The following is a 57,671-nucleotide window of genomic DNA, read 5'->3' as shown; positions in this document are numbered from 1 at the left end:
TCAAAGTTCTTACCTTTTAGAATTGTGCAAAAAGTAAAAGAATGGATTATTGCTATTAGATTAGAAAGACAATATACTAAAAATGAAATTTTAGCAATGTATTGCAATGTATATGACTTTGGAAACTATTCCGTAGGAGTAAGTTCTGCAGCCCAAACCTATTTTTCAAAAGAGCCAAAAGACCTAAATATTGAAGAATCTGCCATACTAGTAGGGATGTTCAAAAACTCCGGACTATACAATCCGGTGCGAAATCCTGTAGGTGTAAAAAACCGTAGAAATGTAGTACTTGCGCAAATGGCAAAAGGAGATATTATTACGGAAAAAGAAAAAGAAAGATTACAAAGTTTACCCATTACCCTTGATTTTAAACTAGAAAGCCACAGAGAAGGAACAGCAACTTATTTTAGAGAGTACCTTCGTGATTACATGAAAAAATGGGTTGATGAAAACAAGAAACCAGACGGATCTGATTATGACATCTACAAAGATGGATTGAAAATCTATACGACTATTGATTCCAGAATGCAGTTGCATGCTGAAGAAGCAGTTGCTGCCCATATGGCAAATCTTCAGGAAGAGTTTTTTATTCAGGCTAAAAATAATAAAAATGCTCCTTTTGTAGGTATTTCAGACAAGGAAACGCAGCGCATTTTAACTCAAGCTATGAAATCTTCAAACAGATGGGCTGTTTTAAAATCAGCAGACATGAGTGATGAGGATATTATAAAATCATTTAGCGTAAAAGCAAAAATGACCGTATTTACATGGAAAGGAGAAAAGGATACGATCATGACTCCGATGGACTCCATTCGTTATTACAAACATTTTCTACAATCAGGACTTATGGCTATGGAACCACAAACGGGTAACATAAAAGCTTGGGTAGGTGGAATTAACTATAAATATTTCCAATATGACCACGTTGGTCAGGGAGCGAGACAAGTAGGTTCTACCTTCAAACCTTTTGTTTACGCTACGGCAATCGAACAATTGAACATGTCTCCATGTGATTCCATAATAGATGCCCCTTTCACTATGCCAGTAGGACGGCATCACGTAACTGCGGCATGGACGCCTAGAAACTCCAATAACAGATATTTAGGAATGGTTACTTTGAAAAAAGCATTGGCCAATTCTATAAATACTGTCTCTGCAAAGTTAATGGACAAAGTGGGACCTGAGGCGGTAGTAAAGTTGACTCATAAATTAGGGATTAAATCAGAAATACCTATTCAACCATCCATCGCATTAGGTGCTGTAGATATTACCGTAGAAGACATGGTTGCAGCATACAGTACATTTGCGAATCAAGGTGTATATACAAAACCCCAGTTTTTAAGTAGAATCGAAGACAAAAGTGGCGTTATTATTTATGAGCCAATACCCGAATCTCATGATGTATTAAACAAAGATATTGCTTTTGCTATTGTTAAATTATTGGAAGGAGTAACTGAGGGAGGTTCTGGAAACAGATTAAGAACTGAAGGTGGAGGTTATGGATATAATAGAATTACAGGATATCCCTATAAATTCACCAACCCGATTGCTGGTAAAACAGGAACAACACAAAACCAGTCCGACGGTTGGTTTATGGGAATGGTTCCAAATCTTGTGACGGGAGTCTGGGTAGGTAATGAAGACCGTTCAGCAAGATTTAAAAGTATAACGTACGGACAAGGGGCAACTGCTGCATTACCAGTTTGGGCTTACTTTATGAAACTTTGTTATGCTGACCCAGATCTTAAAGTGTCTAAAGGAGAATTTGAAAGACCAGCAAATCTATCTATAAAAGTCGATTGTTACAGTGCACCAGTTGCAAAAGACACAACTGACACGCCTCAAAACACAGATGAATTTGAATTTTAATTACAGTGAGGGGTAGGCGGATTTACAAATTTTAGACTTTCACATATTTGCGTTTCGATCGCTAAAAAGCCTTTGATTATACAATTGTTTGGACTTAAAAAATACACTATGATAAATAAAAAAGTAGCTAACGTTCAAATTGCTCTTGAAGGAGTTGAAAACGGAATGACCATCATGTTAGGTGGTTTTGGTCTCTGTGGCATCCCTGAAAATTCAATTGCTGAATTGGTACACAAAGAAACTACTGGCCTGACCTGTATTTCCAATAATGCTGGTGTTGACGATTTCGGTCTTGGCTTATTATTACAAAAAAAACAAATCAAGAAGATGATCTCTTCTTATGTTGGAGAAAATGCTGAGTTCGAACGCCAGATGCTTTCTGGAGAACTGGATGTCGAGTTGATTCCACAGGGAACTTTGGCAGAACGTTGTCGCGCAGCTCAGGCTGGAATACCTGCTTTTTTCACTCCTGCAGGTTATGGTACTGAAGTAGCTGAAGGTAAAGAAGTCAGAGAATTTAATGGAAAAATGCATATAATGGAGTTGGCTTTCAATGCTGACTTTGCTATCGTAAAAGCGTGGAAAGGAGATACTGCTGGAAATCTAATCTTTAAAGGAACTGCTAGAAACTTCAATCCTTGTATGGCTGGAGCTGCCAAAATCACAGTTGCCGAAGTAGAAGAATTAGTTGAAGCGGGAACGCTGGACCCAAATCAAATTCATATTCCTGGAATATTCGTGCAACGTATTTTTCAAGGTTCAAAATATGAAAAAAGAATTGAGCAACGTACAACTAGAAAAAGAGAGTAATCATGGCATTAGACAAGATAGGTATTGCAAAACGTATTGCACAGGAACTTAAGGACCGTTATTTCGTGAATTTAGGCATCGGTATTCCAACGTTGGTAGCGAATTACATCCCAAAAGGAATTGACGTCGAATTTCAAAGCGAAAATGGTGTTTTAGGCATGGGACCTTTTCCTTTTGAAGGCGAGGAAGATGCAGATATAATCAATGCAGGAAAGCAAACGATAACAACATTACCAGGAGCCTCTTTTTTTGATTCAGCTCTAAGTTTCGGAATGATTCGTGGACAACATGTTGACCTAACTATTCTGGGCGCTATGGAAGTCTCTGAAGACGGAGATATCGCTAACTGGAAAATTCCAGGAAAAATGGTAAAAGGAATGGGTGGTGCAATGGATTTAGTTGCATCTGCTGAAAACATTATTGTTGCCATGATGCATGTGAACAAAGCAGGGCAATCTAAGATTCTTAAAAAATGTACTTTGCCATTAACTGGGGTTGGTTGCGTGAAAAAAGTAGTGACTGAATTAGCTGTATTAGAAGTAACTCCTAAAGGTTTTAAATTATTAGAACGTGCACCAGGAGTTAGCGTCGAACATATTATCGCTTCCACTGAAGCAGCGTTAATTATTGAAGGCGATATACCCGAGATGATTATTGATTAAGACTTAAATACTATTCTATATACAAAGAGCACCCTTTACAGGATGCTCTTTTTGTTTATTCTAAAAAATATTTTTTTTTGCAAAACAACCCTGCTGTCGTATTTACTTTTACAACATATATTCTAGTAGCTTCTTTATCTAAAAGTAATTCTATTTCGCTTTGATCTTCTAAGCCGATACCATGACTACGTATTAATTGATCCAAAACGATTTACAACAAAACACCTGTCACTTGCGTATCCTGAAAACTGTTGTGAATGTTTAATGTACCTTCGTTATCTGCATAAATTATTTGAATACCGTTTTCTAAAAAGCTTTCTTTTACGTTAAGTGTTTCGTCATGAAACTGTAAAGAAAATCGATTTGTATATTTGGCTGCTACCAAATCAATTGTCAATATATCATGATAAATTTAAAAAAACATATCGCTATTTTAAAATCGTTTAAAGTACAGAATACACTTTAAAACTTATAACTGACAAAGGTTTAGCGCAATTAGATTCGCTTTTGTAAATGGTTTTTCGACAAAATGAATTATTTTTGAATATCCTGCTGCTTTCTCCTTATCCTCCTGATCTACCGATGAAGTAACCATAATTACTTCGATTTTCTTATCAAAACCTTCTTCGTGAATAATATCTAACAAGCCCCAGCCATCCATAACAGGCATATTAATATCCAAAAACAATAAAATAGTTTCCCCATCACTAGAAAGACTATCAAAAAAATCTAACGCCTTACTTGCCGAATTAAAAGTTTTTGGTGAATCATCAAGACCAACAGCCTGAATTATCTTACTGTGTAAAAACAAAACTATCTCGTCATCGTCTACAACAACTATATTATAACTCATTGCTATTCTGTTTTATTAATAGTTTCTGTTTTTTTTACAATATCTCTAATAATAGTATCGAGCTCCGTTCCTGCATCAAAAAAATGACTCAATAAGTCTTCGTATTCTGAAGGCACTGTATCTGACTCTTTCATAAACTCAACAATAGACATCATTTTTGCCAACGGCGCTCTAACAACATGAGAGTGAGTCCAAGCGATATCTTTGAGACTTTTATTCTGGTCTTCAATAGTGGTAATGTGCTGCATCTGCTTTGTGATATCATTTGCCATTACCAGTTTTACCTTTTGGTTTTTAAAGTAAATGATATTGCTTTGTACCTCAACATTCATTATCGCTCCATTTTTTTTCTTGTGTCTTAAGTATCTTTTTTTAAAGCTATCTCTATACTGACTAAAAGAATTAACTCCTTCATCAAAAATTGGATAATCCTCTTCTGGCCATATATCTTTTACGGTCATTTTTAAAAACTCCTGCTTGGTATAACCATATTTCTTTATAACGGCTTCATTAACGTCTAAAAAATTGAATGTCCCCAAATCATAAACCCACATAGGAAGTGGACTTAAGTGAAAAAGGTCGCTATAACGTGTTTTTGCATCATCATATGAAAAAAATATTTTCTTCCGTTCTATAGAACAAACGATGCTCTTATACAACGTAGCAGCTGTTAAGTCTTCCTTTACTAAATAATCTGAAATACCCTGAGAAATTGATCTGATGCTAAAACCAACATCAGCATTTGAAGTCAATGCGATTATGGGGCAGAATAAAACCTTATCTACCATTTCATTAACCAAATTTTGAGGGGTTATACCTGGTAACGTAAGATCTAATAGAACAATATCGAAAAATTTATCATCAGAAGATAAAATAGCAGAAGCTTCTTCAAAGCCTTTCGCATATTTAATTTCGAAATCAAAATCCAGCTCCCTTAGCAACTGTTCAATCCGCTTCGTGTCAGTTAAATTATCTTCAACAACTAAAATTGAATATGTTTTCTCTTCTTTATTCATTTTGTTTGAAAAATTGCACTGCGTTTTGCAAAAGCTTTAATTAAGTGATACTTTCTTCATTACTGTTTTTTTTTTTAAAATCAACTAAAATCTTAAAAACAAAAGTGTTATTATTGTTTTCGTTTTTAAAACAATTTAGATAGTGCAAATATAACATTCCTTTTTGTATTACGATATAATTATGCCTCTTTTGGCTTGGTAAGACTAACTATCATTCCCTTTGGGTATAGCCTCTATCAGCATTTTTGTATATTCTTTTTGAGGATTAGCATACAATTCATCAGCATCAGCAATTTCCTCAATTCTTCCCTTGTTCATGACCAAGACCTGATCGCTCATATATTTCACTACAGCCAAATCGTGGGAAATAAAAATATAAGTAAACCCGAAATTCTCTTTTAACTCATTTAAAAGGTTTAATACCTGCGCTTGAACAGATATATCCAATGCCGAAACTGATTCATCACAAACGATTAATTTGGGCTGTAACGCTATAGTTCTTGCTATTCCGATGCGTTGCCTTTGTCCGCCAGAAAACTCATGCGGATATCTATTAAAATAATCCTCTCCTAAACCTACTCTTTCGAGAATTTCAATCGTTCTTGCTTTTCTTTCTTTGTCATTTTTATACAACCCATGCACTTTCATGGGCTCCATAATAGCTTTACCTACAGGAATCCTCGGATTTAATGAAGAATAAGGATCTTGAAAAATAATCTGAATTTCCTTTCTCAGTTTTTTGAGTTCTGCATTGCCCAGTTTGGTAATATCCTGACCTCTATATAATATTTGCCCTGCAGTCGCTTTATCTAATTGTAAAATAGCATTCCCTAGCGTCGATTTCCCGCAGCCGCTCTCCCCCACTAAACCTAAAGTTTCTCCCTCATACAATTTAAAACTCACGTCATTCACGGCTTTAAACCCTGTTTTTTTTCCAAAGAAACCTGCTGTAGAAAAATATTCTTTCTCCACATTAACGACTTCCAAAATAGGTGTTTGACTATATAACTTGTCGTGAAAACCAATTCTATCTTCTTGGGTCACTACATCAGTATTGATCGTGTCATCTAAGAAATCCTGAATGGTGGGTAACCGCTTCAGTCGAAAATCCAAAGAAGGACGCGAAGCAATTAAGGCTTTAGTATAATTATTTTGTGGGTTTTTGAAAATTTGTTTTACTTCCCCTTGCTCCACAATTTCCCCTCGATACATCACCAAAACCCGATGCGCAATCTCAGAAACCAAAGACAAATCATGAGAAATAAAAATAATACTCATTCCTGTTTCTTGTTGAATGTCTTTTAACAACTGAATAATTTCCTTTTGAACAGTTACATCTAAGGCAGTTGTAGGCTCATCTGCAATCAATAATTTTGGTTTACAGGCAATTGCCATAGCAATCATCACACGCTGTTTTTGTCCTCCTGAAATCTCATGGGGATATTTATCGAATAATATTTCGGGATTAGGCAATTTTACTTTATCGAATAGCGAAAGTGTCTCAATCTTAGTTTCTGCTTTTGATAAACTGGTGTGTTGTAACAAAATTTCCTGCACCTGAAAACCACATTTTAATGAGGGGTTCAATGAACTCATTGGCTCCTGGAAAATCATTGCGATTTCATTTCCTCTAAGTTGCTGTAATTCTTTCTCACTCAGATGTCCTACGTTATTATTATCAAAAATAATTTCACCTTCTGAAATTCTAGAAATATTAGCAGGCAACAAGCCCATAATTGCTAAAGAAGAAACTGATTTCCCAGAACCAGATTCCCCTACAATACCGAGAATTTCATTCTGTTGCAAATCATAACTGATGTTCTTGATAACAGCGGTATAAATCCCTTCTTTTTTAAAGGAGATTTCGAGATTCTGAACGGAAAGTAAAGGATTATTCATAAATGTAAAAGTAAAAATTTAACCGTTTTAAACACAATTTTTTTAAAAAGACTAGCCTGAGACGAAATATCAATGGCAGGAATTATAGTAACTACTTACTTTCCATTTCTTTAAATATCAAACAATGCCGTATTAAACATGAATAATCTCGTCATCAATCAATAAATCTTCTCTTCGTAATCTAAGAAAAATCTGAGCAACAGCAATAGTGTCCTTCTCACAATAGGTTACAATCCGGTCAATGTCTTTATCTACATAAAAAACATGGCCTACTTGGCTGCCGTCAATATCCCCTTTGGGAGATGGTATTCCAAGCACCTTGCACATTAATCTTAAAGAGGTGTAATGCTTATAATCGCCAAATTTCCATAACTCCAGCGTATCCAAATGCGGAATTTCCCAAGGTTTTTTACCAAATAAATTAAGTTTATCTGGCAGTGCAATTTGATTGATAATCATTCTTCTTGCCATGAACGGAATATCAAATTCCTTAGCATTATGACCGCACAAAATATGTTGTGGTTGGTTAAAGTGATTATTCAACAAATTATTAAAGTCGTGAAGTATTTTCTTTTCATCGCCAAAAAAAGAAGTAACGCGAAAGTTTCGTATATCACCTTTGATGGTAAAATAACCAACAGAAATGCAAATTATTTTTCCGAATTCAGCCCAGATTCCTGCTCTATCGTAAAAATCCTCTGGGGTATAATCTTCCTTTCTTTGGTATTGGGTTTTAAGCTCCCACAGGGTCTTCATTTCAGAATCTAGTTCGGTATAATCAGCGGCTTCCGGAACCGTCTCTATATCTAAGAAAAGTATATTATTGAGGTTTATTTTTTCTATCATATTTATGGCACCCAGATTTATAAGGATTAATACAAATTTTCTTTTCTATCGAAATTTATAACGCTTGACATTAACGATCTTCGAATATAAAGAAAATCGTGCAATTTGTATTTAATTCTCTAAAATAAACTTTGTTGCTTTGTTGGATTTTCATGTTCCAACAGCCATTTTTTACGCCATAAACCTCCTGCATAACCCGTAAGTGAACCATCGGACCCAATCACTCGGTGGCATGGAACAACAATCCAAAGCGGGTTTTTTCCATTGGCGGAAGCCACAGCCCGGATCGCTTTCACGTCACCTAAAACCTTAGACTGATCCAAATACGTTCTCGTTTTACCATATGGAATCTCTAATAAGGCGCTCCATACTTTTTGTTGAAATTCAGTCCCCTCAGGATTGAGTTTTAAAGTGAAGTCAGTCCTTTTTCCGTCAAAATATTCGTTGAGTTGCGTTACAGCTTCTTGTAAAGCCTTTGGAATCAAAGTTGGAATCAACCCCCCATCTGAAACAGTAATTGAGGAAATCCCATTTTCATCTCCAATAATTGTTGCAAAACCCAGTGGCGTTTTAAAGCAAGCTGTTTCCATAGTAAATAATTATGAGTTGCAAAGTAAACAAAGTTTTGTAAAATTATTTCTAAATAAAAAAACCACTCGATTTACGAATGGTTCTTGTTTTTTTTAACCCTGATAGAAACAACATCTTTTATATTTTTGCTCCCAAAAACATAAAGATAAAATGTTGCGAAGCATCGGCAGCAGGAAAGACCCCCCTAATCTTCTTCAGGTCGAATGTCTAAATTACTTTAAATTAGAATTGATATATGCTTCTAATCCTTGTAATTCTTCGGTAGAAAGCGCTTTTGTAATTGCAAAATTTGCTTTCATTACTTCGTACTGAGATGGATCAACCAATGGTTTTGCATCATCTTTTAAGAAAGCAATTATATTTCCGCCTTTAGCTTTATAAACCGCAGCTATCTCTTGTACGCTCGGCCCGATTAATTTGGAATCTATCTTGTGACACGTTGCACAAGTTCCTTTTCCGTTAAATATTGTTTCACCAAGTTCTTCTGGAGTTTGCGCTACTGCCGGCATTCCTTCAGAAGATGATTCTGTAGCCGTTGCTGGTTCTTGTTTACCAAAAGATTCTTCTTCCTTTCCTTTACAAGAGAATGTTAGTAATACGATTGCAATAAAAATTATTTTTTTCATGACTTGAAATGTTTAAACTCAAAGTTAATCAACTTAAATTTTTTATCAAATGATAATTGTCAGTTTTATTTGTTTAAAAATATTGCTGCTTCTTTAGCAAAATAAGTCGAAATTAAACTTGCCCCAGCACGTTTGATGCACATTAATTGCTCCATCATGGTTTTGTCGTGGTCTAACCATCCTCTTTCGGCGGCGGCCTTGATCATTGCATATTCACCTGAAACGTGAAAAACAGTTACTGGAACATTTACCGCGTTTTTTACTTCACGCACAATGTCTAAGTAAGCAATTCCTGGCTTTACCATTACCATATCAGCACCTTCCTCAACATCCCAAAGGGCTTCCTTGACGGCTTCAATACGATTAGCATAGTCCATTTGATATGTTTTTTTATCTTTTGGAATTTCATTATTATCAACTGGCGCGCTGTCTAAAGCATCGCGAAAAGGCCCGTAAAATGCCGAAGCGTATTTAGCCGAATAACTCATGATTCCCACATTGTGAAAACCAGCAGCATCAAGACCTTGACGCAAACGTAAAACCCTTCCGTCCATCATGTCAGATGGCGCAACAAAGTCGGCGCCAGCCTCAGCGTGTGAAACTGCCATTTTTACCAAAGCTTCGTTTGTTGAGTCGTTTTCTACATCACCGTTTGTAATGATTCCATCGTGACCATAAATAGAATAAGGATCTAAAGCTACATCTGGCATCACAATCATTTCAGGACAAGCCGTTTTGATTGCACGAATAGCTTCTTGCATCAATCCGTCTTTGTTCCAAGCTTCTTTTCCAGTATTGTCTTTCAGGTTTTCACTTACTTTTACATAGATATTTACCGCACGAATACCTAAAGCAAACAGTTCTTTGATTTCTTCAACCGTTAAATCAATCGAACGACGAAAGATTCCTGGCATTGAAGGAATTTCAATTTTTACATTTTCCCCCTCTGCAATGAACATAGGGAACATAAAATCTGATGGACTTAAAGTAGTCTCGCGAACTAGACTTCTCATTGATTCGTTAACACGTAATCTTCTACCTCTGTGTAATGGAAACATAATATTTTGTTTTTTTAGCTCCTTAGGAGCGTAATATTTATAGGAAATTAATTTTATTTAAAAGAACCCCATAGGGGTGGCACCTTTAAACGTTGTTTTTATAAAACATCTTCAAATATATATTCGTTTTTATAATCTACATCAAATGCTTTTAAAAATTCTATATATTCTTCTTTGAAAGTTTTCTTTTTATGATGTTCTTCTTGATTTTGTATATAATTGATAACATTTGTCAATTGAGAATGATTATATGAAAAAGCGCCAAAGCCAGTTTGCCATTCAAATTTACCATTTATCCACTTCTTGTCATTTATAAAACGAGATGAATTAGCCTTAACATCTCTAACCATATCAGATAACGACTTGTCAGGTTTTAATCCAATCAAAATATGGATATGGTCAGGCATTCCATTAATAGCAATTAATTTTTGACCTTCATTTGTAACAATTCCTGTGATATATTTATATAATTCATCTTTCCAATTTTTGGAAATTAGATTATCTCTGCCTTTAACAGCAAAAACAATATGAAGATATATTTGGGTATAAGTATTTGCCATTTTTTTTTAAATGTTTAACTCAAAGAATTCAATATATCACCCCATCGGGGTTCTTTTAAACATGAATGTTTTTTTCTATAAATATAGCGCTCCTATGGAGCTTTTACAAAAAAAGTGCTAATGAAAATTAAATAATTTAAAATAATTTAAACCCAGTCTCTCGGGTTTTCCAATACGTTTACTAATTTCTCTTCTTCACTGCCTTCTTCCGCATGATGATCGTAAACCCATTGTACATGTGGCGGTAAACTCATCAGGATGCTTTCGATTCTCCCGTTAGTTTTTAGGCCAAATAAAGTCCCTTTGTCGTGAACCAAATTAAACTCCACATAACGACCGCGACGGATTTCCTGCCAAGTTTTTTGTTCCGGAGTATAGGCTAAATTTTTTCTTTTTCCAACAATCGGCACATAAGCTTCAAGGAAACTGTTACCAACTTCAGATACAAAGTCAAACCAGTTTTCCATACTCATTTCGTCAGTAGCTTTGCAGTAGTCAAAGAATAATCCACCTATTCCGCGTGCTTCATTGCGATGAGCGTTCCAAAAATAGGCGTCACATTGTTTTTTATATTTTGGATAAAATTCAGGATTGTGTTTGTCACATGCCGTTTTACAAGTTTGGTGAAAATGGATTGCGTCTTCTTCAAACAAATAATAAGGTGTTAAATCTTGTCCACCGCCAAACCATTGTTGAATCACTTTCCTGTTTTCATCGTACATTTCAAAATAGCGCCAGTTGGCATGCACCGTAGGCACCATTGGACTTTTAGGATGTAAAACTAAACTCAGTCCACAAGCAAAGAAATCAGCTTCGCCTACGTTAAATAGCTTTTGCATGCTTTCAGGTAATTTCCCATGAACAGCTGAGATATTTACACCGCCTTTTTCAAAAACAGCACCGTTTTCGATTACTCGGGTTCTTCCTCCTCCCCCTTCTGGGCGTTCCCATAAATCTTCTTTAAATTTGGCTTGACCATCAACGGCTTCAAGTCCTGCGACGATTGTATCTTGTAAGTTTTGTATGTAGGTAAAAAATTGTTCTTTCATTATATTAAAGCAAAAGTGTTTAAAAGTGTCTAAAAAAGTGTCTAAAAGTGTTTAAAAGTGTCTAAATTATTTCCCAATAATATCCTGGAAGACATTGTATCCTACCTTCTTTTCCTAATGCAGAAAGAAAATTTGTTACTTTCTTTTTCTTTTTATCATCTGAAAGGACAGCGGAAATTTTTGGAATAATAAGGTTATCAATTTTATCTCGCTTGGTTTTCCCCCATCTTTTAAGGCACTCAAGTATCATCTCTTTAAAATGAGAATCGTCAAAACTACGGTTAGCTAAATACTCAGCTTGTAAATTTTCATCGTTTGTTGATTCAATAATATCATAAGATAAGTAAATATTAGGTCTCCTTCCTTCAATATATTTTGCTTTCTTAAGATGCTTGAATTCAATTTCTGTTATTTCTTTATGTTTTTGAACTTTGTCTAACAAAATGATCTCGTCTAACCCCAAATTGGAGTTTTTGATTAGAATTCTAGCAAAATTTTCATCTAAAACTTTACCCGTTATAGTCACTTTTACCTTATTGTCATCAAAATTATAATCTGGAAGTGGAAAAAATCGTTGTTTTTGAAAGTTAAATATTTTTCGAATACCACCACCTTGGGTTTCAATCATATCTAAATTTTTCATTGCTTCAACCAAAATAGGATTGCGGTACACTTCTTCGGGAGTGTCATTTAAAACAACATCTTCTACCGACTTTGGTAAAAAAGAGCCATAATTTGAAAATACTAAATGATCATCTTCAAATTCAACAACGTTAATTCTTGCACCTTTAGAGTAATCTTGATGTGCAATAGCATTATTTATAGACTCTCGGATAGTATATGGTTCATATCGCAAAACTTCATCAGGAAATAAAGTTCCGTCACGTAGGTAACGGTATTTTAGATTTCGTATTTTCTTAAAAACTTCATCTATTGATAACAATAATGGAATTGAAAATATCTCAAAATCTTTATCTTGATTATCAAGAGTTTTTAGATTCCATCTAATCTTAACAGAAGAGTCTAAATAGTGTTCCGATTCCTCTTTCCCCAAAAGAATTAAAGCAGTTCTCGTTATCTTTCCTTTAATTGTAAGTTTCGATTTATTTAGAAAATCAACATCATTCCAATGATCAACATCGTTGAAGTATTTAGGATTCCTTTTTTTAAATTCAATACGTGCTTTTTGTAATGCCTCTTGATCTAAATCTTCAATAGTAGCGTCTTGAATAATTACTTTAGACCAATCTTCATTAACTTGAACTTGGGTCAAAATAGCATCTAACCGAGCTTTTTTCATTTCGACTAAATTATCATCTATTCGCTGCCACGTTTTTTTATGAGCATAAACAGGTAATCTAAATTGATGTTTTGGGATATGGAAAATCCAAACTGCCTTTTTAGTGTCTGAAGTAGTGAATTCCTGAACACTAAATCCTTCAATATTTAGATTGGTTATATTTCCATTAATTCTAAACCTAATATCTTCAATTGTATAACCTCCAAAATCCTGAATACCTACAATTTCATTCGTTTGATCTTGAATGCCAATAACTAAATGACCGCCTTGCATGTTTGCAATTGCAGAAACATAAGAAATAATATCGTCACCTGCTCTTCCTGAAACAGCACTTTTTAACGACTTAAATTCCTTCCACTCACACTTTTCATTTTCAAGCGGGTAGTTAGTCTTTAAATAATCTTGTAGTTCTTTTTCAGTCATGTTTACGGTAATTATTAATTACAAATATAGAAAAGTAATTTAAGTGTCCATTATTACTATAAGATTCTGACAGCTATAGTTAATTACAAATTTGCTTTTATCGTAGCTAACTTATTAATTATTTCGAATGAAAACGTCTTACTATCTATTTGAATATGCTCATAAACAGCAATTGCTTTCGGAATATAATCAAACTGACTTCCTTTAGAATAACCCACTAAAAAATCAGCAAATTGTTCTTTTTGCTCCCAATCCATTTCGTACTTATCTAATAATTGAATCAAATCTTTTTCTTCAATTTGATCTATAATTTCCGTTGTTAAATCGAAATCAGTAAGCTGATTATCAATTAAACTGGTGTCTTCAATATTCCAAAATTTGGGTACAAAAACCAAAGAAAGTAAAGTGCTTAACATAGTGTCAATCTTTACTTTCTTTTCGTCTCTTAATCCTTTATTTAGCATTTTTTATTGGTTATATTCTTTCACTGCATCAATAAACGCCTTAGCGTGATCTACAGGAATATTTGGTAAAATTCCGTGACCTAAGTTCACGATGTATTTGTCTTTTCCGAATTCGTCAATCATTTCGTGTACCATTTTCTTGATAACAGGAATTGGCGATAACAACCTAGATGGATCAAAATTTCCTTGTAGTGTGATATTCCCTCCTGAAAGGTATCTTGCATTTCTTGGAGAACAAGTCCAGTCAACTCCTAATGCAGAAGCTCTACTTTTTCCCATTTCGCCTAAAGCAAACCAACATCCTTTTCCAAAAACAATAACCGGAGCATCATCGGCCAAAGCTTCAATGATCTGGTTTATGTATTTCCAAGAGAATTCTTGATAGTCTACTGGAGATAACATTCCGCCCCAAGAGTCAAAAATTTGAACGGCATCTACTCCCGATTTTACTTTTTCTTTTAGGTATAAAATAGTGGTATCAGTGATCTTTTGTAATAAAACATGCGCTGCTTCTGGGTGTGAGAAACAAAATCCTTTGGCTTTATCAAAGCTTTTAGACCCCTGTCCTTCGACAGCGTAACACATAATTGTCCATGGTGAACCTGCGAAACCAATTAATGGTACCTCATCATTCAACATTTCTTTAGTCAATTTAATCGCATCAAAGACGTACCCTAAAGTTTCATGAACATCTGGAACAATTACTTTTTCGACATCTTGAATCGTACGAATAGGATTTGGTAAATATGGACCGAAATTAGGTTTCATTTCAACATCAATTCCCATTGCTTGCGGAATCACTAAGATATCCGAGAATAAAATGGCAGCATCTGGAGCAATTCTACGAATAGGCTGAACCGTGATTTCGGCAGCTAATTCTGGAGTTTGACAACGAGTAAAAAAATCATATTTATCACGCAAAGCGATAAATTCAGGTAAATATCTACCCGCTTGACGCATCATCCATACTGGCGGACGCTGTACTGTTTCTCCTTTTAATGCTCTTAAAAATAAGTCGTTCTTGATCATGTTTTATATTTTATCTAATGGCTCAGTGCTTTCTTCTGTATTATAATAGGTTATAACTTCAACAATTACATCTTCGATTGTTGGTATTTCGGCAATTACAATGTTCTTAACTTTATTTAATTCTAATGATTTTGCGGTAGTATTACCTACGCAAAAACAAACTTCATTCTTGATTTTATTGTTTGTCAAATAACTTTCAACAGCAGATGGACTAAAAAATAGAATTCCGTCAAAATTTTCCTGATCTGATATTTTGAAAGGCGCTAACTTAGTTTCATAAACTTCGATTTCGTTAAAAGTTATTCCTGCGCTTTTTAATGCTTCTGGCAAAGTCTCTTTGCGCAAATTCCCGCTCAAAAAAGTATAGCTTTCTTTGTTGTAAATTAACGTGATTATCTCCGCTAATTCAGATGCGTAGTCTAAATAGACATCCACAGTGAAACCATTTGCTTCTAGCAATTCTTTGGTTTTAATCCCTACACAAAAAACAGGTTTCGTCTTTAGAACTTCCCAACCGGTTTGTTCCATCAAGCTTAAAACAGCATTTTGGCTACTAAAAATCAAATTATTGTTGATTTTATTCAGTTCAAAAAGATTGTTTTTAATTTCGATAAAATCTTGTTCTAATAGATCAAAATTAGCATCAAGAAATACTTGCCTTTGTTCTTCCGACAATGTTTTGGTGGATAAAATACTTGTTTGGCTCATTATTTCTTCAAATTATTTTTAATTTCTGTCATCAATTTTGCTCCTCCATTATTCAAGACTTCTTGAGCAGCATAGAAACCTAATTTTTTCCATTCTTCGATAGGAACAATTTTTTCTACTTCAATTTTTTCTTTTCCGTCAAGCGAAAATAAAACTCCCTGAAAATGAATGGTATCTTCTTCTTCATTATAACGTGCCAAAGCCCCAATAGGTGCCGTACAACCCCCTTCTAAAGTTTTTAGAAACTGACGTTCTATATAAGTTACAATTTCAGTTTCAATATCATTTAGTTGTGACAAAGCATCAAGTGTAAACGCATCTTCTTGCATGGCAACAACAAGCATAGCACCTTGTGCAGGAGCAGGAATCATCCAATCTAAATTAATGAAATTCTCTGGTTTTAAGTTGATTCTTTCTAAACCAGCGGCAGCAAAAACAGCTCCGTTCCAGTCTCCTTCGTTGAGTTTTTTCATACGCAAATTTACATTTCCGCGAAGATCAACTACTTTATGGGTTGGATATTTATTTAACCATTGCGCTTGACGGCGCAAACTTCCTGTAGCAATAGTACCTGATTCATTAAGAAAATCAAGATTGCCTTTATGAACTAAAATATCTAAGGTATTTGCTCTTTCTAAAACTGCTGCTTGAACAATCCCTTTTGGCAAAGCCGTAGGAACGTCTTTCATAGAGTGCACCGCAATATCCACAGTACCATTTATCATAGCAACATCTAATGTTTTAGTAAAAATTCCAGTGATTCCTAATTCGTATAGTGGCTTATCAAGAATGATATCTCCGGTCGATTTAACCGATACAATTTGAGTTTTATAACCTAAATCGTTTAATTTTTTCTCTACCGTGTGTGCTTGCCAAAGTGCGAGTTCACTATCGCGTGTTCCTATTCGTATTATTTTATCTGCCATTTTTACTTTTTACAAATGATTATCAACCATTTGATTTTTTTAAACCATTAAGAAATTAAGATACATTAAGAGTAATTTAAATAACTTTTTCCCTTTGAAAGATGCTAGTTTACAAATGACTATAATTTTTCATTCAACTAGTTCTTAGCTATTTTGCTACAGCACCAATTTTAAAAACTTTCTCAATCCATTCGATGCTTTCATCTACCATGGTATCATCATCTTTCAAATGGTTCGCAAAGTGTGTTGTTATTTTTTGGATAATTCTAGCACTGATAATTTCAGCCTGTTCTAAATTAAAATCAGAAATTTTTCTACTTTGAAAATCTAATTCCGAATTTTTAATAGCATTCAGTTTATCTTTCAACGCATGAATGGTTGGAGCAAATTTTCGACCTTTGGTCCAAACATTAAACTCTTCTTTAATTTCTTCGATAATAGCCTCAGCAGCTGGAATATGATTTCTTCTGTTTTCTAAAGTCTCGTCTGTCAATTGAGATAAATAATCCATGTGAATTAAAGTAACACCATCTAATTCCTGTACATCTTCATTTACATTTTTTGGTATGGATAAATCCAAAATCAATAAAGGCTTTTTTAGATTTAAAATTGCTTTATCCACCGTAGGGTTTTGGGCGCCAGTAGCAACAACAACAACATCTGCTTTTTGCAACTCGAGGTGTAACTCTGAATAATCTTTTACAATTAAGTTCAGTTTTCCTGCTAACTTCTCTGCTTTATCTTTCGTTCTGTTGATTAGAGTAATGTGTTCGTTTTTGGTATGTTTAACCAAATTTTCACAGGTATTTCTACCAATTTTTCCAGTTCCAAACAAAAGAATATTCTTGTTTCCAATGTCTTCTACGTTCTTCATAATATATTGAACGGAAGCAAAAGAAACCGAAGTGGCTCCGGAACTTATCTCGGTGTCTGTTTTTATTTTTTTACTCGCCTGAATTACCGCATTCACTAATCTTTCCATGAAATTATTGGCAAGACCTAACGCTTTCGATTGGCTAAAACTGGTTCTTATTTGGGATATAATTTCAAAATCACCAAGAATCTGGCTGTCTAAACCTGTTCCTACGCGAAACATATGATTTATGGCTTCTTGATTTTTATATACAAAACCAACTTTTTGAAATGCTTCAACACTTCCTTGACTGTTCTCACAAATCAATTTTATTAATTGAAAAGGGTGTTCTGCAAATCCGTAAATTTCAGTACGGTTACAAGTAGAAGTCACGATTAAGCTTTCAATCCCTTCCTCCTTTGCTTGTTCCAGTAAACGTGTTTTAGCTAAAGCATCTAAGCTAAATCTTCCTCTAATCTCGGCATCTGCTTTTTTATAGCTTAATCCAACGGAGTAAAAATACTGATGCTTTGATAGGTTATTATTTTCCATATAAATACTTTTCCAAAAAGTGAGACAAAATTATCACTATAGACTTTATAAAAGTAACGCTAGAAGTTCTTTTTGTGTCGCTGAATGTTTTTTTATTTCTAATCGTCTGTTTTAATGCAAAAATAGTTAGTTTTGTACTGAAATCAAGTTATCAAGCCGTTCTTATTTAGAGTCGTTCTAAACTAAAGGAGTTTGTAATCGTCGTGTTTTAAATTAAAAAATATCGCTATGAGTTCTCAAGAAATTATAAAAATAGAAGATGATTTTACTCTAATTCGTTTTCAGAATGACAGCACAGAATCCTTTAATGCCCAACGGGAAGTCAGCAGTGGGTTGATTCAGTTTCATTTTGGATTAAAAGGAAGCGCTAAATTTATATTCAATCAAGGGAATTATGCCTTAGAATTGAAAGAAGAAAAATCACTGCTTTTATATAATCCTCAAAAAGAGTTACCGCTAAATCTAGAACTAGCACCAAATTCTTGGGTGATTTCAGTAATTATTTCGATCAAGAAATTTCACGCCTTATTTTCGACAGAAGCAGATTACATCACTTTTTTGAGCGGAGACAATAAAGATAAAAAATATTATAACGAAGGAAATATAAGTCCGTCGATGGCAATTGTATTGTCACAATTATTTCACTACAGCCTTCATCCTTCGATAAAAAATTTATACTATAAAGGAAAAGGATACGAATTATTGAGTTTGTATTTCAATCGAACGGAAGACCCTAATGCGGAACAATGTCCGTTTTTGATCGATGAAGACAATGTAATGAAAATTAGAAAAGCCAAAGAAATCATTATTGCTAATATGGCTGAACCGCCAGGATTACAAGAACTAGCAGATGAAATAGGTTTAAATTTAAAGAAACTAAAAATGGGTTTCAAACAAATTTATGGCGATACTGTTTATGGTTTTCTATTCGACTATAAAATGGATTTTGCTCGAAAGTTACTTGACAGTGGATCTTATAATGTAAATGAGGTAGGATTAAAAATAGGATACAGCACCGGAAGTCATTTCATCGCTGCCTTCAAAAAGAAATTTGCCACAACGCCAAAGAAATACTTAATGTCCATAAATCCGAATACTTAATTTATCATCGGTTTTATATATTAAACAATAAATAAAAAATAGTTAATCGTAATTTATAGAAAACCAACTTTAATTACTTTTGCCACAAGATTCCACTCCCAAAGTTTTGGGATTCGCATGCGAAGGTTTTTACCAAAAAAACTGAAGCGATGATAATAATAAAAAGATATAATTTATGAAAGGTGTATTATTAGTCAACTTAGGTTCTCCTGAAAGTCCAACTGCAAAAGATGTAAAACCTTATTTGGACGAATTTTTAATGGACAAATACGTAATTGACGTTCCGTTTTTGTTAAGAGCATTATTAGTTCGCGGAATCATTTTGCAAACACGACCTAAAAAATCAGCGGCAGCCTACGCTAAAATATGGTGGGATGAAGGTTCTCCACTTGTCGTGATCTCAAAAAGAATGCATGCTAAGGTTAAACAATTAGTGAATGTTCCCGTTTCATTAGCTATGCGTTATGGAAACCCTTCGCTTTTGTCAGGATTACAAGAACTACACGATCAAGGCGTTAATGAGGTGATGCTTTTTCCTTTGTATCCACAACATGCTATGGCGTCGACCACTACGATATTAGAATTAGCTGAAGAACACCGTAAAAAGTATTTCCCGGAAATGAAATTTACGATAGTTCCTGCCTTTTATAACAAACCAGACTATTTACAAAACCTTGCCGATTCAATAAAAGGGCACTTGGAAGGTTATGATTATGACCACCTATTGTTTTCGTACCATGGAATTCCAGAACGTCACATTCGCAAAACGGATATTACTAAATCACATTGTAAAATTGATGGATCTTGCTGCAATACGCCCTCACCAGCACATGAATTTTGTTACCGTCACCAATGTTACGAAACAACGAAGCAGGTCGTTAAACTATTAGGTATTCCAGAAGGAAAATACAGCCAAACGTTTCAATCCCGTTTAGCAGGTGACAAATGGCTTACGCCTTACACGGATGTCGAAGTAAACAAAATGCCTGAAAAAGGAATTAAAAAATTAGCAGTGGTAACCCCTGCTTTTGTATCTGATTGTTTAGAGACATTAGAAGAAATCGCGATGGAAGCTAACCACGAATTCAAGGCACATGGTGGCGAAGAGTTCTTGGCAATTCCTTGCTTGAACGATAGCGATGCCTGGTGCAATACCGTAAGCAACTGGATTACCGAATGGGTTGCTGTTGAAAAAACGATTGCATAAATGGCAGTTTCAGCCGAGGAATTAGGAACCCAGGATATAAAAAAACTCTTGATGAAACAGGCCTTGCCTGCCTCTATTGGGATTTTGTTTATGTCCGTCAATATTCTTATTGACACAATATTTGTAGGACAGTGGATCGGTTCGCTAGCTATTGCGGCCGTAACAGTAGTCTTACCAATAACGTTCCTGATATCCTCATTAGGTATGGCTATTGGAGTGGGTGGTGGCTCTGTACTTTCGAGGGCTTTAGGCGCTAAAAAATACGAAAAAGCGAAAACCACTTTTGCCAATCAAATTATGATGACCTTTATTTTAGCATCACTTTTTGTAATAGTAGGCATCTTTTTTAGTGCTGATATGCTACTTATTTTTGGTGCAAAAGGAGCTATTATTAAACCGGCGACTGAATTTTTCTCACCTATCATTTATTCAGTACCCTTCCTTGCCCTTTGTATGATGGGAAATAATATTATAAGAGCAGAAGGCAAAGCTAAATTTGCTATGGTCGCCATGATTATTCCCGCTTTTGTTAATATTATTTTAGACATTATTTTTATAAAAGTGATGGGATTAGGAATGTTTGGAGCAGCACTAGCAACCTCCATTTCCTACTTTATGTGCTTCCTTTTCGTGCTTTGGTTTTTTGTGTACAAAAGCGAATTGAAACTAAAAGCGAGACATTTTAAATTACACTTACCCATCATTAAAGAAATTACCGAGCTAAGTTCCGTAACTTTCTCAAGACAAGGAGTAATAGGTGTTTTAGCCATTATTCTTAACCATACTTTATACTCGTATGGTGGCGAACATTCCATTGCCGTTTACGGAATAATCAGTAGAATGTTGATGTTTGCCCTATTCCCTATTCTTGGAATCACCCAAGGCTTTATCCCCATTGCAGGTTATAATTATGGAGCCCATAATTATGAAAGAGTAAAAGAAAGCATTCAAATATCAATAAAATATGCGGCTCTATTGGCTTCTTTAATTTTTGTTGTTATTCTCTATTATGCCACACCAATAGTCGCCATTTTTACTACTGACCCTACAGTTATTGCAGAAACACCTAATGCATTGCGTTGGGTATTTGCCGCTTCTCCTATTATTGCCATCCAATTAATTGGCGCAGCCTATTTTCAAGCAGCAGGAAAAGCTAAAAAAGCATTATTACTAACGCTCAGTAAACAAGGATTTTTCCTAATTCCTTTAGTTCTCATACTACCGAATTTTTTCGGTATTTTTGGGGTGTGGGTCTCCTTCCCTATTGCTGATGTATTGTCAACGATGCTAACAGGTTATTTTCTAAAAAAAGAAATGAATACAAAATTGACTAAAACTATCGATGGAATATTATAACTACCTCAAATCCCTACACCTCATCTTCGTAATCACCTGGTTTTCAGGATTATTTTATATCGTTCGTTTATTTGTTTACCAAATAGAAGCGGCAGACAAACCGTCACCTGAAAAAGAAATTTTACAAAAGCAATATAAAATAATGACGTATCGTTTGTGGTATATTATCACTTGGCCTTCGGCGATTCTAGCGAGTATTTTTGCTTTTTGGATGCTATTTTTTACTGATTTAGGAAAGTCTTGGTTGCAAATGCCTTGGATGCATGTAAAACTTGGCTTCGTATTTGTGTTGTATTTGTACCATGGTAAGTGCCATCAAATATTTAAGCAATTACAAAACGACCAAGTTAAATACACAACTAATTTTATGCGCTTATGGAATGAAGGCGCTACCATTATTCTTTTTGCAGTCGTTTTTTTAGTCGTCTTAAAAAATGCCGTCAATTGGATTTACGGAGTTGCTGGAATTTTCCTGTTTTCAATTACTATAATGTTAGGTTTTAAGTTTTATAAAAAAATACGCGAGAAGAACAGCGATCAGTGATCAGTCTTTTAGTGTTCAGTTTGTCTGAATGTTAACAAATTAAAAGACCGAATACTAAAAACAGAACAATGCTAAAAGATTTCAAATTATCGATGTTATCGCTACGAATTCGGATTTTTCTTTCGATGATCGTACTGATAATTGTAGCCTCTGTTTTATTAGCTTCCATCTCGATTATCCAATTTAAAAACGAAGCCAAAGAATACCATCAGGAGCGATTAGAAAGGAAAGAAAACGCAGTAAGAGAACATATTAATTACGTTCTTTCGACAACAACCTACCCTTTAACTACTGAAAATCTGGATTTAATTTTCAAGGATAAAATTCATGAACTAGCCCACATTCACAATATTGAAATAAATATTTACAGCCTGGAAGGGAAGCTGTTAAAATCCTCCAAAGAATCTTTTTCCGTTGATAAAGTTTCGCCTCCCATTCCAAAATACATATTAAAACTGGTTCGTTCTTCGATCGAAAAACGATATGTTGACATTAAAACCATAAACGGCGTAAAAAACAGATCTTCTTTTACCCAAATAAAAGATGACAAATTCAAACCATTGGGTGTTTTAAACTTACCTTATCTCGAGGATGACGGTTTTTATGAAAAGGAACTACACAGTTTTTTAATCCGTTTAGGACAGGTCTATACTTTCATGTTAATTGTGGCCTTTGGACTGGCTTATGTTCTTTCAACTTACATCACAAAGTCACTGAAAACAATTTCAGACCGAATAAATGAAACTAGCTTAAGCCAAAAAAATAAAAAAATAGTATTAGAAGCGAGCAGTAAAGAAATAAACTTACTGATTAAATCTTATAATCGAATGGTGGAAGAACTCGAGATAAGTGCGGTAAAATTAGCGCAAAGTGAAAGAGAAGAAGCTTGGCGCGAAATGGCAAAACAGGTAGCACATGAGATTAAAAATCCATTGACTCCAATGCGTTTGACGGTACAAAGCTTCGAAAGAAAATTCAATCCTGAAGATCCTGACATCATACAAAAAATGAAAGATTACTCGGAAACGCTGATTCAGCAAATCGACACGATGAATGCCGTTGCATCTGCTTTTTCTAATTTTGCTTCTATGCCCGCGCAGCAAAATGAAACGCTGAATGTAGTGGAAGTCGTTGAGTTGTCATTAGATATCTTCAATGACGAACACATTGTCTTTGAAAGTGAATCTCCTGAAATTATTTCAAAAATAGACCGCACACAATTGATTCGAATCATTACCAATTTGGTTAAAAACGCCATTCAATCAATACCCGAACATCAGGAAAACAAAACCGTTTTTGTCGCCGTAAAAAAAGACCTCAACAACGTGTTAATAATCGTAGAAGACAATGGAATCGGAATCAAGCCTGAAGATATTAGTCGTATTTTCGAACCCAAATTCACCACTAAAAACAGCGGAATGGGATTAGGCTTGGGTATTATCAAAAACATAATTGAAAATTACAAGGGAACAATTACCTTTGATACAGAATATGGAAAAGGAACTCGTTTTACGGTGTCTCTTCCTATAATTAACTCTTAAATTACTAAAATGAGCTACACTAACATTCTAGTTGCAAAAGAAAACAGTATTGCAACAATAACTATAAACCGCCCTACAAAACTAAATGCCCTAAATACAGTCACGATTCAAGAACTGCACCAGGCATTTCAGGAGTTGGAAAAAAATTACGAAACCAGAGTGGTAATTCTAACCGGAAGCGGTGAAAAAGCATTCGTGGCGGGAGCTGACATTGCTGAATTTGCTGATTTTTCAGTGGAGGAAGGCGTTCAATTAGCTGCCCAAGGACAAGACATTTTATTTAATTTTGTTGAAAATCTAAAAATCCCAGTTATTGCTGCCGTTAACGGATTTGCACTTGGAGGAGGATTAGAATTAGCCATGGCCTGTCACTTTAGAATCGCTTCAGATAATGCTAAAATGGGCTTGCCAGAAGTGTCTTTAGGAGTTATTCCTGGATATGGTGGAACACAACGCTTACCACAGTTAATAGGTAAGGGTCGTGCCATGGAAATGATTATGACTGCTGGTATGATAACTGCTGACGAAGCCTACAGAAATGGGTTAGTAAACCATGTGGTGCCACAAGCAGAGCTTTTAGAATTCTGTAATGGAGTAGCACAAAAAATCATGAGAAACTCTCCATTGGCAATCAGCAAAGCTATAAAAGCAATAAATGCTAATTACAAAGACGGTGAAAATGGTTTTGAAACGGAAATAAAATCTTTCGGGAAATGTTTTGGTACCGAAGATTTTAAAGAAGGAACAACCGCTTTCTTAGAAAAAAGAAAAGCCGTATTTACAGGAGAATAACTAAACATTCCTTTACATCAAAATAACTTTTAACAGCAGATTCACTAGTCACAAGATTAGTGAATCTGCTGTTTTACTTCATTTAGTATTTAAATGTTAGATGATATTATACACAGAAAACAAACTTTTCTAATATTAGACCGCTATTTAGACATACAAATCTTAATTTTGCAAACTCAATCTGAGAATCATTCAACAGTTAAAAAATAATTTTATGTCATTCCAACCCGTATTCGTTCAATTTTGGGAAAAAGTTAAAGAAAGTATTCAAAACGGAACTTATGCCAAATTAACTTTGGCGAAGACCATAGGTGATACAGAACTGAAAAACATTTATGTTCGTCCTGTGTTATTGGAAGATGACGTTTTTAGTCTTTCACTTAGCGCAAAGTACAAAACAGAGGAAATAGAAAGTTTTCATACCATTGACGAAGCCTTTATCGTACTAGCACCTTATATGAACAATCCGTTTTTGACAGCCCTTTTATTCACTACAGAAAACGACATTACTTTTAAGCTGAACAAAAAAAGAGTAGGAAGCATTATAGAACAGCCACCTACGTTTAAAAATGCTTCAGATGTAATTATCGAAATGAAAGAAAAAGGAATAATATAAAAAAAACTGTTTTATCACCTTAGATCCTATTTTTCGGAGAGATCTGTTTTAAAGGAAAAAAATAAAGGAAAAAATAATATTAATAGAAAATAGATTACATCATTAAACAGTATGTTCTGCAAATTTTTTTAAGGCTTAAAGGCCTATTTCTTGATTTGCTTTTAGCCGTTTTATAGTTATAAAAAACATCTAATTCTATAGAGTTAAGATTTGGCTATAATTGCAAGTCTAGATTAGAATACTGTTTTATTTAATCAGCAATAAATAATTATGGAAGAACCAAATTTCTCTTATTTAAACAGCTTTACAGAAGGAGATAAAGCTTTTGAAGAAAAAATACTTACCGTTTTAAAAAAGGAATTCCCTGAAGAAAGAGATGTCTATTTAAAAAATATCCAAGCGAAAAAATTCGATTTAGCTGCAAACAATGTACATAAAATTAAACATAAAATTAGTCTCTTAGGGCTTGAAGTTAGTTATGCACTAGCGAATCAGCATGAATTAAACTTAAATGAGGATAACAATAATCTTCACGAAAAGTTTACTGAGATCTTAGACACCATGACTCGTTTTTTAAATGAGCTCTAGAAATTATTTATCTTAATAAAATTTTATCGCATTGCAGCTTCTTCAAAATTAAGCAACTTTAAAATAAAATACATTGGATCACAAAAAACCCAATTATGTGCTAATAAATACAATAGTTCTATTTTTAAATGCAGTTTAGGTTATCCTACGTCTAAAAATATTTCCAAAATCACTTTGTTTTCTTCTTAAACTTAATTTGTTGATCTGCTTTCAGATTATGATAGTTTTTAAAAACTTCACTTTCAGTTGTAACTAATTAAAAAATTATTCGAATAGCAGATTACCGACATTACAATATCAAATAATTCCCAAAAACTATTTCAAGTTTATGTACGCTTTTATTGTAATTTCAACTCAATATCACTAAAAATTTGGTAAACGCAAACAACGTATTGCATTTAATCGATGTTTTTTGCGCTTAATCGATGTTCGTGTTGTTTTTGTATTATATTTGAATAATAAATCCATGCTATTATTGTAATAACGCTGCGATTATAAACCAAGTATTTAATTTTTAGATTTTAGTTCCAATTTTAAAAGTTAAATATTGCTTGACAACCTATAAAAACCTAAATAGTATGAAAATTGTAATTGTTGGAAGTGGATACGTGGGACTAGTGACTGGTGCGTGTTTTTCCGAAGTTGGTATTGATGTTACGTGTGTAGATATAGACCGCGCTAAAATAGACAACTTAAATAAAGGTGTTATCCCTATTTATGAGCCGGGCTTAGAAGAAATGATCACCCGAAACATGAAAAAAGGGCGCTTAAGTTTCACTACTGATATTGCAGCGGCTTTAGTAGATTCTGAAGTTCTATTTATTTCTGTAGGAACCCCACCAGATGAAGATGGTAGTGCAGACTTAAAGTACGTCTTATCTGTCGCGAGAGATTGCGGGAAACACATCAACGATTATATGTTAGTGGTTACAAAAAGTACAGTTCCAGTAGGTACTTCTCAAAAAGTAAAAAAAGCATTACAAGAAGAATTAGATAAACGAAATGTACAAATAGAATTTGACGTAGCCTCAAATCCTGAGTTCTTAAAAGAAGGAGCGGCTATTGATGACTTCCTAAAACCAGATAGAATTGTAGTGGGTCTAGAAAGTGCAAGAGCGGAAGACTTAATGAAAAGCCTATACAAGCCTTTCACCCTTAATGGTCATCCTGTGATATTTATGGATATCATTTCAGCCGAAATGACTAAGTATGCCGCAAATGCCATGCTAGCTGCGAAAATCAGTTTTATAAATGACATTGCAAACCTTTGCGAAATTGTTGGCGCAGACATAAATAAAGTACGAAAAGGTATTGGTTCAGATTCTCGTATTGGACACAAATTTATATATCCAGGTATTGGTTATGGTGGTTCTTGCTTTCCAAAAGATGTTCAAGCTTTAATTAGAACAGCCAGCGAACATAATTATGAATTACGAGTACTTAAGGCAGTCGAAGCCGTAAATAATGATCAAAAACTAGTGCTTTTCACTAAAATCATGAAGTATTTTAAAGGAGATGTTAAAGGCAAAACGATTGCACTATGGGGTCTTTCCTTTAAACCGCAAACTGATGATATGCGAGAAGCTCCTTCATTGTATATTATTAAACATTTATTAGAAGCTGGCGCCATAGTTAAAGCATATGACCCAATTGCAATTAAAGAAGCTAAACATCATTTTGGCGATACCATCTCCTACTGTGAAGATCAATATGAGACACTGATTGATGCTGACTGTCTAGCCATACTTACAGAATGGCCAGAATTCAAATTTCCAAATCTAAAAATTGTTCAAAAATTACTTAGTACACCCGCCATTTTTGATGGTCGTAATATTTACGATAGAGAAGAAATGAAAGAAAGTGGCTTTGATTACTTTTGTATAGGTATAGATACGACAAAAGATAGTTTGGAATTAAAATCTTAAACGATGTCTAGAAAACTCAGTGGCTCTAAATCAAAAATAATCTATCAAACTTTACCCGCCCGCTAAACAATGCAGCGGTAACTCGATATTTCATTAGCTAAAAAAAGAACTAGAATGGTCACCTAAGATAGACCTTGAAGAAGGCTTACTAAAAACTATAGCCTTCTTTAAATCTATCATCTAAATAGAAGATAAAGCTTAAAATGGTTTTTAAAACTTAAAAGAAGAAATTATGAAGAAAAAAATATTAGTTTTAGATGATGAAATGAGCATTTGTCTTCTATTAGAAAATTTCCTTTCAAAAAATTACGAGGTTGTATCAATGAATAATGGACTTGATGCTTTACTATGGCTAGACGACAATATCCCTGACTTAATTATTAGTGATATTCAAATGGAAAAAATGGATGGTTATGAATTTTTAACAGAACTGCGTCAACGTGGTTTTACAAAGCATACACCATGCATCATGCTATCGGGAAAATCAGAAAGTAAGGAACGCATAAAATGTTATAAACTAGGCGCGCAAGATTATCTTACAAAACCTTTTAATCCTGAAGAACTAGATGAACTGGTAAAGAAAAACTTGTATCCCATTCACTATGCGATAGAGTGGTAAAAAAACTACCAACTAGAATTACAACCGAATTTAAAGACCTTATTAACATGGATCCAATTCTTACTATTTTATACATCGGAAATAACCCATCCTATTTTGATGTTTCGCAGCAGCACAATAAATGGAATATAATCACCTTAGAAAATAGTGTTAAGGTCACTAATTATCTTGAAAATAATAAGCAACCAGATGCCATTATTTGTGATTATAATCTTCCAGGAAACAACGGTATATTCCTTTTTGATTGGATGAGAGAAAACAGCTCGTTTGATACAATTCCGTTTGTATTATTATCTAAAGAATTCAACGTTGATCTTTACAAATTAGCGTTCAAAAAACAAATTGATGACTTTTATGTAACATCAGTATCAGAACCTCTTGCTATTTTAAATAGAACGGCATTTCTTTGCGCTAACAAAAAACATACTACTTTAAATGTACAGCAAAAGCCAATTGAAGAAGCGTATAAAATGCCGCTATCTAAACGTATTTTCGATATTTTTGTTGCTTCTTCTGTCCTTTTAGTCGCTTCACCATTCTTGTTATTGGTCATACTAGCTATCCGTTTAGAATCAAAAGGTAAAGTGTATTACATATCAAAAAGAGTTGGACGTAAAACTTTTGATTTTTATAAATTAAGATCAATGCGCACTGGTTCTGACGAATTGTTGAAAAAATTAGCATTAGAAAAAAATCAGTACAAAAAAGAAGAAACAGTTTCTACTACTAATCCACTTGAAGAGCCATGCCCTAGGTGCAGTACCCTAGCACCAAGCGAATCTTGCTCTCCTTTGATGTATATCGACACTCACGTAATTTGTGATTACTGGTACAACATTCAAAAACAAGAAGCTGCAAAAAACAATTCAACATTTGTGAAAATTATCGACGACCCTCGTGTAACGAAAGTGGGGAAATTTATTAGAAACACCAGTATAGATGAATTGCCACAATTAATAAATGTGTTAAAAGGCGATATGTCAATTGTGGGCAACAGACCATTACCCGTATATGAAGCAGAATTGATTACCGGAGATGAAATCTCAAAAAGATTTTTAGCACCTCCAGGAATTACTGGCTTATGGCAGGTGGAATTAAGAGGAAAAGGCGGAAAAATGTCTGAAGAAGAGAGAATGCGTCTTGACAATGATTATGCAGACCAATTCAAGGGTGATAATTATTCATTTTGGTATGATATCAAGCTCATTTTAAGAACCATTCCTGCATTGCTTCAAAAAGGTTCCGTTTAAAAAATAGGATTTAGGCATAAAACAACATGAAAAATACATTAAAGATAATATTGATTTTAGCTATTACGGTGTTTTCGATTAACATTGTAAAATCACAATCGACTGATATTGAAAATAGGGATAATATTACGCTACCGCCTATTAAGATTGTTATCGATTCAGTTTTAAAACGCAACGCGATGATCAAATTTAGAAATCAAGAAATCGGGGTGAAAGAGTCAACTTTAGCAACAGAACGTATTTATTGGACAAAAAATATGGGTGTTCAAACAGATATGGGATATGGAAATCTCAATAATTTTTCAACGAATGCGAATGCGACAGGAAGTACTTCTGCTTTAACCACCACAACACAATTTAATTATAGCGTAGGGGTTTATCTTAAGATTCCAGTTTTTGATTTCATAAATCGAAAGAATCAAGTAGGCCTAGCTAGATTAGAGGTTGATGCGGCGAAGAGTATGGCGCAGTTTCAAGAGGATGAAGTTAGACAAACTGTCATTAAAATGTACCAAGACTTAGTTTTAAAACAAAAAATACTTAAAATAAAATCCAAGTCTTTAGGAGATAATAAAGTAAATATGGAAATGGTCGAAAAGGAATTTCGCAATGGTATAGTCCCGGTTGCAGAATTTGTAAGAATCACAAGTATAGCCTCAAATGTGGAGGCTGATTATGAATCTGCCGTGTCTGAATTTATTATAGCGAAAAAACTTTTAGAAGATATGGCCGGTTTTGTATTTAATTCAAATTAAAGAGATGACAGTAATTGATTTTGTAAGATTAATATTAAAGCATTTGATTCTATTAATAGTGGTTCCATTGCTCCTTGCTACTATGGTTATATTGCTTACCATGAATCCTTCTTTTGAGTACTCGTCACAAACCATTCTATATACTGGTCTTGCATCGGGCTCATCAATAGAAATGGATAAGACGTTTAATTATCAAGCTACGAATACCGCTTTTGATAATTTAATAAATATTATCGAATCAAGAGAAACTCAAGAAGAAGTTGCAATCCGTTTATTAGCGCTACACTTAATGTTGCCCGAAGCAAACCCGAAGTACATATCTAAAACATTTTACGATGAATTAAAAAATAAAATTCCAGCAAATTTGTACAATTATGTTGAGAAAGGTAAGAATGTAGATTCTAATTCTAAAATATTATCTGAACACGAAAACTCACTATTTCCTCCAGAAATTAATCGAAATAATTATGAAAAAACAGTTCGAAATTTAACTCTATTGATGAAAAGCAGTAGTCACAATTTCGTGTATGAATTACTTAATTATGATAATGATAAACATTATTCTCTAAAAGCTATTTCAAAAATTGAAGCCTTTAGAATATCAAATAGTGATTTAATCAATTTATCTTATACAGCTAACGACCCCGGTATTTGCCAACAAACCCTTGCGATCTATAGCCAAGTTTGCATAAAAAATTACAAATACATCAAAGAAAATAGGTCCGACGATGTAGTTAAGTATTTTGAAGGAGAACTAGAAACTGCCAGACAAAAATTGAAAGAAGGGGAAGATAAACTTCTTGAATTTAACAAAGGTGCAAATATTATTAACTATTATGAGCAGAGTAAAGCGGTAGCGGTTGTTAAGGAAGATATGGAAGTAGACTTCAAAAAGAAAACAGCAGAATTAGCAGGGGTTCAAGCCGGAACAAAAAGATTAGAAGAAAAGTTAAAAATACAAGATGTTATACAAGAAAAGAGTGATAATGTTCTTGAAAAAAAGAAGCAATTAGGCGATCTTAATTTTAAAGTAGCTGTAACTCAATCTGAAATAGGATCAAAAAATAATAAAGAAGTTGTTATCAAATTGGCTGAGCTAAAAAAACAAACTGAGAACTTAACTAATGATATTAGAAGAAGTGTTGATGAATTGTATTCCTATCAAAACACACTAGATGGTTTACCAGTCTCTAAAGTACTTCCAGACTGGATGAATAACGTAGTAGAAGCTGAAAACCTAAAAGCAACTATTAAAACAATGAGCGGTCAGTATGATGACTTTCAAGAAAAATATGCAAAATATGCCCCAGCTGGAGCTACTATAAAAAGAATCGAACGTGAGATTTCAGTATCAGAACAAGGCTACTTAGAAATTCTTCATGGACTTAATTTAGCCAAACTTAAATTGCAGGACAATGAAATGTCTTCAAATATAAAAACAATTGACCTACCGTATTATCCTTTATCACCTAATCCGACAAAGCGCACTATACTAATTATTGCTGCAGCAATTTTAGGTGGTATTTTAATTTTGGCAATAATATTTATAATGGAATATTTTGATGACACACTGAAAAATGCAACCATAGCTAGTAAAATAATAGGATTACCAGCATTAGGCATGATGCCAAAAATGATTTTAAATCCACGAAGTATTGATTTACCGTTTATTCAACAAAGGTTAATTGAGATAATTACTCAAAACATATTACAATATACAGGATCAAATTTATCTGGAAACCCGGTAAAAACCATAGTGGTATTTAGTACCCAAAAAATGGAAGGAAAAACTGTTTTAGCTGGAAACATAGCCAAAACACTAAAACAAGAAGGTAAAAAAGTACTGATGCTAAATTATGATAATAAGCAAAAACCTATTGTGCAGCAAAGGAAATTTCCCATTATTAATAAACTTCTTGGTTACCCAGACCCTAGAATCGACCTAAACAATCCTTTTCTAGATGAGGTTGCTACTTATTTAGACAGTACAGAGTACTACTCCTATAAAATAGATCCTCTATATTATGAAGCAACAAGCTATGTCGACATACTTAAACAAAATAATATTTCTCTCAATTACAATCCTGATTTTGTAATTATCGAATTACCTGCCCTGATATATAATAATTATCCCGCAGATTTAATGACCCACGCAGATTTAGGAATTCTTGTGTGCCGTTCTAATAGAGTCTGGTCTGAAGCGGACGTATCTGCCACAAGAAATGTATTAGATATGTCAGATTCTAAAATAAGAATTATTGTTAATGGAGTAAACTTAAATGAGATAGAATCAGTATTAGGAGACCTACCAAAAAAGCGCACCGACTTTAGAAAAAAAATGAAAGCCATGTTTAATTTTCAATTTTTTTCTAAAAATCAAATCTAAATTAACTAATGAGAATGTTAAAAAAAATAATACAAGAAGATAATTTTCTGTCATTAACAGGAAATGTTGTTATTGCTATTTTAGGCATTGCTGGCTTTGCCTTTTTGGCAAGAAGTTTATCTTTAGATGTATTTGGTGAATGGGTATTATTTATAACTGGAGGCTCTTTTGTAGAAATGTTTCGATTTGGTATTACCAATACAGGCTTAATTAGGTTTTTATCCGGCGCAAATGATTCTTCCAGGGTTAAACTAATAGGATCTAATGCTTTAATTGGTCTAGGAGCGACTATTTTGATAGCCATTATATTAATGTTTTGTAATACTTTTTTTAATTCTACAATTAGTAATTCTGGTTATCATTTGTTCTTTAAGTGGTATCCTTTATTAGCATTTTTAAATCTACCATGGAATAATGCACTTGTCGTGTTACAGGCTGATAGAAAATACGGACAAATTTTAATAGTAAAAGCAATTAACAGTGGGTTATTTTTTCTTGTGATTTTGTTTAATTACTTTTTTGCAGAAATGACTTTAAATAATTTAGTTATTGCTTTGATTATTATTAATGGTTTCACCTCTTTAATCACAATAATTCTAGGATGGGATGGCACAAAATACATTTCAAAGGCAACTTCAGCAACCAACAGAACATTATTGGATTTTGGAAAGTATACCACTTTTACATTAATAGGAACTAACTTATTACGAAGCGCTGATACTTTAATTATTAGTTTGAGTCCAATGGGAAATGCTGCCGTTGCACTTTATAGTATCCCTTTAAAACTGACAGAGTTACAACAAATTCCTTTACGAAGTTTTGTTGCTACGGCTTTCCCTAAGATGTCTAAAGCTAGTTTACATCATCAAATTGATGAAGTAAAAAGCTTGTTTTATACCTATTCAGGAGCTTTAACCTATCTTTTTGTGGGTATAAGTTTGATCACATTTGTATTTGCTGAATTCTTTGTTATTGTCATAAGTGGGCATCAGTATTTAAAAACGGATCCCATAACCGGATTTAATGTCGTAGATATTGTTAGAGTATTTTCCATTTATGGATTATTACTACCTATTGATAGAATGACAGGCGTCGGTTTAGACAGTATTAATAAACCTAAAATTAATGCCATCAAAGTATTTATCATGTTGCTAGCAAATGTAATTGGAGATTTTATTGCCATTTTTATTTTTAAATCTTTAATTATTGTAGCAGTAGCATCAATAATATTCACTTTGATTGGTATTTGGATGGGAATGTACTTTTTAAATAAAGAATTGTCTTTGACGTATAGAGAAATATTCTCGAGCGGAATAACTTTCTATAAAAAAATTATTAATAAAGCAACTAACAATCGCTTTAGTCCTTTTTTAAAATAAATAAGAAATTAAATTGAACACAAGTAATAATTTAAACCCTTTTGATGGAATGTCAGGTTCTGCTAGCCTAGCTAAACCTAAGGCTATGCTATTACTATTATTTGTATTATTGACGATATCACTAATACTTGCAAAATTAGAGATTGTAGGAGTGGCCCTATCGCTGGCTCTCATGGTTGCACCTATTTATCTTTATATATTATTCAAAAATCCAATTATTGGGTTTTATACGGCCATTGGACTTAATTTTCTTCTACTTGGCGCAACACGTTACATAAAAACAAGTTTTCCCCTTGGTTTTACTATGGATGGGATTATGCTTTTAACCTTTTTAGCTCTTATTTTTTCACGATTTAGAGAAAGAGTTGACTGGTCTCCAGCTAACAAGGATGTTACAGTCCTAGCGATTATATGGCTGGGATACTGCATTCTACAACTTGTAAATCCGGAGGCTCGAAGTGTAGAAGCATGGATTGCTGGCAGAAGCATTGGATTTTATTTCCTGTTCTTTGTTATTATTACGTTCATGTTTATCAATACTAATAAAAAATTAGATCGTTTTCTATACGTATGGGGTGTGTTTTCAATACTTGCATCACTAAAAGGAATGGGACAGATGATTTTTGGAGTTGATGCTGCAGAGCAAGCTTGGCTGGATGAAGGCGCTGCTCAAACCCATGTTTTATTTGGTAAATTGAGGATTTTTTCATTTTTAAGTGACGCAGGTAATTTTGGCGCAAATCAAGGTTATTCAGCTGTAGTCGCTATAATATATTCTATGACTAAAAAGGGGCTTCCTAGATTATTTTTTATTACTGTCGGAATTCTTGGTTTATATGGAATGATGATATCAGGAACAAGAGGTGCTATAAGTGTACCATTCGCAGGTTTTATGACCTATTTTATCTTAAGAAAAAACATTAAAGTGCTTGGCGCAGGTATAATATTCATTGTACTGATTTTTGCATTTTTTAAATTTACAATGATTGCCAATGGAAATGCCGAAATAAGAAGAATGAGGACTGCGTTTGACCCGAATGATGCCTCATTACAAGTGAGACTCAAAAATCAAGAAAAACTAAAAGTTTACCTTGCCTCGAGGCCATTTGGAGGTGGTATTGGACATGCTGGTGATAAGGCTCAGCGATTTTTACCAAACGCATTCCTTTCTAATGTTGCTACTGATAGCTGGTACGTTATGATTTGGGCAGAGATGGGTATTATTGGATTAACATTACATCTAATTATTTTATTTTATGTTATAGGGATGGCGTCTTTTAAGGTTATGTTCAGAATTCGGGATCCAATAACAAAGTTAAAAATGAGTGCGTTAATTTCAGGAATGGCCGGAATCATGGTCGCATCATACGGTAATGAAGTGTTAGGTCAAATGCCGACCTCTTTATTGATTTATGCTTCTATGGCAATAATGACAAACCCGCAAATTTTCGAAAGAGATCCAAAAGAGTATTTGTCAAAAATACTTTAAAAATAAAAAATTTAAAATCATTCACTTTTTTTAATTTTAATTAAGCAACTCTTAAATATATTATGAAAATAGGAATAGAAGGTCAGCGCATTTTTCGTAAAAAAAAACATGGCATGGACATGGTTGCTTTGGAGCTTATTAAAAATCTTCAAATCATAGATCAAAAAAATGAATACTTCATCTTTGTAAAACCAGATGAGGGTAATTCAGTAATTAAAGAAACATCAAATTTTAAAATCATAGAGTTAGATGGAGGCCCCTACCCTACTTGGGAACAAATTGCATTACCTAAAGCCGCAAAAAAATACGGTTGCGACCTATTACATTGTACTAGTAATACAGCACCCTTTTTTACTGACATTCCTTTAATTACTATTCTCCATGACATCATTTATATGGAAAGTAGTTATTTTACGATACTGAATAGTAGCGCAAGCACTTATCAAAAATTTGGAAATATATACCGAAAATTAATAGTGCCTCACGTAGTTAAGAAAAGTAAAAAAGTAATTACAGTTTCTAATTTTGAGAAAAATAGAATCAGTGAGTTCTTCGGACTCAAAGATGATCATAAGCTCGGTGCTATTTATAATGGGGTAAGCGAACATTTTAAACCTGTTTCCAATACAGAAGAAATTAAACGGGTGAAAGAAAAATACAACTTACCAGAAAAATATTTCTTTTTCTTGGGAAATACAGATCCTAAAAAGAACACGAAAGGAGTACTAAAGGCCTTTTCAGATTACTTAAAACAAACAGATTCTAATCACAAGCTAGTTATGCTAGATTATGATACAATAGAACTTAATAAACTTCTAATTGAAATAAATGACCCTAAACTTATAGACCAGATTATTTTAACAGGGTATGTTGTAAACACTGATTTACCGGCGATATATTCGCAGTGTGACGTCTTTTTATATCCATCGCTTAGGGAAAGTTTTGGTATTCCAATGCTAGAAGCAATGTCTTGTAATGTACCTGTTATTACATCAAATACATCATCTATGCCAGAAGTTTCTGGTGGAGCAGCACACATAGTCAACCCATTCAATCCAGAAGAAATCACTCAAGGGCTTATAGAAATAATGAATAACGAAGCATATAGAAAATCTCTTTCCCACAAGGGTTTAGAGCGGAGTAAACAATTCTCTTGGCTCAATATGGCAAAAGACTATCTAAAACTTTACGAACTGATTCATTCAGAACAATCCAAAAAAAACAACTTATAATAAAGTAAAGACATCATACTAGTTAATATTTATCCAAGCGAAGTATATTGAAACAGATACTAACAGTAAAATTAAAGATTTACAATTTCATGAAATTCCCCTGAGTCATTTGTAAATCTGCAAATGTTAAAATCTGTTTTAAGAAATCAACGAGATAAAGAGACTGAAAAAAAACAATGATAAAAAAAATTAAAATACTAGAAACCATTCGTCAGGGAAAAATTGGAGGAGGAGAAACGCATGTTCTAGATTTAATAACCAATATTGATAAATCAAAATTTGAGCCAATTGTGTTATCTTTTACAGAAGGTCCGATGGTTGAAAGAGTAAAATATCTTGGTATTGATGCTCACGTAATTTACACAGAAATACCCTATGATGTAAGAGTTTGGGGTAAAGTGAAGCAATTTATGATTGACCATGAAATTGATATTGTTCATGCACATGGTACACGAGCAAATTCTAATGTTTTTTGGGCCGCAAAAAAATTAGGGTTACCAATAATCTATACAGTTCATGGATGGTCTTTTCATCAAAATCAAAATCCATGGATTAAAATGTTGAAAATTAAAAGTGAAAGTTTCTTAACAAAAAAAGCAGATGTTACTATTACTGTTTCACGTAGTAATCAAAAAGATGGAATTAATCTATTTGGAATGAGTAACTCCCAGGTCGTTTATAATGGCGTTGATACTGAAAAATTTAATCCTTCAAAAAAATTACTAAATCTACAGAAAGAACTCGGTTTACCAGAAAATAAAACTATTGTAGGTTTTTTAGTTAGAATGACCGTCCAAAAAGATCCTTTAACTTTAATTAGAGCCATTAGAAAAGTAAAAGATAAAACAAACGATATCGTATTCCTTTTAATGGGAAATGGAGATTTATTGGCAGATGTGAAAGCCTTAGTTAAAGAGTTAGATATTGAAGACATGATTGTATGGTCGGACTTTAGACAAGACATGCCTAATGTGTTAAGCACTATCGATATTTATACTTTACCCTCATTATGGGAAGGTTTACCACTTGGTTTATTAGAAGCTATGACAATGGAGAAGCCTATTGTGTCAACAGGAGTTGATGGTTCTAAGGAAGTAATTGAAGATGGTGAAAACGGTATTTTAATTGCTTGTGGGGATTATGAAAGTTTAGCTAATGCATTTATTGATTTACACCAAGACAAAGCTAAGATGGCTCAATTTGGAAAAAAATCTAGAGAGATTATTTTACAAACTTATACTATTGACAGGATGTGTAAGGAAATAGAAAATATTTATTTACAACAACTCTAAAATTATGATTAAAAGAAAAAACATAGTCATTGTAGGAATGCAATCATGGGATGTATCCATAGGAAGTAATTGTAAAAACATTGCAACAGAATTAGCAAAAAACAACAAGGTAATCTATGTTAACGTCCCGTTAGATAGAAAAAAATTTTTAAAATGGACTTTTACAGATCCAAATGATTTAACAAGGCTATCTGTCTTAAAAGGTCAAAGTTCCGGTTTAATTAAGTTGGGTGACGCCTTTTGGTCTTTTTACCCTAAAATAGTTTTTGAGTCCGTTAATTGGTTAAAAAATAAAAAAATATTTGATTTTTTTAATAAACTAAACACAAAAAGATTAGCCTCTGAAATACAAAGAATTACTGAACAATTAGGGTTTGAAGAGTACATATTATTTAATGATAGTTCTATGTTTAGAGGTGTCTATCTGAAAGAGTTACTCAGTCCTGAACTATACATTTATTATATTAGAGACAACTTAATCACGCAAGATTATTTTAAAAAGCACGGTACAAGATTAGAAAAGGAAACCATAAAATCTGCCGATTTAGTAGTTTCAAACTCACCTTATTTAAGAGATTATGCTAAGCCATTTAATTCAAACTCTTACTATGTTGGACAAGGTTGTGATTTAGAACTTTTTAAACCAAATGAAGTTGCGGAACCTACAGATCTAGCAAAAATTAAAGGCGTTAAAATTGGTTATATCGGCTTCTTAACTGAAATGCGATTAAATATTAATTTGCTAGTTGAAATAGCAAAAACCAAAACCGATTGGCAAATCATTTTAGTTGGACCAGAGGACGATGCATTTAAAAATAGTGAATTACACCAGATAAGCAATGTTCATTTTTTAGGAAGTAAAAGTGGAGATGAACTTCCAGCATATATTAAATATTTTGATGTCTGCATGAATCCACAAGTAGTTAATGATTTAACTATAGGGAATTACCCTAGGAAAATTGATGAGTATTTAGCAATGGGAAAACCTACAGTAGCTACTCAAACACCAACAATGGAAATCTTTAAAGATTACGTCTATTTAGGACAAACGGCATTAGATTATATTAATTTGATAGAGAAAGCCTTAAAAGAAAACAGTCCAGAGAAACAGCAACAGCGAATTAATTTTGCCAAAGGTCATACTTGGGAAAATAATGTTCAAGAAATCTATAAGGCAATTCAGCAATTAAACTAAAAACCAAAATTTATGAAAAATAAATATCAACAACCCTTGGTGTCGATAGTAAGTGTAAATTACGATCAGCCCACAGTTACTTGCGAAATGTTAGCCTCTTTACGAAAAGTTACTTATCCTAATTTTGAAACATTAATTGTAGATAACGCCTCTCCTACAACCTCTCCATCTATTATTAAAGAAATGTATCCAGAAGTTCAATTAATAATAAGTGAGAAAAATTTAGGTTTTGCGGGGGGAAATAATATCGCTTTAAAACAAGCAAAAGGAGATTATATCTTGCTGTTAAACAATGATACTGAAGTTAAACCAGACTTCCTAGATAGCTTAGTGGAGTTAATGGAATCTGATAAAAAAATAGCAATAGCAAGCTCAAAAATTCTTTATTTTTATGAAGATAATATTATCCAATATGCAGGAACATCTGCTTTAAACCCTATTACGTCAAGGGCTGGAAGTGACGGCGATAAAGAAAAGGACAGTGGTCAATACAATGAAGTTAAAGAAACCTTTTATCCTCACGGCGCTTGTATGATGATACGAAAAAGTGTTTTAGAAGAATTAGGGTTGTTATATGAAGGTTATTTTTTGTATTATGAAGAATATGATTTTGCAGAAAGAGTTAGGAAAGCAGGATATACAATTTATTATCAACCGAACTCGGCAATCTTGCATAAAGAATCTATTTCTACAGGAAAAAATAGTCCTTTAAAAACCTACTACCTTAACAGAAATAGGGTGTTATTTTTGCGAAGAAATAGTTATGGAATCACTTTTTTACTTGCAATGATTTATTTTTTTATGATTTCGCTTCCAAAAAATACCATCAAATATTTATTTAATAAAGAGCATTTATCCGCTTTATATAGAGGAGTGGCCTGGAATTTTACCAATTTTAATGTTAACAAAAATCAACAGTTATGATAGCACTTGAAATATTACACTACCTTCTATTGGTTTATCTAGGAGCATCCGTCATGTTTTTAATAACTTATGCCATACTTGGAAAGTTACCTCGCAAGGTTAAAAAACCAATAATAAACAAACAGAATAGATTTGTATTATTCATACCTGCTTATAAAGAAGATGCTGTTATTTATAATGTTGCTAAGGAAGCTTTAAACCAAGACTATCCAGCAGAGCTATTTGATGTAATTGTTATTGCTGATTCATTTCAACAAAAAACATTAGATGCTTTAAATTTATTACCAATAAAGGTAAAAGAAGTTTCTTTTGAGAAGAGCACCAAAGCAAAAGCATTAAATGAAACAATGGCAGAAATCCCTGAAAACAAATATGATGTGGCGTTAATCTTAGATGCCGATAACGTTTTGGCGCATGATTTTACTACGAAAATAAACGATTCCATCAATGCAGGTTATCATGTGGTACAAGGACATAGAGCCGCTAAAAACACCAAAGATTTTGCTATGTTGGATGCTATAAGCGAAGAGATTAATAACAATATCTATAGCAAAGGTCATCGTGCTATTGGTTTGTCCTCTAGATTGGCGGGGTCGGGCATGGCCTTTTCTTATCAATTATATAAGAATACTATGAGCAAAATTGATTCTGTTGCAGAGGATAAAGAGCTAGAATTAAATTTATTAAAAAGAGGGTATAAGTTTGAATATAGGGACGATGCAATTTGTTACGATGAAAAAGTAAGCCAAGCTAAAGCATTTAACAATCAAAGAAGTAGATGGATAGCAGCTCAGTATCATTATTTTAAGACCGACTTTTTAAAAGCTTTTTGGTATCTAATTACTAAAGGAAATGTAGATTATTTTGATAAAGCATTTCAAATGATGTTACCACCAAGATTAATTTTACCAGGCTTTTTATTTATTGCAGCTGTCGTTGCTTTTTTCGTTAGTCCTGATTTCTATTTTTATGTGTGGTCAGCACTCTTTGTGGCTAACATATTATCTTTTGCAATTTCAATTCCAAGCAAGTTTTATACCGTACAATTATTCTACGCATTTATGCAGTTACCCAAAGCTTTCTTTGGAATATTTATTGCTTTATTTAAAATGAGAGGGGCAACTAAAACCTTTATTCATACACCACACACTAACGATGATATAGAAAATACAATTTAATTATGGGGGTCTTTAGCAAATTAAAAAATGAATACATCACACTGAAAGAGGCCAATCCTTTAAGAAACCCTAACATGTTAATCATTAAAAGGATTTGGGGAATATTTTGGCGAGTAGTTTTAGGTAAATGGTTTTTAAGAAACTGTAAAACCGGTCGCTTATGTACCGTTAGAGGAATTCCAAAAATAGAGGCAGATGGTGAAATAATTTTAGGTGACAGAGTAAAAATTTGGTCGCATATTCATAAAACACAACTTCATGCTGGAGGTAAAGGAAAGCTTATTATTGGTGATAATACATTCATTAATGTAGGAACTATTATATCAGCTTGTTTTCAAGTGAAAATTGGGAAAAATGTGCAAATTGCTCCAGGTGTAATTATTATGGATAGTGATTTTCATGGAGTTGAAGACAGAGATGTTGAAGTAGTGCAAACTCCCATTACTATTGGTGATAATGTTTGGTTAGCAACTAGAGTTGTTATATTGAAGGGTGTTACAATAGGAGAAGGCTCGACAATTGCTACTGGAGCTATTGTAACAAAAGATATTCCTCCTTTTTCACTCGCAGCAGGAATTCCTGCAAAGGTTATAAAAAGTTTGAATTAACAACTAGACCTTTATGAATAGATTTAGAGATTAAAAAGTAAACAATTTATGCTATCATAAAGGCCTACAATTTAAAATTACTTTGTACATACGATAAAAATAAAAGAATATGAGTAGAAAAAACGGAATCGATTTATTCAGACTAATTGCAGCATTTTTTATAATGTGCATCCACACTAATTATGGAAGTTTAAATCCAGAATATGTTGATACCTTAAGGTTGCTTTCGCGTTGGGCTGTTCCTTTCTATTTTTTAGCAACAGGTTTTTTTCTTGGTGATAAAATAGTTAATAATAATCTTGATTTTAACCGAATTCAAAAGAACGTGAGTATGTTAATTTCAATTTTAATTGTAGCAAGTATAATATATCTGCCAATAGATTTTATACATGGAAATAACATAAATAGTATTGCTACTATTTTGACAGGCAGTTATTTTCATCTTTGGTTTATAGGAGGATTATTAATAGGTTATATTTTTATTTGGTATTTATTTTATATTCAAAAAATTAAGGTTCTTCCCTATATATCCATTTTTATATTGCTATCCGCACTACTAACAGATTCTTATGATCAATTATTTAATCAAAATATTGATTTTAGTTTATTTTCATTGTTACTATCTATTCCATTTATGCACATTGGGATTATTATATCGAAAAAAGACACTAATTTGATTAGCAATAAATTATTAATAGCTTTAGTGTTAATCGGTTTTTCAATTCAGTTTATTGAGGCAGAACTATTTTTAAAACTATTTGATTATAAGAAATATACACATCAATTTTTATTAGGGACAATAATTACTGCGATCCCATTATTTATTTTAAGTTCTAAAATAAATTTAAAAAAGAATAGGTTTTCAAAGTGGGGCAAAAAATATTCACTTCTTCTTTTCTTATATCATCCTTTAGTATACGAGATTATAAGGGTCGTTCTAACTAAAGTTGTTCCTAATTATTATGATACTATAAGTATATTTTATCCGTTTATTGGTTTCGCTTTAACACTTACTTTCGCTATAATGTTGAATAGATTATTTCCTAAAATATATAACATTTTAAACGGAAATTTTAATGAGAAAATAAGTTGAAATCTATTAAAAAATTATAAGAAAGAGTATTAATCTCAATGGCTATATGTTGCTAGAAATTATTAATGGTTTCGAAGTTTTGCGCTTCTAAATCGTTCCCATTTCATCAATGTAACAATGTTTTTAAACTTAAAACAGTAGGTCATAAATAATCTCAGGTGACCAATACTTGGGAAAAATAAATTAAAATTACATGGAATTTTTAAAAATAATATCATTTGTTCTGTTATTCATAATCATTTACACTTATCTGGGTTATGGTGTTTTATTGTACGTCATCATAAAAATCAGGAGGTTTTTTAAAATAGGTAAAAAACAAGTTGTTGATCCTTCATACGAACCAGAGGTTACTTTGTTTATAACTGCCTATAATGAAAAGGATTATGTAGCCGCAAAAATGAAAAACTCCCTCGAACTTGAATATCCTATAGAAAAATTAAATATCATTTGGGTTACAGATGGTTCTGATGATGGAACACCAGATCTACTAAAAGATTATCCTAATACAACGGTACACCATTTAGCGGAAAGAAATGGAAAAATTGGCGCTATGAATCGAGGTATGGATTTCGTTAAAACACCAATTGTAATTTTTAGTGATGCCAATACAAACCTTGGAAAAAATTCGATAAGACGTATTGTTAATCTATTTAGTATTGATAAAGTTGGATGTGTTTCTGGAGAAAAACGAATTATTGATAAAGAACGTGATGTGGCAGCTGGAGCTGGCGAAGGAATCTATTGGAAATATGAATCGGCCCTAAAAAAATGGGATGCTGAACTATATTCGGTTGTTGGGGCTGCTGGAGAACTTTTTGCCATTAGAACAGTATTATACCGTCATGTTGAAAAAGACACTTTACTTGACGACTTTATTATATCGTTACGAGTCGCTCAAGAAGGCTATACTATTCAATATGATCCTGAAGCCTATGCTATTGAAACAGCCTCTGCTAATGTAAAAGAAGAGTTTAAACGAAAAATTAGAATCTCTGCGGGGGGCATTCAATCTATCGTAAGATTGAGTTCATTATTAAATTTTTTTAAATATGGAACGCTTTCATTTCAGTATATTTCTCATCGCGTTTTACGCTGGAGTTTAACACCATTGTGTCTCATACTCTTAATACCCGTTTTAACAATTTTAGCAGCTAATGAAGGATTTTTATCTTTAGGTTTTTTTTCAGTACTGTTTTGGTTACAACTTACATTTTATGCTGCAGCATTATTAGGTTGGTTTTTAGAAAACAGACAGACTAGTGTAAAAATTCTGTTTATACCATATTACTTTTTTATAATGAATTTATCTGTGGTACTAGGGTTTTTTAGATACATAAAAAAATCACAATCGGTTAATTGGGAACGCGCTGAGAGAGCAAGTTAAATTATTTGTTTTTTTGTATACTTCCACTCCCGTAAAGAGAAGCTTACCTATAACTTAATTATTAACATCATCCGTCTACGTGAATTATTCATGAAAAAAACAAAATTATTATTGTATGGTTTTTTAATGCTATTTCTGCTAATTGCAGCAACAAGATATCTTGTTAGAATACCTTCTTATACTATTAAAACTAATGGTAAGTTATACATCGTTAGTAAAATCAGTAGAAATATTAAGGTCTTTGATTTACTCACTGGTAAAGAAGTAGCTGAAATTCCTATTGACTTAGAATCTCATGAGGCAGTTGCATTATCTGGGCAAAATAAAATCGTTGTTACAAATTATGGGACTGTTGATCGCGATGGAAATCGCATCAAAGTTATCAATACACAAACTAATAAGGTTGAGAAAACGATAGACTTAAAAGGAAGTATTAAGTCAAACGGTATCGTTGCTCTTCCTGAATCTAATAAAGTGGCTGTTATTGACTACGTTACTAATAATTTATTAATACTAAATATTAAAACTGCTACTATTGAGAAGCAAATACAAACTCAACAACAAGAAAGTCTTCTGTTAGTAGTCCATCCCAATAAAGCAATCGCTTATGTAACTAATGTAAAATCGAATTCAGTCAGTGTGATAGACCTTAATAAAAATGAAGTCATTAAAATTATTCCTTGTGGATTGGGAACTGAAAGTATTGCTATTACGCCTGATGGTTCAGAAATTTGGATTACAAATATAAAGGCAAATTCAATTACTATTATAAATACTACAACTTATGCAGTTATAGCTACTTTACGCACAGGAGAAGAACCTTTAAAGCTAAAGTTTTCTGTTGATGGAAAATACTGTTTAGTCGCTAATGCTGGTGATGGAACTATTTCTGTTTATAATCAAAATTCTAAAAATAAAATCAAAACTATTCATATTCACGGTAAAGCAACAATGCTAGAGAGAATACTTTACCATACTCCTGTCCCCGTAAATATTTTAATGCATCCCAATGGATTGTATGCTTTTATTGCTAATTCTAACGCTAATAAAGTTGAAGTAATTGATATGAAAAATTTTACGATTGTAAGCACTATAGGGACTGGGAAGATTCCTGACGCCATGGTTTTTGTTCAATAAAACTAGATAATACATCAAGTGCTTACCTAGAAAATAGTGATGCGCTCAAAAACTAAATTACTAAAGCAGCATATAAAAAACATACAACTACAGTAAACAACTATTTACCGATAGTAAAATAACACTCGTCTAATTTATCCCCCATTTACAACGTAAACAATTAAATTTAATCATTATTTAAAAAATAGAAACCCCCAAAAACTACATATATGAAATCACTTTTATTTAAATTTATTAAAATTTTCTCTTTCGCACTGCTACTAAATGCATGTAGTACTATGGACAAACCTACCGTAGTCGATGAAGACGATTCTTTGTTAACAATTACTAATAAAACATTTGACTTTAGCACCTACCGCCAAGTTAAAATAATTATTAATGATGTCGAAAAATATACTAAATATGACGTGTACGCTTATACCGACGAACCGTACTTTGCCGGAAATCAAACCTTTTTAAATCAATCTGATGAAATTGTTACGGAGCCAGTTTACAAAAATGACATCTTAAATAAATTAATATTTACCGGTGTTCCTGTTAACGGTGTTTTGACTCAAACGATAAATGTGCCTAAATACTGCACGAAATTATATATAAGAAGAAATAACAATCTCAATTTTTCATCTTCCGTTATTTCTATAAATAATGGAGAAGCCGCTTATACCCATACTAAAACCGTTACTAATAAATCTCGTTCAACTAATAAATCTTCTGCTACTACTTTAATAAATGACTATTTATTTTGTGTAAACAGTTCAGCAGAACTTTTTCAAGTAAACCCATTAAATGGCGAACTAACCTTCTTGTCAGATATGCCGATGGGAAGTGTTACCTGTGCAGTTGATCAAGCCGATAAATGTGTATATTCAATAGGGAATCAAAGTCCATACCCACTAATGAAATATTCTATTGCTACTAATTCATGGAAAACTATTAAAAATCTAGGAACAAGTGGTCCAAGACTTGATTTCAATACTACAGACGGATTATTGTATTATTCTAATCAAGATAAAATATATACGATTAATCCCTCTACTGGAGCTCTAAGTGCAGCCATAACGATTAAAGGACTCCATAACACGAACGGTGGAGATTTAGCTTTTGCAAAAGATGGGACTTTATTTTTATGTACCTTTTCTGGATTATACAGATTAGAATTAGATAACAAAAATGTATATCAAAGCACTAGAATAAGTGCCGACAACTTGCCTTTTCAACCAACATCCATGACATTTGATTCTAAGGAGGAACTTTGGCTAGCAAACAATGCTTCTAGTTCTGATTTAATAATAATGGATACACAGACTGGTGGCTGGAAATACGTTTACGGAACAAGCGCTAAGAACAATACAGATTATAAACGCACTATTAATGATTTAGCTACTTTTAGGGTGTACACTACTGTAGACACTGCTATAGATTCTGATGGGGATGGTGTTCAAGATCAAGATGATGCGTCACCACTAGATGCTAATATAGCCTTTGAATTATATACGCCTAGTAAATATGGCAAGGGAACAATTGCCTTTGAGGACTTGTGGCCTTCTTATGGTGATTATGATTTTAATGATGTAGCCTTAAACTATCAAGTGATTTTGAAATTAAATGCTCAAAATTTAGCTGTACAAATGGACATTATCTGTCACGTTAAGGCAAATGGAGCAGGATTTACAAACGGAATTGGTATCGAACTGGCCAATATATCCCCTTCACAAATTAAAAGTGTCGGTGGAACCATTTTGACTGAGAATTATATCACCTTAAATACTAACGGAACAGAAGCCAATCAACAACATGCTGTTATCATTCTAACTGATGCCGCACGGAACTTACTTACTGAACGAACAATTTCAATTAAGTTTACAGAGCCTACAAGTACTTCAGACCTTGGTATAGCACCTTTCAATCCATTTATAATAGCTAATAAAATACGAGAAAAAGAAATTCATTTACCTTACACAAAACCTACCTCTTTAGGAAAACCGTTTGTGGAAATAGCTGGTGCAAATCGTGATATAAACGGTAATTATGTTTCAGACAATGGAATGCCATGGGCTATTAGTTTTATACATGATTTTAAAGTTCCTAAAGAAAAAGTGAATATTGCAGATGCGTATAACTATTTTGTGCAGTGGGCAAATTCAGGTGGAACTGTAAATATTGACTGGTATAAAGACAATCCGGGAAATCGAAATGATGACCAGATTCAAAACTAATACTGGTCTCAAAAAAAGAGACCACACAATAAACTAACTATTGTGTAAATTAAAAAGACCTAATTTTATTCGCAAAGCGTAATGCATTTACAAATAAAATTAGGTCTTATGCTTTTATTGAAATTAAGAGCTACTCTCTAGTACCGTAATTTAAAAATAAGCCTTATTTCTCCCCATCCCATTCCGCATAAAATTGCGCAATAAAGGTTTCCATGAAACGATGTCTCTCTAATGCAATTTGTTTTCCGGTTGACGTATTCATTTTATCTTTTAAAAGGAACAGCTTTTCATAAAAATGATTTAGCGTTGGCGCCTCACTATTTTTGTATTCCTCTTTTGTCATTTTTAAATTCGGAGCAATTTTAGGGTCGTACATCGCTCTATTTTTGAATCCGCCATAATTGAATGTCCGTGCTATTCCAATCGCTCCAAGAGCATCTAAACGGTCTGCATCTTGAACAATATCTAATTCGACAGAAGTAAAATCTTTTTTAAAATTACCGCCTTTATAGGAAATGTTCTCAATTATTTTAATCACATGGCTTATAATTTCTTCTTCAACATCTTCTGACTCTAAAAAAACTCTTGCAGTTTCTGGCCCGATAGATTCATCTCCATTATTGAATTTACTGTCCGCTATATCATGAAGCAACGCCGCCAACTTTACAATTGTTTCATTACAAACCTCATCCTTTGCAATCGATAATGCATTTTTATAAACTCTTTCGATATGAAACCAATCGTGACCGCCTTCGGCATTTTCCAATTTTTCTTTTACAAAAGTGATTGTCTTACTTATGATATCTGTGTTGTTCATGTTTTATATTTTATAAAAAAATGCTGATTTCTAAAGTTGTTACACTCCAAAAATCAACATCTGTATTCTATTTTAAGGTTGATTTTAAAATCAACATTCGTTGCTCTTTCACTAAAAGCTTACAATCTTGCAGGCTCTACCCATTTGAAAATATGGGATTCTTGAGGAATAACCATTCTTTCTGAAATTCTAGCCATTCTAGCAGGTAATTTCATTAGATAATCACGTGCTTTTTCAGCTTCATCTGTTAAACCAGTAATTTTATCAATTTCCCATTTAACCATTAATTTTTGCATGATATCAATATAATCCGCCGCAGTATAAACTCCGATACGCTGCGCTGAATCAGAAAATTGTTCGAATGCAGTACTTATTTTCTCTCCTGATTCTCTCAAGAAATGCGCTGGCATTACAATTTTTTGTTTCATCATATATTGAAAAGCAATCATCATCTCACTAGGATCTATCTTGAAAATAGCACTTACAAACTCAGAATAAGCATGATGATGACGCATCTCGTCACCAGCAATCATCTTACACATTTTAGACAACTTATTGTCTCCATATTTCTTAGCCATTTGTGCTACTCTATTGTGAGAAACATAAGTAGCAAGCTCTTGAAAACTCGTATATACAAAGTTTTTATACGGATCTCTTCCAGTTCCAATATCGAAACCATCATTGATAAGGTGTTGGGTTGTCATCTCAATCTCACGCATATTTACACGCCCAGATAAGTATAGGTATTTGTTTAATAAATCACCATGACGATTTTCTTCTCCAGTCCATTGTCTGATCCATTTAGACCAACCGTTTCTTTCTACGTTATCAATTCCTTCTACATCCATCAACCAAGATTCATAGGTAGGAAGGGCTTCTTCCGTAATGGTGTCCCCAACTAAGGTAACCCAAAAGTCATACGGTAAATCCTTTGCTATTTCACGCAACTCTTTAACCTCTTCAAAAAAGGTATCACTTTCTGAGTTTGGTAAAAAATCGCTTGGTTGCCATATTTTTTCAACAGGTATTAAATATTGATCAACATAGCTATCAACGTTTTTTTCCAAAAACTGCATAACTTCTAATCGAATGTTTTTTATTGACATCTTATATAAATTAAAATTTTATTCCTTTTACTACTTCGCTTTCTGCCTTTTCCATTAACTCAGCAAAGTCATATTCACTTACCGCTAATGGCTTATGTAATACAAAGGTAAGGCGATTTCCCAAACCTAACGGAAAAAATCCGTATTTAACCATTTTCCAAGAATTGTTGATACTTACTGGAACGACATAAGCCGATGGTGAATTCTTACATAATATTTTTAAACCTGTTTGCGCAAACTCTTTCGGCTTACCTGTCTTGCTTCGCGTTCCTTCGGGAAAAATAACTGCTGAACGGTTATTTGCTCCTATATAATCAGCCAATCCTTTAATTGCAGGAATTGCTTGCTTAGGGTCTTTTCGATCAATTAATACAGAACCTCCGTGACGTAAATTAAAGGAAACACTTGGAATCCCTTTCCCTAATTCCTTCTTACTAACAAATTTACAATGAAATCTTCGTAAATACCAAATCATTGCAATGATATCGTACATACTTTGATGATTAGAAACAAATATGATTGGTGCATTTTTAGGCACACCTTCTATATTTTCAAATTTATAGGTTGTTCCCAGAATATTTGTGCATTTCAACAAAATAAAATTCATATAATCCACACTCTTTTTATGAGCTTGGTATCCAAAAACATTAAAACAAACCCACTGAATAGGGTGAAAAATGACCAACGTAAGACCAAATAATAAATAATAAATTACAGAAATGGGATACGATATTATTTTTTCCATGCTTAAAATGTTAGCCACAAAAGTAGGAAATATATTTTTACCGCTATTTAATTCCTAAACAATAATAGGTTTGGCGTTTAATTGTACCTTTGTTCGCTATAATCCCTTGTCTTTAAACAAAAATGAATTTCACTTATCCAAAAAAAGAAAAACTAAAAAGTAAAATCACAATTGGACTATTATTTACTGAAGGGAAATCTGTATCTAAATATCCTTTACGACTCGTATATCATTGCGGACCATCAATTGACGGTCAGGAAATAAAAATGGGCGTTTCTGTTTCTAAGAGGAATTTCAAAAGAGCAGTGGACAGGAATTATTTTAAACGGGTTCTTCGCGAAACCTACCGTCTAAATAAACACATCCTTATTGACAACATGGATAAGCCTTATTCTTTCATGTTTTTTTATCAGACCAAAGACCGCATGTCTTATGAAGAAATCAATACCAAAACCATCCAATTGTTTGAAAAGTTTATAGCGCAAAACGGTAAAAAAGAGCAAGCAGAAATAAATAACGATATTGTAGAAGAGTAGTTTTCGTTAAATAATTAAATTATAGTTTCCCAAAAAAAATTGTAGTTTTAGCTCTAAATAAAATTAATATGAAATCTATTATTCTGTTTTTATTGGTGCTGATTTCTTTTTCGAGCTGTAAAAAATCCGAGAGTGAATTAGATAGCGAAGTATTAGCTATTGCAATGCCAGCAAAAAAAGGAAATGTAGATCAAGTACAGTTTGTTAAACCTGTAATTGCAAACGCTGAAGAAGTTACCGAAGAGCCTCCAATTAATTCCTCTCAGAAAGAACAAAAAATCATTAAAGAAGCCAACCTTCGTTTTGAAACCACTGATTTAAATTCTACTTATAATCAGATACTAAAAAACACAACCGAAAGTGGTGCTTCAATCCAAAATGACACTGAAGGCAAAGATTACGGCTCTATCTTTAGACGATTAATCATTAGAGTTCCTAGTCACAATTTTGATGTCTTTTTAAAAAACATATCAAAAGGTATTTCCTATTTTGACAATAAAGAAATTTCTGCGCAAGATGTAACAACTGAATATATTGATATTGATGCACGATTAAAAACTAAAAAAGTACTTGAGAATCGCTATATCGAATTACTAAAAAAAGCAACTAAAGTATCAGAAATGTTAGAAGTTGAAGCACAACTATCAGCCATTCGTGAAGAAATAGAAGCTAAGCAAGGACAATTAAATTACCTACAAGACAGAGTATCTTTAAGTACCGTTACAATAGAATTTTATAAACCAGTTGCCCCAGATAGTGGTATAGCCGTTTCTTATGGAATGAAAACCTGGAATGCAGTCGAATCTGGATTTAACAGCTTCTCAAGCTTTTTCATAAGTTTAATTAGCGTTTGGCCTTTCCTTCTGATTCTAGGAGCATTATTTTATTTTGTAAAAAAAAGATTTAAGAAAAAAACCGTTTAAGATGACAAGCTTTTTAAAAAAAAGATACATAGTTCCAGTAGTTGCCTCGGCACTACTATTTTTAGGTGCCAGTTTCAAAAATGATTTTTTTGAAATTGCTAAGCAAATAGAAATATTCACTACCCTTTTTAAGGAACTAAATACTAATTATGTCGATGAGACAAATCCCGGGGATTTAATGGATAACGCTATCAAAGGAATGTTAGCTGGCCTAGATCCCTATACTGTTTACTTCAATGAACAAGACGTGGTAAAATTCAAAATAAACAATACCGGGGAGTATACAGGAATTGGCGCACTTATAACCAGAAAAGAAGATAAAATAATCATTCGAGAGGTCTATAAAGATTTCCCTGCTGACAAAGCAGGTTTTAAGCCCGGAGACGAAATAATTCAAATTGGCGATGTGCTTTTATCAGAGTTTAAAGACGATGCCTCTCAATTGATGAAAGGCGCAAAAAACACTAAAATCGATGTAAAATACATTCGTCAAGGAAAAACAAATACGACACAAATTATCCTGGATGAAGTCGCAATAAAATCAGTGGTGTTTTTCTCAAAAATAGATGATAAAACAGGGTATATCGTTTTAGCTCACTTTAATCAAAAAGCTTCTCTTGAAACCAAACAGGCATTAGAAGCACTTAAGAGACAAGGTGCTGAAAGGATAATCTTAGATCTAAGAGGAAATCCTGGAGGATTGCTGAATGAAGCAATAAATATATGCAATCTTTTTGTACCGAAAAACGAAATTATCGTAACCACAAAATCGAAAAACGAAAAACATAACAACACCTATAAAACAGCTATGGAACCAGTAGACACGGCAATTCCATTGGTTATAATTATAAATGACAGAAGTGCGTCAGCATCAGAGATTGTTGCAGGAGCATTACAAGATTTAGACCGTGCCGTAGTAGTAGGAAGCCGAAGTTTTGGAAAAGGTTTAGTACAAAAACCAATCGACCTAACATACAATACCCAGTTAAAAGTGACGATTTCGAGATATTACACTCCCTCCGGCCGATGCATACAAGCTTTAGACTACTCACATAAAGACAAAAACGGAGCAGCTATTAGAACGGAAGAAAAAAATTACAACAGTTTTAAAACCAGAAAAGGAAGAAACGTTTATGATGGTGGCGGCGTTTTACCGGACATCCAACTTGAAGAAACAAAAACAAGTCCTATTGCCAATGCATTGTTGAAAAATGACGGGATTTTCAATTATGCTACTGCCTATTACTATAAAAATCCGAATTTAGGAGCACAAATACCCTCTTTTTCAAATACCGACTTTTTAGATTTTAAACAGTTTTTAAAAGCTCAAAAAATCTCTTTCGACACAGAAACAGAACAGGCGTTAAAAAACACTTTGGCTATAGCCCAAAAAGAAAAAATAGACGTCGCCATTACTACAGAATACCAGCAACTACTTGCAGCAATTCAAAAAAGTGAAGAAACACTATTGGATAAAAACCAAGAAGAAATTAAAGGCTTGATCGTTGATGAAATTATCAAACGCTACCAATACCAAGAGGGTTTCTACCAATATTATGTAAAAACGAATTCTGAAATAAAAAAATCTGTTAGCATTTTAAACAATAGTGCTCAATATAACAACATCTTGAAAATTTAATGCTGAAATATTTTCAAATACTAACCTTTCTATCCTTTAGCTTACTTACTGCTCAAGCAGAAAAAGTAGAGACCGTTTATTTTGAATTTGACAAATACAACCTCTATTCACAGCAGGAGCAAACAATCTTAGATTTTATTATAAAGACAGATACTTCTACAGTAGAATCTATTCAAATCTACGGCTACTGCGACGATCGGGGAAATGCTGATTATAATTATAAATTATCAGAACAAAGAGTGAATACTGTTCGTAATTTACTTGTTTCCTATGGCTTCAATAAAAACAAAATTATAATAATTGAAGGAAAAGGACGTGTACTACTAACTGACAACATTTTAGAAAATTTGGGTGAAATACGATCTAAAAACAGACGCGTAGATTTACTAATAGTCAAAAAAAATAGTTTTGGAAAAGGAATTTATAACTCTTTTCAAGATAAGCACGTAGTAGGAGATCGAATCTATTTAGAAAAAATATATTTTGCTTTAGGAAGCAGTAAGCTCAACAATCAATCCAAACACGAATTAGACAAAATTGCAAAAATACTGAACTTAAATAGAGAAATTGAGTTTAAAATCATAGGCCATGTCTGTTGTACCCCAAACTATTACAATGATGCTATTGATCGCGCAACTAGTAAAAGAAAACTGTCAGTAAATCGAGCTAAATCTGTTTTCCACTATCTAATAAATAAGAATGTCAATAGCTTAAGAATGTCCTACAAGGGTGTTGGAAATAAATCCCCTTTAGGAAAAGGGGCAGAATTCGACAGGAGAGTTGAATTTCTTATTACTAAAATGTAATTACTCTTTTTTCATCTCGATATGAGGAATATCATCTTCTAAATACATTTCACTACTTTGTACAAATCCGTGGCTTTCATAGAATTTCTTTAGGTATAATTGAGCACCAATGGTGATTTTACTTTCCCCATAATGCTGCGCTATTCCCGCTGCGGCTTCCCGCATCAAATCATGCCCCCATTTCCTGTCACGGTAATTAGCGTCGACCACTACCCTACCAATAGAAGCATTATCAAAACTGATTCCGGGTTTAAAAAGACGGGCATGAGCCACCACTTTTCCTTCAAACTCTGCAAAAAGATGCAACGCCACCTTATCCTTGCCATCAAGATCAAGATAGACGCAGTTTTGCTCCACTACAAAGATTTCACTTCTTAACTTAAGTAAATCATACAGTTCATTCACTGAAAGCGCCTCAAAAGGCTTTATTTTCCATTCTATTGCCATGGATTATTTTTTTTTAAAAACTTGGTTACGGAGATTGTTTCGCTACTTTACAATTCCTTTTTAAGCACACTAACTGATTTTATAATGGATTCTAGTTGATGCATTGAATCACGTTTCTCTTTTGATGGGGAATAACAGAATCCTTCTAGAAACAATACTCTATTGTTTTCAGGATCAAAAATTGCATAATTAATAAAAGGCCCCGACATGAAATCATTTCTTAATTCCCAGGTTCCTTTCGTTTCATATGTTAATTTACCGTCGAGTTTAATCTTAAAAAAGTAAGGAGCATAGGCCTCTTCAGTAATCATATCTGTATTAGGCTCTTTTCCGTGAATGTATAACGCACCTATAGAATCCCTGGTTTTAATGATATTTGAAACCAAATTATTGCTATTCTTTATAGCATTAATAGGTACTTGATAAATTAATAAACTAGTATTTCCGCTTACTAATTCTTTCTTTAGCCAGATAACGTTAGAATCCTGCACCATATATTCATAATCTGATGGGACGTCTAACGTGATATTAAATTTTTTAGTGAAAATTCTTTCTTCAAGAAGTGCCTTTTTATTAATTCTTTGGCATTCTTCAATTTCTGTCTGACGAATGATTTGAATTATTTGAGGGGTGTTTTTTTCAAAAATAGCTAAGATATCTTCTCCCGTTTTTCCTGAAATATGAAAAACATTCTGAGGTTCGGCATATTGATCTTTCTTTATGGCAAAAAGATTTTTATCTCCTTTTTTAACTATAATGATATTTCGGCTATCCGTCATAAACCCTTCCATAAGTTTAATAGGGTATTGATTTATGGTAAAAAGAGGCTCTTCTTGTGGTAATCCGATTACGGGGGACGCAAACTTATTTCTTATACTATCCCCTATCTCGCCATTCCATAACTGATCATCAATGATAACAGAGATATTATTGACTTTTCCTGTCGTTTTGCGAATAGCACTACTATTTTCCTTTTTGCAGGAAAAAAATAGAACAGAAATAAGAAGTATTAAAAAATGGGATTTATTCATTCTAACAATATTATGGAATAAAACCCAAATTTATAGAAGTTATACCACTTTTAGCTATTAATTAATCTGAAAATTAATGGCATAATACTGATAACTTGTGCCGGTTTGTCGATATGGCTTAAAAAGAGTTCGATTTTTATTGGACTCTTTTATATACACAATCGGTATTAAGCGCACTATCCGCTAATTTTCAACTTCATTCCAGGTTTAATCTTTCCATCGCGAATATCGTTCCACTTTTTAATATCTGAAATCGTTATCCCCGGATATTTTTTAGCTATGCTGTATAAAGAATCGCCTTTTTGGACATAATAATCGCTTCCCATTTTTGTAGAGGCAATAGTATTGTCTTTCTTTTTGAATGAATCTACTGAGGCTTGCGCCGTATTAATAGCGATTTCATTTTTAGCAACAATCAAGACTTTCCCTAAAACAATGTTATAGTCAGATAACTGATTCCATTCTTTTAAATCAGCTAAAGAAGTACCAAATTTCTTCGCTATGTTTCCGAGGTTATCTCCCTTTTGAACTGTATATTCAATATCCTTCAATTCTGCTTCTGCAACAAGCTCCGTTTTAGGGTCGGTATTTGTTTCAGCAACTTTTAAAGAAGTACCTAATTGAACGGTCGTACTCGAAAGATGGTTCCATTCCTTAATTTCAGCTACTGTAACATTGTTTTTTTGAGCAATGCTGTTTAAATTATCTCCTTTTTGTACAATATACGCAGTGGCAGAATTTGCAGGAACGGTATCCCTCTTAACCTCTTTTAAAACTTTAACTTCCTTCACGACTTTTACATCTGCCGAAGCAATTTCCATTTTAGGTTCTTTCTTAACGATTTGCACGACACTTTCAGTAGTAATTATTTTTAAACTTTTACCGTAGGCGATAGTATTACTTCTCAGTCCGTTCCATTTTTTAATTTCGGAAACAGCAACGTCGTATTTGTTTGCAATTGAACCCAAGTTATCACCACGTCTTACTTTGTAATATTTGGTTTTAGTTCGACTAATTGTTTTAGTTTCAGAAGTACTTTCATCATTTTTAGCCACAGCTTTTGAATTTCTGAAAGGGTTTTCCTTAACATCTATTTCATGTTGTATATAAGCATACATCTTGTCTTCATTTGAAACAAATGCAGCAATTTTTTCTGTTGGTAATCTCAAATAATGATGTTCATCGTTATAAAAAGGAATGATGTTCAATTTATATGATGGGTTCAATAATTGCAATTGCGACACGGGAACATCTAATAAATCAGCCACCTGCTTGAATGACATTTCTTTTTTGATCATTATAGTATCAGTGGCAAAGTGTTGCACTACTGCTCTATCTGCTTTTATTCCGTGCTCATTGTGGTATTCATATAAATACATGGTTGCTAAAAAAGCAGGAACATATCCTTGGGTTTCTTTAGGTAGATGTTTTCTTATGTCCCAATAGCTTTGTTTTCCTCCAGATCGTCTGATTGCTTTAGAGACATTTCCAGGTCCTGAATTATAAGAGGCTAATACCAATTCCCAATCTCCGAAAATAGAATACATATTAGACATGTATTTTGCGGCAGCGGCTGTCGATTTCAAAGGATCACTTCGTTCATCTACATAAGAATCAATCTTTAAATTGTATTGTTTTCCGGTTTGATACATAAACTGCCAAAGTCCGGTGGCACCCATTCTAGAAACTGCTTTTGGATTTAATGCTGATTCGACAATAG

55 protein-coding genes (2 of these 55 running past the window's edge) are annotated in these 57,671 nt (G+C 33.3%); 32 read left to right on the top strand and 23 right to left on the bottom strand.

What is annotated here, in order from left to right:
* The 3 genes from QO200_RS07160 to QO200_RS07150 form a co-directional block, all read left to right on the top strand.
* Positions 1–1,869, top strand: partial view of a penicillin-binding protein 1A gene (locus tag QO200_RS07160; RefSeq protein WP_371538221.1) — the 3' portion only. The gene continues 441 nt to the left of window position 1, outside the view; 1,869 of the gene's 2,310 nt are visible here — the last part of the coding sequence; its start codon lies off the left edge, out of view; it ends in the stop codon at positions 1,867–1,869.
* Between the two features lie 108 nt (positions 1,870–1,977).
* On the top strand, positions 1,978–2,679 hold the full coding sequence (locus QO200_RS07155; RefSeq protein ID WP_371538219.1) for a CoA transferase subunit A: 702 nt from the start codon (positions 1,978–1,980) through the stop codon (positions 2,677–2,679).
* A gap of 2 nt (positions 2,680–2,681) precedes the next feature.
* The gene (locus QO200_RS07150; protein WP_371538217.1) at positions 2,682–3,341 is read left to right on the top strand and encodes a CoA transferase subunit B; all 660 of its coding nucleotides are present in this window, start codon (positions 2,682–2,684) and stop codon (positions 3,339–3,341) included.
* Positions 3,342–3,396: 55 nt separating this feature from the next.
* Here QO200_RS07150 and QO200_RS07145 read toward each other — a convergent pair whose 3' ends face one another.
* The 17 genes from QO200_RS07145 to hemA form a co-directional block, all read right to left on the bottom strand.
* Positions 3,397–3,546 (bottom strand): hypothetical protein, encoded by a 150-nt coding sequence (locus QO200_RS07145; RefSeq protein ID WP_371538214.1) that lies wholly within the window; start codon positions 3,544–3,546, stop codon positions 3,397–3,399.
* Positions 3,547–3,552: 6 nt separating this feature from the next.
* Positions 3,553–3,738 carry a hypothetical protein gene (locus QO200_RS07140; protein WP_371538212.1) on the bottom strand — a complete coding sequence of 62 codons (186 nt, stop codon included), beginning with the start codon at positions 3,736–3,738 and terminating at the stop codon, positions 3,553–3,555.
* A gap of 72 nt (positions 3,739–3,810) precedes the next feature.
* On the bottom strand, positions 3,811–4,194 hold the full coding sequence (locus QO200_RS07135; RefSeq protein ID WP_371538210.1) for a response regulator: 384 nt from the start codon (positions 4,192–4,194) through the stop codon (positions 3,811–3,813).
* Positions 4,195–4,196: 2 nt separating this feature from the next.
* Positions 4,197–5,210, bottom strand: a complete 1,014-nt coding sequence (locus QO200_RS07130) for a PAS domain S-box protein (RefSeq protein ID WP_371538208.1) — start codon at positions 5,208–5,210, stop codon at positions 4,197–4,199.
* 204 nt (positions 5,211–5,414) lie between these two features.
* Positions 5,415–7,109, bottom strand: a complete 1,695-nt coding sequence (locus tag QO200_RS07125; RefSeq protein ID WP_371538205.1) for an ABC transporter ATP-binding protein — start codon at positions 7,107–7,109, stop codon at positions 5,415–5,417.
* 132 nt (positions 7,110–7,241) lie between these two features.
* Positions 7,242–7,955 carry a 3'-5' exonuclease gene (locus QO200_RS07120; RefSeq protein WP_371538202.1) on the bottom strand — a complete coding sequence of 238 codons (714 nt, stop codon included), beginning with the start codon at positions 7,953–7,955 and terminating at the stop codon, positions 7,242–7,244.
* A gap of 119 nt (positions 7,956–8,074) precedes the next feature.
* Entirely contained in the window at positions 8,075–8,545 is a 471-nt protein-coding gene (locus tag QO200_RS07115) for a methylated-DNA--[protein]-cysteine S-methyltransferase (protein ID WP_371538200.1), read from the bottom strand.
* Positions 8,546–8,758: 213 nt separating this feature from the next.
* Positions 8,759–9,172: a c-type cytochrome gene (locus QO200_RS07110; RefSeq protein WP_371538198.1), complete on the bottom strand. Its 414-nt coding sequence runs from the start codon at positions 9,170–9,172 to the stop codon at positions 8,759–8,761.
* Positions 9,173–9,237: 65 nt separating this feature from the next.
* Entirely contained in the window at positions 9,238–10,230 is a 993-nt protein-coding gene (gene hemB / locus QO200_RS07105) for a porphobilinogen synthase (protein WP_371538194.1), read from the bottom strand.
* A 98-nt stretch (positions 10,231–10,328) separates the two neighbouring features.
* Entirely contained in the window at positions 10,329–10,790 is a 462-nt protein-coding gene (tnpA, locus tag QO200_RS07100; protein WP_371538191.1) for an IS200/IS605 family transposase, read from the bottom strand.
* A 146-nt stretch (positions 10,791–10,936) separates the two neighbouring features.
* Positions 10,937–11,839, bottom strand: coding sequence for an oxygen-dependent coproporphyrinogen oxidase (gene hemF, locus QO200_RS07095; RefSeq protein ID WP_371538189.1), 903 nt, complete (start codon positions 11,837–11,839; stop codon positions 10,937–10,939).
* Positions 11,840–11,900: 61 nt separating this feature from the next.
* Positions 11,901–13,562, bottom strand: a complete 1,662-nt coding sequence (locus tag QO200_RS07090; RefSeq protein WP_371538186.1) for an ATP-binding protein — start codon at positions 13,560–13,562, stop codon at positions 11,901–11,903.
* 83 nt (positions 13,563–13,645) lie between these two features.
* Entirely contained in the window at positions 13,646–14,026 is a 381-nt protein-coding gene (locus QO200_RS07085) for a hypothetical protein (RefSeq protein WP_371538183.1), read from the bottom strand.
* Positions 14,027–14,029: 3 nt separating this feature from the next.
* Positions 14,030–15,055 carry a uroporphyrinogen decarboxylase gene (gene hemE / locus QO200_RS07080; RefSeq protein WP_371538180.1) on the bottom strand — a complete coding sequence of 342 codons (1,026 nt, stop codon included), beginning with the start codon at positions 15,053–15,055 and terminating at the stop codon, positions 14,030–14,032.
* Between the two features lie 3 nt (positions 15,056–15,058).
* Entirely contained in the window at positions 15,059–15,763 is a 705-nt protein-coding gene (locus QO200_RS07075) for a uroporphyrinogen-III synthase (RefSeq protein WP_371538177.1), read from the bottom strand.
* Complete coding sequence (hemC, locus tag QO200_RS07070; protein ID WP_371538173.1) at positions 15,763–16,689, bottom strand: hydroxymethylbilane synthase; 927 nt, start codon at positions 16,687–16,689, stop codon at positions 15,763–15,765. Before hemC ends, QO200_RS07075 begins: the two co-directional genes overlap by 1 nt.
* 148 nt (positions 16,690–16,837) lie before the next feature.
* A complete protein-coding gene (gene hemA, locus QO200_RS07065; protein ID WP_371538170.1) occupies positions 16,838–18,094 on the bottom strand; it encodes a glutamyl-tRNA reductase in 1,257 nt (418 codons plus the stop codon).
* Between the two features lie 228 nt (positions 18,095–18,322).
* Between hemA and QO200_RS07060 the strand changes: the two genes are divergently transcribed.
* From QO200_RS07060 to QO200_RS06940, 25 genes are all read left to right on the top strand, one after another.
* Positions 18,323–19,195, top strand: coding sequence for an AraC family transcriptional regulator (locus QO200_RS07060; protein ID WP_074720193.1), 873 nt, complete (start codon positions 18,323–18,325; stop codon positions 19,193–19,195).
* 175 nt (positions 19,196–19,370) lie between these two features.
* The gene (hemH, locus tag QO200_RS07055) at positions 19,371–20,402 is read left to right on the top strand and encodes a ferrochelatase (RefSeq protein WP_371538167.1); all 1,032 of its coding nucleotides are present in this window, start codon (positions 19,371–19,373) and stop codon (positions 20,400–20,402) included.
* Positions 20,403–21,758, top strand: coding sequence for an MATE family efflux transporter (locus QO200_RS07050; protein WP_371538165.1), 1,356 nt, complete (start codon positions 20,403–20,405; stop codon positions 21,756–21,758).
* A complete protein-coding gene (locus tag QO200_RS07045) occupies positions 21,745–22,302 on the top strand; it encodes a CopD family protein (RefSeq protein WP_371538162.1) in 558 nt (185 codons plus the stop codon). Before QO200_RS07050 ends, QO200_RS07045 begins: the two co-directional genes overlap by 14 nt.
* A gap of 125 nt (positions 22,303–22,427) precedes the next feature.
* A complete protein-coding gene (locus tag QO200_RS07040; RefSeq protein WP_371538260.1) occupies positions 22,428–23,843 on the top strand; it encodes a PAS domain-containing sensor histidine kinase in 1,416 nt (471 codons plus the stop codon).
* A gap of 9 nt (positions 23,844–23,852) precedes the next feature.
* On the top strand, positions 23,853–24,635 hold the full coding sequence (locus tag QO200_RS07035; RefSeq protein WP_371538160.1) for an enoyl-CoA hydratase/isomerase family protein: 783 nt from the start codon (positions 23,853–23,855) through the stop codon (positions 24,633–24,635).
* A 214-nt stretch (positions 24,636–24,849) separates the two neighbouring features.
* Complete coding sequence (locus QO200_RS07030) at positions 24,850–25,251, top strand: hypothetical protein (RefSeq protein ID WP_371538157.1); 402 nt, start codon at positions 24,850–24,852, stop codon at positions 25,249–25,251.
* A 270-nt stretch (positions 25,252–25,521) separates the two neighbouring features.
* Positions 25,522–25,839 carry an Hpt domain-containing protein gene (locus tag QO200_RS07025; RefSeq protein ID WP_371538155.1) on the top strand — a complete coding sequence of 106 codons (318 nt, stop codon included), beginning with the start codon at positions 25,522–25,524 and terminating at the stop codon, positions 25,837–25,839.
* Between the two features lie 578 nt (positions 25,840–26,417).
* Entirely contained in the window at positions 26,418–27,764 is a 1,347-nt protein-coding gene (locus QO200_RS07020; protein WP_371538152.1) for a UDP-glucose/GDP-mannose dehydrogenase family protein, read from the top strand.
* Between the two features lie 232 nt (positions 27,765–27,996).
* Positions 27,997–28,383, top strand: coding sequence for a PleD family two-component system response regulator (locus QO200_RS07015; RefSeq protein WP_371538149.1), 387 nt, complete (start codon positions 27,997–27,999; stop codon positions 28,381–28,383).
* Between the two features lie 47 nt (positions 28,384–28,430).
* On the top strand, positions 28,431–29,633 hold the full coding sequence (locus QO200_RS07010) for a sugar transferase (RefSeq protein ID WP_371538146.1): 1,203 nt from the start codon (positions 28,431–28,433) through the stop codon (positions 29,631–29,633).
* A gap of 26 nt (positions 29,634–29,659) precedes the next feature.
* A complete protein-coding gene (locus QO200_RS07005; RefSeq protein ID WP_371538143.1) occupies positions 29,660–30,388 on the top strand; it encodes a TolC family protein in 729 nt (242 codons plus the stop codon).
* A gap of 4 nt (positions 30,389–30,392) precedes the next feature.
* Entirely contained in the window at positions 30,393–32,774 is a 2,382-nt protein-coding gene (locus QO200_RS07000; RefSeq protein WP_371538140.1) for an exopolysaccharide transport family protein, read from the top strand.
* Positions 32,775–32,788: 14 nt separating this feature from the next.
* On the top strand, positions 32,789–34,153 hold the full coding sequence (locus tag QO200_RS06995) for a lipopolysaccharide biosynthesis protein (protein WP_371538137.1): 1,365 nt from the start codon (positions 32,789–32,791) through the stop codon (positions 34,151–34,153).
* A gap of 13 nt (positions 34,154–34,166) precedes the next feature.
* Entirely contained in the window at positions 34,167–35,642 is a 1,476-nt protein-coding gene (locus QO200_RS06990) for an O-antigen ligase family protein (protein WP_371538135.1), read from the top strand.
* Positions 35,643–35,704: 62 nt separating this feature from the next.
* Positions 35,705–36,874 carry a glycosyltransferase family 4 protein gene (locus tag QO200_RS06985; RefSeq protein ID WP_371538133.1) on the top strand — a complete coding sequence of 390 codons (1,170 nt, stop codon included), beginning with the start codon at positions 35,705–35,707 and terminating at the stop codon, positions 36,872–36,874.
* Positions 36,875–37,050: 176 nt separating this feature from the next.
* Entirely contained in the window at positions 37,051–38,166 is a 1,116-nt protein-coding gene (locus QO200_RS06980; protein ID WP_371538131.1) for a glycosyltransferase family 4 protein, read from the top strand.
* Positions 38,167–38,170: 4 nt separating this feature from the next.
* Positions 38,171–39,361, top strand: coding sequence for a glycosyltransferase (locus QO200_RS06975; protein ID WP_371538128.1), 1,191 nt, complete (start codon positions 38,171–38,173; stop codon positions 39,359–39,361).
* Between the two features lie 12 nt (positions 39,362–39,373).
* Complete coding sequence (locus QO200_RS06970) at positions 39,374–40,285, top strand: glycosyltransferase family 2 protein (RefSeq protein ID WP_371538125.1); 912 nt, start codon at positions 39,374–39,376, stop codon at positions 40,283–40,285.
* A complete protein-coding gene (locus QO200_RS06965; RefSeq protein WP_371538122.1) occupies positions 40,282–41,463 on the top strand; it encodes a glycosyltransferase family 2 protein in 1,182 nt (393 codons plus the stop codon). Before QO200_RS06970 ends, QO200_RS06965 begins: the two co-directional genes overlap by 4 nt.
* A 2-nt stretch (positions 41,464–41,465) precedes the next feature.
* On the top strand, positions 41,466–42,071 hold the full coding sequence (locus QO200_RS06960; RefSeq protein WP_371538120.1) for a DapH/DapD/GlmU-related protein: 606 nt from the start codon (positions 41,466–41,468) through the stop codon (positions 42,069–42,071).
* A gap of 109 nt (positions 42,072–42,180) precedes the next feature.
* Entirely contained in the window at positions 42,181–43,164 is a 984-nt protein-coding gene (locus QO200_RS06955; protein WP_371538118.1) for an acyltransferase family protein, read from the top strand.
* A gap of 193 nt (positions 43,165–43,357) precedes the next feature.
* Positions 43,358–44,548, top strand: a complete 1,191-nt coding sequence (locus QO200_RS06950; protein ID WP_371538116.1) for a glycosyltransferase family 2 protein — start codon at positions 43,358–43,360, stop codon at positions 44,546–44,548.
* A 90-nt stretch (positions 44,549–44,638) separates the two neighbouring features.
* On the top strand, positions 44,639–45,685 hold the full coding sequence (locus QO200_RS06945; protein ID WP_371538114.1) for a beta-propeller fold lactonase family protein: 1,047 nt from the start codon (positions 44,639–44,641) through the stop codon (positions 45,683–45,685).
* 209 nt (positions 45,686–45,894) lie between these two features.
* Complete coding sequence (locus tag QO200_RS06940) at positions 45,895–47,901, top strand: LruC domain-containing protein (RefSeq protein WP_371538112.1); 2,007 nt, start codon at positions 45,895–45,897, stop codon at positions 47,899–47,901.
* A gap of 163 nt (positions 47,902–48,064) precedes the next feature.
* On the opposite strand, the gene QO200_RS06935 is transcribed toward QO200_RS06940, so the two are convergent.
* The 3 genes from QO200_RS06935 to QO200_RS06925 form a co-directional block, all read right to left on the bottom strand.
* Positions 48,065–48,718 (bottom strand): HD domain-containing protein, encoded by a 654-nt coding sequence (locus QO200_RS06935; protein ID WP_371538109.1) that lies wholly within the window; start codon positions 48,716–48,718, stop codon positions 48,065–48,067.
* Positions 48,719–48,837: 119 nt separating this feature from the next.
* Positions 48,838–49,824: an acyl-ACP desaturase gene (locus QO200_RS06930; RefSeq protein WP_371538106.1), complete on the bottom strand. Its 987-nt coding sequence runs from the start codon at positions 49,822–49,824 to the stop codon at positions 48,838–48,840.
* A gap of 10 nt (positions 49,825–49,834) precedes the next feature.
* Positions 49,835–50,569, bottom strand: a complete 735-nt coding sequence (locus QO200_RS06925; RefSeq protein ID WP_371538103.1) for a lysophospholipid acyltransferase family protein — start codon at positions 50,567–50,569, stop codon at positions 49,835–49,837.
* Between the two features lie 122 nt (positions 50,570–50,691).
* Here QO200_RS06925 and QO200_RS06920 point away from each other — a divergent pair, with 122 nt between their 5' ends.
* The 4 genes from QO200_RS06920 to QO200_RS06905 all read left to right on the top strand — a co-directional run bounded on the left by QO200_RS06920 (position 50,692) and on the right by QO200_RS06905 (position 54,473).
* Complete coding sequence (locus QO200_RS06920) at positions 50,692–51,105, top strand: ribonuclease P protein component (protein WP_371538100.1); 414 nt, start codon at positions 50,692–50,694, stop codon at positions 51,103–51,105.
* Positions 51,106–51,173: 68 nt separating this feature from the next.
* Positions 51,174–52,028: a DUF4349 domain-containing protein gene (locus QO200_RS06915; RefSeq protein WP_371538097.1), complete on the top strand. Its 855-nt coding sequence runs from the start codon at positions 51,174–51,176 to the stop codon at positions 52,026–52,028.
* 1 nt (position 52,029) lies between these two features.
* Positions 52,030–53,667 carry a S41 family peptidase gene (locus QO200_RS06910; protein WP_371538094.1) on the top strand — a complete coding sequence of 546 codons (1,638 nt, stop codon included), beginning with the start codon at positions 52,030–52,032 and terminating at the stop codon, positions 53,665–53,667.
* Positions 53,667–54,473: an OmpA family protein gene (locus tag QO200_RS06905; RefSeq protein ID WP_371538092.1), complete on the top strand. Its 807-nt coding sequence runs from the start codon at positions 53,667–53,669 to the stop codon at positions 54,471–54,473. Before QO200_RS06910 ends, QO200_RS06905 begins: the two co-directional genes overlap by 1 nt.
* Here QO200_RS06905 and QO200_RS06900 read toward each other — a convergent pair whose 3' ends face one another.
* From QO200_RS06900 to QO200_RS06890, 3 genes are all read right to left on the bottom strand, one after another.
* Entirely contained in the window at positions 54,474–54,920 is a 447-nt protein-coding gene (locus QO200_RS06900) for a GNAT family N-acetyltransferase (protein WP_371538088.1), read from the bottom strand.
* Positions 54,921–54,967: 47 nt separating this feature from the next.
* The gene (locus QO200_RS06895) at positions 54,968–55,951 is read right to left on the bottom strand and encodes a DUF4837 family protein (RefSeq protein ID WP_371538085.1); all 984 of its coding nucleotides are present in this window, start codon (positions 55,949–55,951) and stop codon (positions 54,968–54,970) included.
* A 176-nt stretch (positions 55,952–56,127) separates the two neighbouring features.
* Positions 56,128–57,671, bottom strand: partial view of a LysM peptidoglycan-binding domain-containing protein gene (locus tag QO200_RS06890; protein ID WP_371538082.1) — the 3' portion only. Its footprint extends 481 nt past the window's final position; 1,544 of the gene's 2,025 nt are visible here — the last part of the coding sequence; the start codon falls outside the window, past its right edge; its stop codon occupies positions 56,128–56,130.

Source organism: Flavobacterium sp. Arc3, assembly GCF_041431375.1.
Taxonomy (GTDB): domain Bacteria; phylum Bacteroidota; class Bacteroidia; order Flavobacteriales; family Flavobacteriaceae; genus Flavobacterium.
Note: the sequence above shows the minus strand (reverse complement) of the source record. Positions and strands in the feature narration are given on the sequence as shown.

Coding starts and splice junctions, on each gene's coding strand:
- QO200_RS07155 (WP_371538219.1), top strand. CDS start 1,978: ATGATAAATAAAAAAGTAGCTAACGTTCAAATTGCTCTTGAAGGAGTT.
- QO200_RS07150 (WP_371538217.1), top strand. CDS start 2,682: ATGGCATTAGACAAGATAGGTATTGCAAAACGTATTGCACAGGAACTT.
- QO200_RS07135 (WP_371538210.1), bottom strand. CDS start 4,194: ATGAGTTATAATATAGTTGTTGTAGACGATGACGAGATAGTTTTGTTT.
- QO200_RS07130 (WP_371538208.1), bottom strand. CDS start 5,210: ATGAATAAAGAAGAGAAAACATATTCAATTTTAGTTGTTGAAGATAAT.
- QO200_RS07125 (WP_371538205.1), bottom strand. CDS start 7,109: ATGAATAATCCTTTACTTTCCGTTCAGAATCTCGAAATCTCCTTTAAA.
- QO200_RS07120 (WP_371538202.1), bottom strand. CDS start 7,955: ATGATAGAAAAAATAAACCTCAATAATATACTTTTCTTAGATATAGAG.
- QO200_RS07115 (WP_371538200.1), bottom strand. CDS start 8,545: ATGGAAACAGCTTGCTTTAAAACGCCACTGGGTTTTGCAACAATTATT.
- QO200_RS07110 (WP_371538198.1), bottom strand. CDS start 9,172: ATGAAAAAAATAATTTTTATTGCAATCGTATTACTAACATTCTCTTGT.
- hemB (WP_371538194.1), bottom strand. CDS start 10,230: ATGTTTCCATTACACAGAGGTAGAAGATTACGTGTTAACGAATCAATG.
- tnpA (WP_371538191.1), bottom strand. CDS start 10,790: ATGGCAAATACTTATACCCAAATATATCTTCATATTGTTTTTGCTGTT.
- hemF (WP_371538189.1), bottom strand. CDS start 11,839: ATGAAAGAACAATTTTTTACCTACATACAAAACTTACAAGATACAATC.
- QO200_RS07090 (WP_371538186.1), bottom strand. CDS start 13,562: ATGACTGAAAAAGAACTACAAGATTATTTAAAGACTAACTACCCGCTT.
- QO200_RS07085 (WP_371538183.1), bottom strand. CDS start 14,026: ATGCTAAATAAAGGATTAAGAGACGAAAAGAAAGTAAAGATTGACACT.
- hemE (WP_371538180.1), bottom strand. CDS start 15,055: ATGATCAAGAACGACTTATTTTTAAGAGCATTAAAAGGAGAAACAGTA.
- QO200_RS07075 (WP_371538177.1), bottom strand. CDS start 15,763: ATGAGCCAAACAAGTATTTTATCCACCAAAACATTGTCGGAAGAACAA.
- hemC (WP_371538173.1), bottom strand. CDS start 16,689: ATGGCAGATAAAATAATACGAATAGGAACACGCGATAGTGAACTCGCA.
- hemA (WP_371538170.1), bottom strand. CDS start 18,094: ATGGAAAATAATAACCTATCAAAGCATCAGTATTTTTACTCCGTTGGA.
- QO200_RS07060 (WP_074720193.1), top strand. CDS start 18,323: ATGAGTTCTCAAGAAATTATAAAAATAGAAGATGATTTTACTCTAATT.
- hemH (WP_371538167.1), top strand. CDS start 19,371: ATGAAAGGTGTATTATTAGTCAACTTAGGTTCTCCTGAAAGTCCAACT.
- QO200_RS07050 (WP_371538165.1), top strand. CDS start 20,403: ATGGCAGTTTCAGCCGAGGAATTAGGAACCCAGGATATAAAAAAACTC.
- QO200_RS07045 (WP_371538162.1), top strand. CDS start 21,745: ATGGAATATTATAACTACCTCAAATCCCTACACCTCATCTTCGTAATC.
- QO200_RS07040 (WP_371538260.1), top strand. CDS start 22,428: ATGATCGTACTGATAATTGTAGCCTCTGTTTTATTAGCTTCCATCTCG.
- QO200_RS07035 (WP_371538160.1), top strand. CDS start 23,853: ATGAGCTACACTAACATTCTAGTTGCAAAAGAAAACAGTATTGCAACA.
- QO200_RS07030 (WP_371538157.1), top strand. CDS start 24,850: ATGTCATTCCAACCCGTATTCGTTCAATTTTGGGAAAAAGTTAAAGAA.
- QO200_RS07025 (WP_371538155.1), top strand. CDS start 25,522: ATGGAAGAACCAAATTTCTCTTATTTAAACAGCTTTACAGAAGGAGAT.
- QO200_RS07020 (WP_371538152.1), top strand. CDS start 26,418: ATGAAAATTGTAATTGTTGGAAGTGGATACGTGGGACTAGTGACTGGT.
- QO200_RS07015 (WP_371538149.1), top strand. CDS start 27,997: ATGAAGAAAAAAATATTAGTTTTAGATGATGAAATGAGCATTTGTCTT.
- QO200_RS07010 (WP_371538146.1), top strand. CDS start 28,431: ATGGATCCAATTCTTACTATTTTATACATCGGAAATAACCCATCCTAT.
- QO200_RS07005 (WP_371538143.1), top strand. CDS start 29,660: ATGAAAAATACATTAAAGATAATATTGATTTTAGCTATTACGGTGTTT.
- QO200_RS07000 (WP_371538140.1), top strand. CDS start 30,393: ATGACAGTAATTGATTTTGTAAGATTAATATTAAAGCATTTGATTCTA.
- QO200_RS06995 (WP_371538137.1), top strand. CDS start 32,789: ATGTTAAAAAAAATAATACAAGAAGATAATTTTCTGTCATTAACAGGA.
- QO200_RS06985 (WP_371538133.1), top strand. CDS start 35,705: ATGAAAATAGGAATAGAAGGTCAGCGCATTTTTCGTAAAAAAAAACAT.
- QO200_RS06980 (WP_371538131.1), top strand. CDS start 37,051: ATGATAAAAAAAATTAAAATACTAGAAACCATTCGTCAGGGAAAAATT.
- QO200_RS06975 (WP_371538128.1), top strand. CDS start 38,171: ATGATTAAAAGAAAAAACATAGTCATTGTAGGAATGCAATCATGGGAT.
- QO200_RS06970 (WP_371538125.1), top strand. CDS start 39,374: ATGAAAAATAAATATCAACAACCCTTGGTGTCGATAGTAAGTGTAAAT.
- QO200_RS06965 (WP_371538122.1), top strand. CDS start 40,282: ATGATAGCACTTGAAATATTACACTACCTTCTATTGGTTTATCTAGGA.
- QO200_RS06960 (WP_371538120.1), top strand. CDS start 41,466: ATGGGGGTCTTTAGCAAATTAAAAAATGAATACATCACACTGAAAGAG.
- QO200_RS06955 (WP_371538118.1), top strand. CDS start 42,181: ATGAGTAGAAAAAACGGAATCGATTTATTCAGACTAATTGCAGCATTT.
- QO200_RS06950 (WP_371538116.1), top strand. CDS start 43,358: ATGGAATTTTTAAAAATAATATCATTTGTTCTGTTATTCATAATCATT.
- QO200_RS06945 (WP_371538114.1), top strand. CDS start 44,639: ATGAAAAAAACAAAATTATTATTGTATGGTTTTTTAATGCTATTTCTG.
- QO200_RS06940 (WP_371538112.1), top strand. CDS start 45,895: ATGAAATCACTTTTATTTAAATTTATTAAAATTTTCTCTTTCGCACTG.
- QO200_RS06935 (WP_371538109.1), bottom strand. CDS start 48,718: ATGAACAACACAGATATCATAAGTAAGACAATCACTTTTGTAAAAGAA.
- QO200_RS06930 (WP_371538106.1), bottom strand. CDS start 49,824: ATGTCAATAAAAAACATTCGATTAGAAGTTATGCAGTTTTTGGAAAAA.
- QO200_RS06925 (WP_371538103.1), bottom strand. CDS start 50,569: ATGGAAAAAATAATATCGTATCCCATTTCTGTAATTTATTATTTATTA.
- QO200_RS06920 (WP_371538100.1), top strand. CDS start 50,692: ATGAATTTCACTTATCCAAAAAAAGAAAAACTAAAAAGTAAAATCACA.
- QO200_RS06915 (WP_371538097.1), top strand. CDS start 51,174: ATGAAATCTATTATTCTGTTTTTATTGGTGCTGATTTCTTTTTCGAGC.
- QO200_RS06910 (WP_371538094.1), top strand. CDS start 52,030: ATGACAAGCTTTTTAAAAAAAAGATACATAGTTCCAGTAGTTGCCTCG.
- QO200_RS06905 (WP_371538092.1), top strand. CDS start 53,667: ATGCTGAAATATTTTCAAATACTAACCTTTCTATCCTTTAGCTTACTT.
- QO200_RS06900 (WP_371538088.1), bottom strand. CDS start 54,920: ATGGCAATAGAATGGAAAATAAAGCCTTTTGAGGCGCTTTCAGTGAAT.
- QO200_RS06895 (WP_371538085.1), bottom strand. CDS start 55,951: ATGAATAAATCCCATTTTTTAATACTTCTTATTTCTGTTCTATTTTTT.